This is a genomic window from Paenibacillus sp. FSL R5-0636 (genome assembly GCF_037974255.1).
Classification (GTDB): domain Bacteria; phylum Bacillota; class Bacilli; order Paenibacillales; family Paenibacillaceae; genus Paenibacillus_AQ; species Paenibacillus_AQ odorifer.
In genome coordinates this window covers 922,742-980,412 of sequence record NZ_CP150232.1, presented here as the reverse complement: position 1 = coordinate 980,412, position 57,671 = coordinate 922,742, and the positions used below count along the sequence as shown (strand labels likewise).

The 57,671-nt window shown below is 48.4% G+C and carries 33 protein-coding genes, 15 tRNA genes and 3 rRNA genes (1 of these 51 cut by a window edge); 13 read left to right on the top strand and 38 right to left on the bottom strand.

The genetic code is table 11. The features are described from left to right. Window positions 1-92, bottom strand: partial view of an ABC transporter permease subunit gene (locus MKX34_RS04245; RefSeq protein WP_305953532.1) — the beginning only. 853 nt of this gene lie to the left of the window's left edge; only the first 92 of its 945 coding nucleotides appear in the window; it begins with the start codon at window positions 90-92; its stop codon lies beyond the left edge, outside the window. A 644-nt stretch (window positions 93-736) separates the two neighbouring features. On the opposite strand from MKX34_RS04245, the gene bglX reads away from it, so the two are divergent. From bglX to MKX34_RS04225, 4 genes are all read left to right on the top strand, one after another. After that, a complete protein-coding gene (gene bglX / locus MKX34_RS04240; protein WP_076296120.1) occupies window positions 737-2,896 on the top strand; it encodes a beta-glucosidase BglX in 2,160 nt (719 codons plus the stop codon). Window positions 2,897-3,012: 116 nt separating this feature from the next. Further along, window positions 3,013-3,981, top strand: a complete 969-nt coding sequence (locus tag MKX34_RS04235) for a metallophosphoesterase family protein (protein WP_076296119.1) — start codon at window positions 3,013-3,015, stop codon at window positions 3,979-3,981. Between the two features lie 186 nt (window positions 3,982-4,167). Beyond that, entirely contained in the window at window positions 4,168-4,920 is a 753-nt protein-coding gene (locus tag MKX34_RS04230; protein WP_076296118.1) for a 3'-5' exonuclease, read from the top strand. Between the two features lie 176 nt (window positions 4,921-5,096). After that, a complete protein-coding gene (locus MKX34_RS04225; RefSeq protein WP_256717588.1) occupies window positions 5,097-5,849 on the top strand; it encodes a MerR family transcriptional regulator in 753 nt (250 codons plus the stop codon). An 83-nt stretch (window positions 5,850-5,932) separates the two neighbouring features. On the opposite strand, the gene aroD is transcribed toward MKX34_RS04225, so the two are convergent. After that, window positions 5,933-6,697 carry a type I 3-dehydroquinate dehydratase gene (gene aroD, locus MKX34_RS04220; protein WP_076296116.1) on the bottom strand — a complete coding sequence of 255 codons (765 nt, stop codon included), beginning with the start codon at window positions 6,695-6,697 and terminating at the stop codon, window positions 5,933-5,935. Between the two features lie 61 nt (window positions 6,698-6,758). Beyond that, the gene (gene rbsK / locus MKX34_RS04215) at window positions 6,759-7,688 is read right to left on the bottom strand and encodes a ribokinase (RefSeq protein WP_218642108.1); all 930 of its coding nucleotides are present in this window, start codon (window positions 7,686-7,688) and stop codon (window positions 6,759-6,761) included. Between the two features lie 255 nt (window positions 7,689-7,943). Between rbsK and glgP the strand changes: the two genes are divergently transcribed. Both glgP and katA read left to right on the top strand, forming a co-directional pair. After that, window positions 7,944-9,560 carry an alpha-glucan family phosphorylase gene (gene glgP, locus MKX34_RS04210; protein WP_036686887.1) on the top strand — a complete coding sequence of 539 codons (1,617 nt, stop codon included), beginning with the start codon at window positions 7,944-7,946 and terminating at the stop codon, window positions 9,558-9,560. 262 nt (window positions 9,561-9,822) lie between these two features. Beyond that, complete coding sequence (katA, locus tag MKX34_RS04205) at window positions 9,823-11,280, top strand: catalase KatA (RefSeq protein ID WP_036686886.1); 1,458 nt, start codon at window positions 9,823-9,825, stop codon at window positions 11,278-11,280. Window positions 11,281-11,431: 151 nt separating this feature from the next. Here the strand turns inward: katA and MKX34_RS04200 are convergent, their stop codons facing one another. Continuing rightward, entirely contained in the window at window positions 11,432-11,626 is a 195-nt protein-coding gene (locus tag MKX34_RS04200) for a sporulation protein Cse60 (RefSeq protein WP_036686883.1), read from the bottom strand. Between the two features lie 396 nt (window positions 11,627-12,022). Between MKX34_RS04200 and MKX34_RS04195 the strand changes: the two genes are divergently transcribed. Further along, entirely contained in the window at window positions 12,023-12,478 is a 456-nt protein-coding gene (locus MKX34_RS04195; protein ID WP_036686880.1) for a GreA/GreB family elongation factor, read from the top strand. A 139-nt stretch (window positions 12,479-12,617) separates the two neighbouring features. Here the strand turns inward: MKX34_RS04195 and MKX34_RS04190 are convergent. The 18 genes from MKX34_RS04190 to MKX34_RS04105 form a co-directional block, all read right to left on the bottom strand. Further along, window positions 12,618-12,688 (bottom strand) — tRNA-Gly (locus tag MKX34_RS04190). Between the two features lie 12 nt (window positions 12,689-12,700). Beyond that, a tRNA-Pro gene (locus tag MKX34_RS04185) sits at window positions 12,701-12,774 on the bottom strand. 31 nt (window positions 12,775-12,805) lie between these two features. Next, a tRNA-Arg gene (locus tag MKX34_RS04180) sits at window positions 12,806-12,882 on the bottom strand. 10 nt (window positions 12,883-12,892) lie between these two features. Beyond that, window positions 12,893-12,967: transfer RNA gene (locus MKX34_RS04175), tRNA-Gly, on the bottom strand. 7 nt (window positions 12,968-12,974) lie between these two features. Further along, window positions 12,975-13,059 (bottom strand) — tRNA-Leu (locus MKX34_RS04170). Window positions 13,060-13,074: 15 nt separating this feature from the next. Beyond that, window positions 13,075-13,150: transfer RNA gene (locus MKX34_RS04165), tRNA-Lys, on the bottom strand. A gap of 7 nt (window positions 13,151-13,157) precedes the next feature. After that, a tRNA-Gln gene (locus tag MKX34_RS04160) sits at window positions 13,158-13,232 on the bottom strand. Window positions 13,233-13,248: 16 nt separating this feature from the next. Further along, a tRNA-Asp gene (locus MKX34_RS04155) sits at window positions 13,249-13,326 on the bottom strand. 25 nt (window positions 13,327-13,351) lie between these two features. Beyond that, window positions 13,352-13,428 (bottom strand) — tRNA-Met (locus tag MKX34_RS04150). 71 nt (window positions 13,429-13,499) lie between these two features. Further along, window positions 13,500-13,576: transfer RNA gene (locus tag MKX34_RS04145), tRNA-Met, on the bottom strand. Between the two features lie 15 nt (window positions 13,577-13,591). Further along, a tRNA-Val gene (locus MKX34_RS04140) sits at window positions 13,592-13,667 on the bottom strand. Window positions 13,668-13,673: 6 nt separating this feature from the next. Then, window positions 13,674-13,745: transfer RNA gene (locus MKX34_RS04135), tRNA-Glu, on the bottom strand. A gap of 16 nt (window positions 13,746-13,761) precedes the next feature. Next, a tRNA-Ser gene (locus MKX34_RS04130) sits at window positions 13,762-13,854 on the bottom strand. 5 nt (window positions 13,855-13,859) lie between these two features. Then, a tRNA-Asn gene (locus MKX34_RS04125) sits at window positions 13,860-13,935 on the bottom strand. A gap of 3 nt (window positions 13,936-13,938) precedes the next feature. Continuing rightward, a tRNA-Ile gene (locus MKX34_RS04120) sits at window positions 13,939-14,015 on the bottom strand. A 57-nt stretch (window positions 14,016-14,072) separates the two neighbouring features. After that, window positions 14,073-14,189 (bottom strand): 5S ribosomal RNA (gene rrf / locus MKX34_RS04115). A 74-nt stretch (window positions 14,190-14,263) separates the two neighbouring features. Then, window positions 14,264-17,190 (bottom strand): 23S ribosomal RNA (locus MKX34_RS04110). Window positions 17,191-17,421: 231 nt separating this feature from the next. Next, window positions 17,422-18,979 (bottom strand): 16S ribosomal RNA (locus MKX34_RS04105). Together the 16S, 23S and 5S rRNA genes with 15 tRNA genes alongside form the textbook arrangement of a ribosomal RNA operon. A 475-nt stretch (window positions 18,980-19,454) precedes the next feature. Here MKX34_RS04105 and MKX34_RS04100 point away from each other — a divergent pair. Further along, window positions 19,455-19,742, top strand: coding sequence for a hypothetical protein (locus tag MKX34_RS04100; protein ID WP_036684938.1), 288 nt, complete (start codon window positions 19,455-19,457; stop codon window positions 19,740-19,742). Window positions 19,743-19,786: 44 nt separating this feature from the next. Here MKX34_RS04100 and MKX34_RS04095 read toward each other — a convergent pair whose 3' ends face one another. The 12 genes from MKX34_RS04095 to MKX34_RS04040 form a co-directional block, all read right to left on the bottom strand. Further along, window positions 19,787-22,534 (bottom strand): alpha-mannosidase, encoded by a 2,748-nt coding sequence (locus MKX34_RS04095; protein WP_076296221.1) that lies wholly within the window; start codon window positions 22,532-22,534, stop codon window positions 19,787-19,789. 21 nt (window positions 22,535-22,555) lie between these two features. After that, window positions 22,556-25,717, bottom strand: coding sequence for an alpha-amylase family protein (locus MKX34_RS04090; protein WP_256717596.1), 3,162 nt, complete (start codon window positions 25,715-25,717; stop codon window positions 22,556-22,558). Beyond that, window positions 25,714-27,033 (bottom strand): glycoside hydrolase family 125 protein, encoded by a 1,320-nt coding sequence (locus tag MKX34_RS04085; protein WP_076098666.1) that lies wholly within the window; start codon window positions 27,031-27,033, stop codon window positions 25,714-25,716. The genes MKX34_RS04090 and MKX34_RS04085 overlap by 4 nt, the downstream gene beginning before the upstream one ends. A 36-nt stretch (window positions 27,034-27,069) precedes the next feature. Next, window positions 27,070-30,228 (bottom strand): alpha-mannosidase, encoded by a 3,159-nt coding sequence (locus MKX34_RS04080; protein WP_076296219.1) that lies wholly within the window; start codon window positions 30,226-30,228, stop codon window positions 27,070-27,072. A gap of 4 nt (window positions 30,229-30,232) precedes the next feature. Then, complete coding sequence (locus MKX34_RS04075) at window positions 30,233-32,527, bottom strand: glycoside hydrolase family 3 N-terminal domain-containing protein (protein WP_076296218.1); 2,295 nt, start codon at window positions 32,525-32,527, stop codon at window positions 30,233-30,235. After that, window positions 32,524-33,447 carry a carbohydrate ABC transporter permease gene (locus MKX34_RS04070; RefSeq protein ID WP_036684927.1) on the bottom strand — a complete coding sequence of 308 codons (924 nt, stop codon included), beginning with the start codon at window positions 33,445-33,447 and terminating at the stop codon, window positions 32,524-32,526. The genes MKX34_RS04075 and MKX34_RS04070 overlap by 4 nt, the downstream gene beginning before the upstream one ends. Before the next feature lie 24 nt (window positions 33,448-33,471). Beyond that, complete coding sequence (locus MKX34_RS04065) at window positions 33,472-34,401, bottom strand: ABC transporter permease subunit (protein ID WP_036684959.1); 930 nt, start codon at window positions 34,399-34,401, stop codon at window positions 33,472-33,474. A 99-nt stretch (window positions 34,402-34,500) separates the two neighbouring features. Then, window positions 34,501-36,003 (bottom strand): ABC transporter substrate-binding protein, encoded by a 1,503-nt coding sequence (locus tag MKX34_RS04060; protein ID WP_036684926.1) that lies wholly within the window; start codon window positions 36,001-36,003, stop codon window positions 34,501-34,503. Window positions 36,004-36,178: 175 nt separating this feature from the next. After that, window positions 36,179-37,699: a response regulator transcription factor gene (locus MKX34_RS04055; protein WP_076098669.1), complete on the bottom strand. Its 1,521-nt coding sequence runs from the start codon at window positions 37,697-37,699 to the stop codon at window positions 36,179-36,181. Next, window positions 37,692-39,515: a sensor histidine kinase gene (locus MKX34_RS04050; protein ID WP_076274937.1), complete on the bottom strand. Its 1,824-nt coding sequence runs from the start codon at window positions 39,513-39,515 to the stop codon at window positions 37,692-37,694. The genes MKX34_RS04055 and MKX34_RS04050 overlap by 8 nt, the downstream gene beginning before the upstream one ends. 179 nt (window positions 39,516-39,694) lie before the next feature. Beyond that, window positions 39,695-44,749 carry an S-layer homology domain-containing protein gene (locus MKX34_RS04045; RefSeq protein ID WP_081383839.1) on the bottom strand — a complete coding sequence of 1,685 codons (5,055 nt, stop codon included), beginning with the start codon at window positions 44,747-44,749 and terminating at the stop codon, window positions 39,695-39,697. Between the two features lie 560 nt (window positions 44,750-45,309). Continuing rightward, a complete protein-coding gene (locus tag MKX34_RS04040) occupies window positions 45,310-49,656 on the bottom strand; it encodes an S-layer homology domain-containing protein (RefSeq protein WP_076296217.1) in 4,347 nt (1,448 codons plus the stop codon). A 168-nt stretch (window positions 49,657-49,824) separates the two neighbouring features. Here MKX34_RS04040 and MKX34_RS04035 point away from each other — a divergent pair, with 168 nt between their 5' ends. After that, window positions 49,825-49,950 (top strand): DUF4023 domain-containing protein, encoded by a 126-nt coding sequence (locus MKX34_RS04035; protein ID WP_051491363.1) that lies wholly within the window; start codon window positions 49,825-49,827, stop codon window positions 49,948-49,950. A gap of 98 nt (window positions 49,951-50,048) precedes the next feature. On the opposite strand, the gene MKX34_RS04030 is transcribed toward MKX34_RS04035, so the two are convergent. Next, window positions 50,049-50,753, bottom strand: a complete 705-nt coding sequence (locus tag MKX34_RS04030; RefSeq protein WP_076105355.1) for a hypothetical protein — start codon at window positions 50,751-50,753, stop codon at window positions 50,049-50,051. A 186-nt stretch (window positions 50,754-50,939) separates the two neighbouring features. Beyond that, a complete protein-coding gene (locus MKX34_RS04025; protein ID WP_036684918.1) occupies window positions 50,940-51,461 on the bottom strand; it encodes a GNAT family N-acetyltransferase in 522 nt (173 codons plus the stop codon). Window positions 51,462-51,630: 169 nt separating this feature from the next. On the opposite strand from MKX34_RS04025, the gene MKX34_RS04020 reads away from it, so the two are divergent. After that, window positions 51,631-53,226, top strand: a complete 1,596-nt coding sequence (locus tag MKX34_RS04020) for an AMP-binding protein (protein WP_036684916.1) — start codon at window positions 51,631-51,633, stop codon at window positions 53,224-53,226. A gap of 88 nt (window positions 53,227-53,314) precedes the next feature. Here the strand turns inward: MKX34_RS04020 and MKX34_RS04015 are convergent, their stop codons facing one another. Both MKX34_RS04015 and MKX34_RS04010 read right to left on the bottom strand, forming a co-directional pair. Next, complete coding sequence (locus MKX34_RS04015; RefSeq protein ID WP_076098672.1) at window positions 53,315-53,893, bottom strand: SMI1/KNR4 family protein; 579 nt, start codon at window positions 53,891-53,893, stop codon at window positions 53,315-53,317. Between the two features lie 11 nt (window positions 53,894-53,904). Next, window positions 53,905-54,342 (bottom strand): HEAT repeat domain-containing protein, encoded by a 438-nt coding sequence (locus MKX34_RS04010; RefSeq protein ID WP_036684913.1) that lies wholly within the window; start codon window positions 54,340-54,342, stop codon window positions 53,905-53,907. A 227-nt stretch (window positions 54,343-54,569) separates the two neighbouring features. On the opposite strand from MKX34_RS04010, the gene MKX34_RS04005 reads away from it, so the two are divergent. Genes MKX34_RS04005 through MKX34_RS03995 form a run of 3 tightly spaced genes read left to right on the top strand, consistent with a single transcriptional unit; the run spans window position 54,570 to window position 57,622 of the window. After that, window positions 54,570-55,070, top strand: coding sequence for a DUF4358 domain-containing protein (locus MKX34_RS04005; RefSeq protein ID WP_036684911.1), 501 nt, complete (start codon window positions 54,570-54,572; stop codon window positions 55,068-55,070). Between the two features lie 6 nt (window positions 55,071-55,076). Next, entirely contained in the window at window positions 55,077-56,462 is a 1,386-nt protein-coding gene (locus MKX34_RS04000; protein WP_036684909.1) for an MBOAT family O-acyltransferase, read from the top strand. Window positions 56,463-56,482: 20 nt separating this feature from the next. Beyond that, a complete protein-coding gene (locus tag MKX34_RS03995) occupies window positions 56,483-57,622 on the top strand; it encodes a DHHW family protein (protein ID WP_076142145.1) in 1,140 nt (379 codons plus the stop codon). Window positions 57,623-57,671 lie beyond the last annotated feature (49 nt).

The window sequence follows — 57,671 nt, the reverse complement described above, 5'->3', positions numbered from 1 at the left end:
ACAGGCAGCAACATTAGAAAAAGAACTTTGTTCTTAATGACTTCCCGAACAATGTTTCCACCCACAAGCTTCAGTCTCGCCAAAGTGCCCACCTCCAATTTGAAAGATGCATTCAGTCACATGCATAAATTACCTTCCTTTCTTGTCCAGCAGCCAGAATAAAAACAGTTTGCCCAACCTTCATAAAAAAGTGTATCGAGCGTTGTAGAAACGTTTCCAGTGTTTCTGTAAAACTCTCTGTGTGAGAAGCATACTCCCAAAATGTATGCGCTGTCAATTCATTTTATTTTTGAATTACAAGTACTAAAGTTACATTTTTCACGTAAAAAAATATAAATTAGCTGTTTTTCCAAAGGCGATTGACTTTTTTTGGTGTTCAGACTAATATCGAGGTGTATCGTTTGTGGAAACGTTTTTATACTTTTCTTTCATAGACATGTCAGTCTCCATATGTAACATCTTAATGATGCAATCCTCTTCTGATTTAATTCATGCCTCATCCCTGTATCCGAAGAGAAAAATGCTATGATTTTCACAACAATTGAACCTGATTATAGCTCAGGCCCATTCCGCATCTCGGAGCTGCGTGCCAGGAGAGTTAACGGTTCACTCCCATCCTTATCGCCTATATAACGTAAGCTTTGCAAATAAAAATCATGCTTACGCTGCCCGGCGGGGAACTACACATCTATTTAACAAACTAACTTTCGATGCGCTCACGAGGAAGGAGTTAACCATGACTAAAACGTTTATCCAAGATCTTGTGAACGATATGACCCTGGACGAAAAGCTGGCCCAATTAACCCAGCTAGGTCCTCACTATTGGGGTTTGGACGATACCGTGGATTTAACCGGACCATTTAAGGAACTGAACATTAAGCCGCAGGTAATGGAGAGTATCGGAAGTGTTCTTAACGGTATTGGAGCCCGGAATGTAATCGAGCAGCAGACCCGACATTTGCAAACCAGCAGACAAAAGATTCCTCTGCTCTTCATGGCGGATGTCATTCACGGCTACCGGACCATCCTCCCGATTCCGCTGGCCATGGGCAGCAGCTTTGACCTTGAAGCCTGTGAAAGGTTTGCCGAAATCGCCGCCAAGGAAAGTGCGGCTGCCGGTATTCACGTTACCTTCTCGCCCATGACGGATCTCGTACGCGACCCGCGCTGGGGACGCGTCATGGAGACATCTGGTGAGGATCCCTATCTGAATGCCCGTGTCACCGAAAGTATGGTGCGGGGTTATCAGGGCAAAGACCTAAAAGAAAAAGGACGCATCGCTGCCTGTGTGAAGCATTTCGCTGGTTACGGTGCTCCCGAAGGCGGACGGGAATACAACACAGTGGATATGTCTTCCGGCGTATTGCGTGAGTTCTACCTGCCAGCCTATAAGGCTGCCGTAGATGCTGGAGTGGCCATGGTTATGGCCGCATTTAATACCATTGACCGTATCCCGGCAAGTGGTAATTCCGAGCTTCTTCGCGGGATTTTACGGGAAGAATGGGGCTTCAACGGCGTTACCATCGCCGATTTCAATTCCGTTAATGAGCTGATTCCCCATGGCGCCGCGATAGATGGCCGTGAGGCAGCGGAGAAAAGTCTGGCTGCTGGGCTGGATATTGAGATGATGTCCACTCACTATCTAAACCACGGCGCTGCTCTGGTCGAGGAAGGCAAGCTTGACATCGCCTTGATCGATGAAGCCGTCATCCGGGTGCTGGAGCTCAAGGATGCGCTCGGCCTGTTCGATAATCCATTCAAGGATGCAGATCCGCTGGTGGATGATGCTCCGAAACCTAGCGCGGAGCATCTGCAGGCCGCACGGGAGCTTGGAGCTAGCTCAGTTGTGCTGCTCAAAAACGACAATGAAGCTCTGCCCCTTAAACGTGGCATGAAGATTGGTCTGGCTGGTCCTTTCGCCACCTCCATTCATGTGCTGGGCGGTTGGGCCGGGACAGAAAAAGATCCGGCTGTATCACTCTACACCGGCATTTTGCAAAAAACATCTGCCGAAGATATACTTACGGCCATGACTGGTGAGCTGGGAAGCATGCTTGAGGGTGTTTTTGATGTGGAGGATGAAATCGAGGACGCCTACCAGCAGCTGCAGGATTGTGATGTAATTCTCGCTGCTGTCGGTGAGAATCAGCAGGATACCGGGGAAGGCGGAAGTAAAGCCAATCTCCGCCTATCGGCCAATCAGGAGAAGCTGATCTGGCGTCTGAAGGATACCGGCAAAAAGATCGTCACCATTGTATTCAGCGGCAGACCACTGGAGCTGAAACCCGTTCTTGATGCCAGCGACGCTCTGCTGCAGGCTTGGTTTCTGGGTACAGAGTCAGGAAATTCGCTGGCCGATGTGCTGTTCGGAGATTATAATCCTTCCGGACGTTTATCGATGAGCTTCCCCTACTCGGTTGGGCAAATTCCTGTTTATTACAATGCTTATCAAACGGGACGCCCTTATGATCCTATGTATCCTAATGTGCGTTACGTGACCCGTTATCTGGACTGCCCGAATGACCCGTTGTTCTGTTTTGGTTATGGCCTGAGCTATTCCAAGTTTACTTACAACAGCTTCAATGTTGAAGCTGCGGATCGGGTGGTTGCCTCCATTGAAGTAGAGAATACTTCGGACATCGCCGGCAAGGAAACCGTTCAGCTCTATATCCACGACGTCAGCGCAAGTGTCGTGCGCCCGGTCAAGGAACTGAAAGGTTTCCAGCAGATTACACTCGCACCGCATGAGAAACAGGTGGTTTCCTTCGAAATCACCAGAGAAATGTTAATGTTCTACGGGAAAGATGATCAGTTGGTCTTCGAGCCTGGGGAATATGATATTATGATCGGTAGAAACTCTGGAGATCATTGCACTCAGCGGATCTGGATCGGCTGACCTGCGTATAGCTATGCTTCTAACGACGTCAGCCCTCAACGCCCTCTTGGCGCAATGAGTGGTTGGCGCCTCCACAGCTTGCTATTCAATATTCGATAGTGAGGGAGATACTTCTAATGAGACACAGTTTATCATTTCAGCAAAATGGCACTTTTAAAATCGTACAATTTACCGATCTGCACTGGATGGATGGAAGAGCTGAGGATCAGCTTACCGAAGCACTGATGGAACGCATTCTGGATGCGGAACAACCTGATCTTGTGGTTTTCACGGGAGATCTTATTTACACTGGTCCTGTATCACCGGGAAACAAGGCATGCGAGCACCCCGCACAAGCATTTCGTGAGGCTGTCGCTGCCGTGGAGAGATCCGGCATCCCTTGGACCTTTGTATTTGGCAACCATGACACAGAAACTCTGATTTCAAAGAGTGAACTGATGCAAATTGCCCTGGAACATCCCCACTGCCTGACCGAAGCCGGTCCAGAAGAGCTGGAAGGCTCGGGCAATTACACTCTTGAAATTAAAGATCAGGAAGACCACGCGGCCGCTATTTTGTATTTTCTAGACTCTGGCGGCTATTCCGAGTATGAGGATATCCCGGGCTACAATTGGGTTGGGCGGAATCAGATCAACTGGCTGACGGCTGAATCTGCGCGGCTGAATCCGAAGACTGCTGAGAACAGGCTGCCTGCCTTGGCTTTCTTCCATATTCCAATTCCCGAATATCGGGATGTCTGGTCTACACAAGTCTGTCATGGGCATAAGTTTGAGCGTGTATGCTCACCTGAGGTGAACTCGGGCTTATTCTCGGCTTTGTTGGAAATGGGTGATGTGCTTGGCACCTTCTGTGGACATGACCATATCAACGATTTTAGCGGCAACCTGTATGGCATACGTCTTTCTTATGGCCGTGCTACCGGCTACAATACTTATGGAAAAGAAGGCTTTATGCGGGGAGCACGCGTCATAGAACTGGTCAAAGGCAACCAAGACTTCAATACCTGGCTTCGTCTTGATGACGGATCTGTTATAAATGAACAGCCGATTCATATGCCTGAACCTGCTGCCGATTCAGGACATTAATCTTTTATAGGATTAAATTTAAATACTGATTAAATGAACCAGTGCGCAGATGTTGTGCTGGTTCATTTTTTTGTGCAAATATTAGCTTGTCTCCATAATCCCCATTACATCACTTTTTTTGTTAAAATAGAGAAGTCGACGTATTAAGCACTACAGCGTCAGTCATGGAAACGGAGGCAAGTACCTGTGGATTATATTATTCTGGACATCGAATTCAACGGCCGTAAGTTTGCCAGCGAGCACCCTATGGAGGTCATTGAGATTGGAGCCGTCCGGTTAGACTCTTCACTGCAGTATAAGGATGAATTTTCTTCCTTGATCAAACCTATATATTTCTCCACCCTGAATTCCTTTATTAAGAAAAAAACCGGTATCCCTCAAGAGGAAATCGACATTGCCGCCCGCTTCCCCAAAGTCATCACTGCTTTTAGAGAGTGGCTTGATCTAAGTACAGATGGAGTTCTGCTGCTTACCTGGGGTGGCGAAGATATGAAGCGAATCATTCAGGATGTGCGCATGCACAAGATGGACGAATCCTACTGGATGTCCGCTACGTATTTCGATTTGCTCAAAGGAGTTCTACGTGCGCGTGGTCTTAGCAATGATGTCAGCGTGGAAAGCGCGATGGCATTGTTTGAGCTTGAGCCTACTGGATCTGCACACCGGGCGCTGGATGATGCACGGATGACGTCAGAGATCTTCCACGCCGTGTTTAAGGATCTGGATTTTGAACGTTCACAGCATTACGTAGATACCTTCTCCAATGCCAAAGAACGCAAAACAGTTAAGGTAGCCATTAAGGCAATGACCTCACAAAAAATTGTACCTACCTGGGACCTTGTCGTTGAACACTACTTCTCAGACAAAGCAACCCTTGCGGACCCTCGCAAGCTGGAGGAATTGCACAATTATTTCACAGCACAAATGGGCCATAAATAAATTCAGGCAGCAGCAAAGCTCAACATTATAGACTTATTCATAGCAGCGGCAGACTTCCCCATGATCATTCAGAGGGTAGCTGCCGCTGTTTTGGGTATGTTAAGAAAACCATTTGACCTTCACGTTACGTAAAGGTGTACATTTGAATTGTAGGAGGTGATACTACGGAATACACAGTGCAGAAGCTCGCAGAGTTAGCTGGAATCAGCACACGGACCCTGCGCTACTACGATGAGTTTGGCATTCTTAAGCCGGCGAGAATCAACTCTTCAGGGTATCGTATCTATGGCCGTACCGAAGTAGATCTACTACAGCAAATTTTGTTTTATCGGGAGCTTGGCTTAAGTCTGGAACGTATCAAGGCTATTATGACAGAGCCCTCATTCGACGGAGCCAAAGCGCTGCGGGAGCATCATGACAAGCTACTGGAAAAAAGACAGCAATTAGATCTATTAATCGCTAACGTCGAAAAGACGCTGGCTCAAAAAGAAGGGAGAATTACCATGAGTGATACTGAAAAATTCGAAGGCTTTAAGCAAAAGCTGGTAGATGATAACGAAAAGAAATATGGCCAAGAAATACGGGAGAAATACGGAGATGACACCATTAATCAATCCAACCAAAAGCTTAAAGGGATGACAGAAGAACAATATGCAGCTATACAACAGCTTGAGGAAGAGATGTTCGAAACGCTCTTGCAAGCGATGGAGCATGGAGATCCTGCCAGTGTATTGGCGCAAAAAAGTGCTGACCTACACCGTGAGTGGCTCTCCTTCTACTGGAATTCCTATTCCAAAGAAGCTCATGCTGGTGTTGCACAATTGTATGTTGATGATGAACGTTTTACCGAATACTATGACAAGCGCCACCCTGGACTCGCTGCGTTTCTAAGAGATGCCGTACATGTATATACGGGAAAAAATGTGTAAGCGCACGAACAATACTTTAAAATAGAAAAAGGTATCCGGATTATCCGGACACCTTTTTTTGCGGCAATAGCAATCAGCAGAAATCACAGACTGCGGTGCAACAGCGACAATGTATTCCTTAGCTCAGCGACAGCTACCTGTCCAGGCGCAGAAGGTTTATGTGCAGCTCCGAAGGTAAGCGCTGAACCGAAAATTTCACCAGCTAAACGGCTGATCACCCCGGCTCCCGCCATAGACATCGTTATAATCGGACGGTCTGCATATTTTTCCTTCATGATGTGTGTAGCTTCCAGCAAAGTTAGCACATCGCCTGCATCTTGGGGCATAACTGCAATTTTGGGCAAATCCCCGCCAAGCTCCTGCGCCTTGCATAACCGCGAGATGATCTCCTCTTTAGGAGGTGTTCCATGAAAATCATGATTTGAAATAATGACAGACACATTATGAGCATGAGCAGCTTCGACCAATAGCTTTACATCCTGCTCATCATTAAATAATTCAACATCTATTATATCTACTAGACCGCTCTCAGCAGCAGCTTTATTCAGTGCTGTGTAATATTCCGTGCTGACTTGCTTCTCTCCGCCTTCTTTTGCACTCCGAAAAGTAAAAATCAGCGGCAGATCTGGAATCACAGAACAGATTTCGCTTAGAGCATTCTTTACAGCTGCAACGTCTTCCACTTCAGCAAAAAAATCCGTCCGCCACTCCACCAAATCAGGTTGCAGTACTTTCAGCGCTTCCGCTTCCTGCTTCAGCTCAGACAAGGTCGCTCCAATTAGCGGAACACATATCTTAGGGATTCCTTCGCCGATGATCACATTTTTAACGGTTACTGTTCTGCTCATTATTTAAGCTCCTTATCCTATCTTATCTAGTATAGATCTTGAGTATCCTGTACTGTCTATTCTACAGCGAATTACGTTTTAGAAACTGCTCTACCTCGGACAACTGCGGCAATGAAGGGATCGCCCCTTCTTTCCCTACAGCCAATGCACCTACAGCATTAGCGAAGCTCACAGCTTCCTCCAAAGTCTTTCCTAAGACCAGCTGCTGGGCTAATGCGCCATTAAATGAGTCACCGGCAGCAACTGTATCTACCGCCTTTACCGGGAAGCCTGGAACAGCCTTGGCACCTTCAGCATTCACAATCAGGGCACCTTTTGAACCCAAGGTTACAATTACGTTCTGTACTCCTTTTTGCAGCAAAATACGGGCTGCCTGCTCAGCAGTCTCTGCGCTATCTACAGTCATTCCGGACAAAATCCCGGCTTCCGTCTCATTAGGTGTCAGGTAAGATACCTGAGCCAGCATCTCATCCTTTAGCACTCTAGCTGGTGCAGGATTAAGGATGACCGGAATCCCCTTACGATGGGCAATCGCAATCGCCTGCTCACTCATCGCCAGATCCATTTCAAGCTGCAGCACAATGATCTTAGTCTGGCTAATCACAGCCTCCAATGCCTGAATATCCTCTACCGTAAGCTCAATATTCGCTCCAGGTACCACGATAATCCGATTTTCTCCATCTTCTTCAATAATGATCGAGGCGACTCCTGTTGCCTGATGTTCACTTACGGAAATATGCTCTATATGAATGCCTTCATTCCTGATAATCTCCAGCATTTCGCTACCAAAGGTATCTTTTCCAACTCTTCCGATCATACTAACCTCTGCACCCAGACGTGCTGCGGCAACGGCCTGATTTGCCCCTTTTCCGCCAGGAGATAGAGCAAAGGCTTGTCCAATTAGGGTTTCTCCAGCATCCGGTGACCGGTTTGTACGTACTACCATGTCCATATTCAAGCTTCCAATCACAACTATATCCAACTTAGACACCACCATTAATTATTTCTTCAATCTCTTTATCTTAGGGGCTTCTGTCCACTTTATCAATCAATTCCGCTCAATTGGATTCAAAATGGTTGTTTTCACCAAATTGACGTTATGCTTTTATTCATCGAGTGTGCTAGAATAGTGGTGCAATCGCTTCCACAATGATTGCTGCACTATTTTGAGCAAACGTTTGCACCTGAGATAATGCCCGCAGCTTCACTGCAATTTAATCTAATCCGTGATTAGGAGGCTTATCAAGTGAACGAACAAAAATTACCGTCAGTCGCTTATTTTAGTATGGAGTACGGGCTGCATTCCGATTTCAAAATGTATGCCGGAGGTCTGGGCATTCTTGCCGGAGACTACATTAAGGGTGCAAAAGATATCAACGCCCCTATCATCCCTATTGGGCTGAAGTGGAAACAAGGTTACACGGACCAAAAGATTGATGCAAACGGCAATCCGTACGACTCCTATCACAATTATGTTTATGAGTTTCTTGAAGATACAGGGGTTAAGGTAACTGTTAAAGTCCGAAAAACCGATGTGGTATGCAAAGTATGGAAAACTGATTATTTTGGCAACAGCACATTGTATTTACTGGATACAGATATACCCGAGAATAATGATGCCTGGATCACAGGCCAATTGTATGGTTGGTTCGGCGAAGAACGGATCGCACAAGAGATCGTGCTTGGGATTGGTGGAGTCAAAGCTATGCGTGCGCTGCAAATCCCTATTGATGTCTATCACTTCAATGAGGGTCATGCGGCTCTAGCGGCTATCGAGCTAATCCGTGAAAAAATGTCCGGAGGCCATACCTTCGAAGAAGCTTGGAAAGCGACTCGCGAAGAAGTAGTATTCACTACCCACACACCAATCAAAGAAGGCAACGAAACCCATCCTCTCGACCGACTTGAGTATATGAGTGCGTTCAACGGCTTAACCCGTGACCAGATGGAGCGGATCGGCGGCGAGCCATTTAATATGACGGTTGCAGGTCTAAGGCTGTCACGTATCTCCAACGCAGTTGCCCAGCTACACGCCGATACGGCTAATAAAATGTGGAAGGAAGTAGCCGGAAGATCAGAAATTATAGGCATTACTAATGCCATCCATACTCCTACCTGGGTAGATGAAAGAATGACGCAAGCCTACGAACAAGATGGCGACTTATGGGCAGTGCATAAAGAGATCAAGGGAGAACTGATCCAGTTCATCAAAGAACGTTCCGGCATTAGCTTAAATGCTGACAATCTACTCATTGGCTTCTCACGCAGAGCAGCTCCATATAAACGAAGCGACCTGATCTTCTCGCAGCCAGAAATTATCGAACCTTATCTGGAGTCTGGAAAGATACAAATTGTATTCTCCGGCAAAGCGCACCCACTCGATGATAACGGTAAAAAAATCGTCAGCAACCTAGTAGCGATGATGAAAAAGTATCCAAAGAGTGTGGTGTTCCTCGAGAATTACGATATGACGATTGGCGCCCAGCTGACGCGCGGTGCCGATATTTGGCTCAACAATCCACGTAGACCATTGGAAGCCAGCGGCACCTCCGGGATGAAAGCAGCTATGAACGGTGTATTGAACTGTTCTATTCTGGATGGCTGGTGGCCGGAAGCCTGCATCGATGGTGAGAATGGCTGGCAGATTGGAGACGGCTTCGAAACTACAGACTTTGAGGTGCTGGATAAGCATGATAGTGATGCACTGTACGACACCTTATTGAAACGTGTGCTCCCAACCTTTTACGAGAATCGTAAACAATGGGTGCAAATGATGAAAAAGAGTATCGAAACCACCCGTACGGAGTTTGCCACCAAAAGAATGCTAGATGAATATTACAACAGAATGTACATTAAAGCCTAAGTACAAGAACCGAATATCTTCTATATCAAAAAATGCAGCGCACCCCTCCAGTCATGGTAGGGATGCGCTGTTTCTTTTTTAATTCTGCTAAGCAATTAATCACTTTGTCTATCATATATATCTGAATGTGCCAACGATGTAATGACGATTCCCACATATTGTAATGTGCCAATTATTTAAAAAGTGTTGCAATTTCTTTAAAAAACATTAATATAGAACTTATACTAAATCTAAAATCAAATCTCATGAGGTGATTCTATTAATGAGCTCCAATAATAATAATCTTACAACCAGCTGGGGTGCTCCAGTAGGCGACAATCAGAATTCAATGACAGCCGGTGACCGCGGTCCCACTTTGCTGCAAGATGTCCATCTGCTTGAGAAATTAGCCCACTTTAACAGAGAACGTGTTCCTGAACGTGTCGTTCATGCTAAAGGTGCTGGCGCTCACGGGTATTTTGAAGTTACAAAAGATCTGACCCAATACACAAAAGCTAACTTTTTGTCTGAAGTAGGCAAACGTACACCGTTGTTCATTCGTTTTTCTACTGTAGCTGGTGAATTAGGTTCTGCTGATACCGTACGCGACCCTCGTGGTTTTGCCGTGAAGTTCTATACTGAAGAAGGAAACTATGATCTCGTAGGTAACAATACGCCTGTATTCTTCGTTCGTGATGCGATTAAATTCCCGGACTTTATTCATACACAGAAACGTGATCCACAGACACATCTGAAGAACCCGAATGCTGTATGGGACTTCTGGTCTTTATCGCCTGAATCTCTGCATCAGGTAACGATTTTGATGTCGGATCGCGGAATTCCAGCTACGCTGAGACATATGCATGGGTTTGGTAGCCATACCTTCAAGTGGGTAAATGCCGAGGGTAATACAGTCTGGGTGAAATACCATTTCAAAACAGAACAAGGCATTAAGAATCTAGATGCAGACCTTGCTTCCAAAATCGCTGGGGAAAACCCGGATTATCATACAGAAGACTTGTTCAATGCTATTGATAAAGGAGATTTCCCTGCTTGGAAGCTCTACGTGCAAATTATGCCGATCGAGGATGCGAAGACTTACCGTTTTGATCCATTTGATGTAACAAAGGTCTGGTCACAAAAAGATTATCCGTTAATCGAGGTTGGCCGTATGGTATTGGATCGCAATCCGGAGAACTACTTCGCTGAAGTAGAACAAGTCACATTCTCTCCCGGCTCTTTCGTTCCTGGTATTGAAGCTTCGCCGGATAAATTGCTACAAGGCCGTCTGTTCGCGTATGGTGATGCACACCGCCACCGGGTTGGCCCTAACCACAACAGCCTGCCTATCAACCGTCCAAAAGTAGAAGTGAAGAACTATCAACGTGATGGTGGCATGGCCTTGGGCAACAATGGCGGTTCCGGAGCCTATTACGAGCCTAACAGCTTAGGGGGACCAAAAGAATCACCGCAGCATAAAACATCGCCGTTCGAAGTCTCCGGATATGCGGATAGTGTCGCCTACAATAGTGACGATCACTATACACAACCAGGTGACTTGTACCGTCTAATGTCTGAAGAAGAACGTACCCGTCTAGTTCAAAACATCGTTGGCGCTATGACTCCTGTTGAAAGTAACGATATCAAACGTCGCCAGATTGAACATTTCTTTAAGGCTGATCCAGACTTGGGACAGCGTATCGCATCCGGTTTGGGTCTATCCGTACCAGACGGAATGTAAGACTGTAAATGCACTTATAAACTAAAGAGGACCTTTGCCCGTAGATGGGAAAGGTCCTCTTTTTACTAATTAGCTGAAAACATAATAAATGATGACAATCACAACGCACAGCGTAGAGACAATGGATAGACATGAAAAAAACGTGTTCCAGTTATTGCCTTTCATTTGTCTTATACACGACCAGTATAGTGGTTCTTTGGTGCTCTGCCCCATCACGTGATGATTTAACTACCGAACCGTAACAGATATTCACAATCTGTTCCTCCCGTAGTCCTGCCAGGAACTCATTAGCTTTATTCTCTGCATAAGAATTATCAGCATCTACAAACTCTTTAACTTGAATCATCCTGATCTCCTCCTTTAATAAATTAAGTAGTTATTTTATAGTTCTGGAATCTATATGTGAACTCAACGAAATGTACATGGCGTATCACTCCCCAGGTAACAATTAATGTAAAAATATCTTCAAAATATAGTATAGGCATTTCGCAGTTTTCTACGAAATGCCTATGCATCAGCCTATCATAGCACCCAAGTATGTAATAGTCAAAGGTTTTCATTACAATATTTAGAAGGTTTTAATTCCCCTTTTAAAATGGATTGGATTTACAAATAGAAGCTGGTATACTGATCAGAAGGTCTCCATTGGGGGACCTCTATTTGTATAGGAGGGATTTTAAGATGGCAACACACCATAACAAGTTTACAAGGAATGTGCTACTTAGAGGGGGTGAAATCTACTATGAACCATAGTCTTATCTATGAAGGCTCACGGACACAGCTGCTTCAGCAGCTTATTTATTTTGATGAGGAAAAAATCGCATTTCTAAATCAATACTTTCCGGTACGAAGCAAGGATAGAAGCAATGCTGAAACGCTGTTGTCCCGTTATTGCTCCGAGCTGGAACAATTACTAACTGAGTTTAATGGTGAAGATTTAAATTCTCAGGTCTTTATCGGAAGCCAGTTGCAGCTTCGTTACTTGGACGATAATACTACAGATATCTATACCATCGTATTTCCTAACCAAGCAGAACCTAACGATAACAAGATTTCTATGTTGTCACCTATAGGCATGCAGTTGCTGCTGGCTGAGCTCGGCAGTACTTGTCAGCTAGCGATTCCTTCAGGTCAACTAGAGGTGAAGATCGAAAGTATTAAGTTCGTGAATAATGGTGAGGTAGGCGTTCTTATATAAGGACGATCCCTTATAAACCCACTACAGCAGCGTCCCTTTCCTATATTAAGGAGGGGGGCGTTTCTATTATTTAAGTCTCCGTAAGATATGTCCAATCAAAAAAACACCCGCCTAATACCGGCAGGTGTTTCTCATTATAAGCGGGTGATGGGAATCGAACCCACGCTATCAGCTTGGAAGGCTGAAGTTCTACCATTGAACTACACCCGCAAAGGTATAAAATCGGGATGACACGATTTGAACATGCGACCCCCTGGTCCCAAACCAGGTGCTCTACCAAGCTGAGCTACATCCCGTTAACAATACTATAACTGCTTAGTAATAAAATGGCGCGCCCTGAGAGATTCGAACTCCCGGCCTTTTGATTCGTAGTCAAACGCTCTATCCAGCTGAGCTAAGGGCGCAAAATCTATATGGAGCGGACGACGGGAATCGAACCCGCGACCCTCGCCTTGGCAAGGCGATGCTCTACCGCTGAGCCACGTCCGCAAAAACATGGTGCGCGTGAAGGGACTCGAACCCCCACGTCGTGAAACGCCAGATCCTAAGTCTGGTGCGTCTGCCAATTCCGCCACACGCGCACACTTTAAAGAAAATGGTGAGCCATGAAGGACTCGAACCTTCGACACCCTGATTAAAAGTCAGGTGCTCTACCAACTGAGCTAATGGCTCTCATAAATGGCTGGGGATATAGGATTTGAACCTATGCATGACGGAGTCAAAGTCCGTTGCCTTACCGCTTGGCTAATCCCCAATAATAATTAACTAAATGGCGGAACCGACGGGATTCGAACCCGCGATCTCCTGCGTGACAGGCAGGCATGTTAGGCCAACTACACCACGGTTCCATAGACATAATGCATAAGTGTAAATTGGTTGCGGGGGCAGGATTTGAACCTGCGGCCTTCGGGTTATGAGCCCGACGAGCTACCGGGCTGCTCCACCCCGCGTCATTAATAAGTATATACTATTCATTTTCACCATACCAGCTTATCCCTAAACATAATGTATAAGAGTAAATTGGTTGCGGGGGCAGGACTTGAACCTGCGACCTTCGGGTTATGAGCCCGACGAGCTACCGGGCTGCTCCACCCCGCGTCAGTGAAAATAATATGGTGGAGGCTGAGGGGATCGAACCCCCGACCCTCTGCTTGTAAGGCAGATGCTCTCCCAGCTGAGCTAAGCCTCCATGATATGACCCGTATGGGATTCGAACCCATGTTACCTCCGTGAAAGGGAGGTGTCTTAACCCCTTGACCAACGGGCCATGCTAATAATTTTTATGGCGGAGAGAGAGGGATTCGAACCCTCGAGACGCTTGTGGCGCCTACACGATTTCCAATCGTGCTCCTTCGGCCAAACTCGGACACCTCTCCATAAATGGCTCCCCGAACAGGACTCGAACCTGTGACAACTCGATTAACAGTCGAGTGCTCTACCAACTGAGCTATCAGGGAATATGGTGGGCCTTAGTGGACTCGAACCACCGACCTCACCCTTATCAGGGGTGCGCTCTAACCAGCTGAGCTAAAGGCCCTTCTAAGACATATTAATATTAAGGGCAAAAAAAATACCACGGGTAATGTGGTTGTCCGCTTGGCGGCGTCCTACTCTCCCAGGACCCTTCGGTCCAAGTACCATCGGCGCTGGAGGGCTTAACGGTCGTGTTCGGGATGGGTACGTGTGGAACCCCTCCGCTATCGCCACCAAACGGGCATTTACAGCGTAAATGCTCAGGCTTAATCGTCTGAAAACTGAATCCGAAACGAATCTGCATTCTAAATATTGGATAAGCCCTCGACCGATTAGTATTGGTCAGCTCCATGCATTGCTGCACTTCCACCTCCAACCTATCTACCTCGTCGTCTTCAAGGGGTCTTACTAATTGGGAAATCTCATCTTGAGGGGGGCTTCACGCTTAGATGCTTTCAGCGCTTATCCCGTCCGTACGTAGCTACCCAGCCATGCTCCTGGCGGAACAACTGGTGCACCAGCGGTACGTCCATCCCGGTCCTCTCGTACTAAGGACAGCTCCTCTCAAATTTCCTGCGCCCACGACAGATAGGGACCGAACTGTCTCACGACGTTCTGAACCCAGCTCGCGTACCGCTTTAATGGGCGAACAGCCCAACCCTTGGGACCTACTTCAGCCCCAGGATGCGATGAGCCGACATCGAGGTGCCAAACCTCCCCGTCGATGTGGACTCTTGGGGGAGATAAGCCTGTTATCCCCAGGGTAGCTTTTATCCGTTGAGCGATGGCCCTTCCATGCGGTACCACCGGATCACTAAGTCCGACTTTCGTCCCTGCTCGACTTGTAGGTCTCGCAGTCAAGCTCCCTTATGCCTTTGCACTCTGCGAATGATTTCCAACCATTCTGAGGGAACCTTGGAACGCCTCCGTTACTCTTTAGGAGGCGACCGCCCCAGTCAAACTGCCCGCCTGACACGGTCCCCGTACCCGGTAAGGGTACTAGGTTAGAACCTAGATACGATCAGGGTGGTATCCCAACGGCGCCTCCACCGAAGCTTGCGCTCCGATTTCTACGGCTCCCACCTATCCTGTACAGATCGTACCCAAATTCAATATCAAGCTGCAGTAAAGCTCCATGGGGTCTTTCCGTCTTGTCGCGGGTAACCTGCATCTTCACAGGTATTAAAATTTCACCGGATCTCTCGTTGAGACAGCGCCCAAGTCGTTACGCCATTCGTGCGGGTCAGAATTTACCTGACAAGGAATTTCGCTACCTTAGGACCGTTATAGTTACGGCCGCCGTTTACTGGGGCTTCGGTTCATAGCTTCGGGTTACCCCTAACCACTCCCCTTAACCTTCCAGCACCGGGCAGGCGTCAGCCCGTATACTTCGCCTTGCGGCTTCGCACAGACCTGTGTTTTTGCTAAACAGTCGCTTGGGCCTTTTCACTGCGGCCCCCTCGTGCTATTCACACTACCGGGGCACCCCTTCTCCCGAAGTTACGGGGTCATTTTGCCGAGTTCCTTAACGAGAGTTCTTCCGCGCGCCTTAGAATTCTCTTCTCGCCTACCTGTGTCGGTTTGCGGTACGGGCACCTTCTCCTGGCTAGAGGCTTTTCTTGGCAGTGTGAGATCATGACCTTCGCTACTATAATTTTCGCTCCCCATCACAGCCTAGCCTTAACGATGTGCGGATTTGCCTACACATCAGCCTCACTGCTTAGACGGACATCCATCAGTCCGCGTCACTACCCTCCTGCGTCACCCCATCGCTCATAGCGGATTACGGTGGTACAGTAATTTCAAACTGTTGTCCTTCGACTACGCCTTTCGGCCTCGCCTTAGGTCCCGACTTACCCTGAGCGGACGAGCCTTCCTCAGGAAACCTTGGGCTTTCGGCGGATCAGATTCTCACTGATCTTTTCGTTACTCATACCGGCATTCTCACTTGTGTAGTGTCCAGCGCTCTTTTCAGTACACCTTCAACCCCTACACAACGCTCCCCTACCCCAGATACATACGTATCTAGCCATAGCTTCGGTGGTGTGTTTAGCCCCGTTACATTTTCGGCGCAGAGTCACTCGACCAGTGAGCTATTACGCACTCTTTCAATGGTGGCTGCTTCTAAGCCAACATCCTGGTTGTCTGTGCAACTCCACATCCTTTCCCACTTAACACACACTTGGGGACCTTAGCTGATGGTCTGGGCTGTTTCCCTTTTGACAATGGATCTTAGCACTCACTGTCTGACTCCCGGCAATAAGTATATGGCATTCGGAGTTTGACTGAGCTTGGTAATCCTTGCGGACCCCGCACCCAATCAGTGCTCTACCTCCACTACTCTTATACCGAGGCTAGCCCTAAAGCTATTTCGGGGAGAACCAGCTATCTCCGAGTTCGATTGGAATTTCTCCGCTACCCCCACCTCATCCCCGCACTTTTCAACGTACGTGGGTTCGGGCCTCCAGTGCGTGTTACCGCACCTTCACCCTGGACAGGGGTAGATCACACGGTTTCGGGTCTACGTCCACATACTAAGTCGCCCTATTCAGACTCGCTTTCGCTGCGGCTCCACCTTCTCGGCTTAACCTTGCATGTTAAACGTAACTCGCCGGTTCATTCTACAAAAGGCACGCCATCACCCATAGATCGGGCTCTGACTTTTTGTAAGCACACGGTTTCAGGTTCTATTTCACTCCCCTTCCGGGGTGCTTTTCACCTTTCCCTCACGGTACTGTTTCACTATCGGTCGCCAGGTAGTATTTAGCCTTAGCAGATGGTCCTGCTGGATTCATACGGGGTTTCACGTGCCCCGCACTACTCGGGATCCGTCTCGGAGAGAACACAGTTTAGGTTACAGGGCTTTTACCTCTATCGCGGGCCTTTCCAGACCTCTTCACCTACCATATTCCTTTGTAACTCCATGTGAGACGTCCCACAACCCCAAGAGGCAAGCCCCTTGGTTTAGGCTGTTCCGCGTTCGCTCGCCGCTACTGACGGAATCACTATTGTTTTCTCTTCCTCAGGGTACTTAGATGTTTCAGTTCCCCTGGTCTGCCTCTACATTTCCTATGTATTCAGAAATGAGTAACTGCGAATTACCACAGCTGGGTTTCCCCATTCGGACACCCCCGGATCAAAGCTTGCTTACAGCTCCCCGAGGCAGTTTCGTTGTTCGCCACGTCCTTCGTCGGCTCCTGGCGCCTAGGCATCCTCCGTGTGCTCTTATTAGCTTAACCTTGATTCTTCCGAAGAAAAATCTCACTAATAACATTTACTTGTTTACACAAGTTGCTAAAAGATGTTCTAAAACGCAAATTCGTTTCGGTATCCAGTTTTCAAGGATCAAGTCTTACTTGAGAGCTTAAACTCTCAAAACTGAGCAACGAGTGAGTAACAGGCCTAAACCTGAGTTTGGAAGCTTAGCTTCCGATTTGAATGTCTTCATTGCAGAAGACGATTCTCCATAGAAAGGAGGTGATCCAGCCGCACCTTCCGATACGGCTACCTTGTTACGACTTCACCCCAATCATCTACCCCACCTTCGGCGGCTGGCTCCCTTGCGGGTTACCCCACCGACTTCGGGTGTTGTAAACTCTCGTGGTGTGACGGGCGGTGTGTACAAGACCCGGGAACGTATTCACCGCGGCATGCTGATCCGCGATTACTAGCAATTCCGACTTCATGCAGGCGAGTTGCAGCCTGCAATCCGAACTGAGACCGGCTTTGATGGGATTGGCTCCACCTCGCGGCTTCGCTTCCCGTTGTACCGGCCATTGTAGTACGTGTGTAGCCCAGGTCATAAGGGGCATGATGATTTGACGTCATCCCCACCTTCCTCCGGTTTGTCACCGGCAGTCACTCTAGAGTGCCCAGCATTACCTGCTGGCAACTAAAGTTAAGGGTTGCGCTCGTTGCGGGACTTAACCCAACATCTCACGACACGAGCTGACGACAACCATGCACCACCTGTCTCCTCTGTCCCGAAGGCCGCTGCTATCTCTAGCAGATTCAGAGGGATGTCAAGACCTGGTAAGGTTCTTCGCGTTGCTTCGAATTAAACCACATACTCCACTGCTTGTGCGGGTCCCCGTCAATTCCTTTGAGTTTCAGTCTTGCGACCGTACTCCCCAGGCGGAGTGCTTACTGTGTTAACTTCGGCACCAAGGGTATCGAAACCCCTAACACCTAGCACTCATCGTTTACGGCGTGGACTACCAGGGTATCTAATCCTGTTTGCTCCCCACGCTTTCGCGCCTCAGCGTCAGTTACAGCCCAGAAAGTCGCCTTCGCCACTGGTGTTCCTCCACATATCTACGCATTTCACCGCTACACGTGGAATTCCACTTTCCTCTTCTGTACTCAAGCCACCCAGTTTCCAGTGCGACCTCAGGTTGAGCCCAAGGTTTAAACACCAGACTTAAATAGCCGCCTGCGCGCGCTTTACGCCCAATAATTCCGGACAACGCTTGCCCCCTACGTATTACCGCGGCTGCTGGCACGTAGTTAGCCGGGGCTTTCTTCTCAGGTACCGTCACTCCGGTAGCAGTTACTCTACCGGACGTTCTTCCCTGGCAACAGAGCTTTACGATCCGAAAACCTTCATCACTCACGCGGCGTTGCTCCGTCAGGCTTTCGCCCATTGCGGAAGATTCCCTACTGCTGCCTCCCGTAGGAGTCTGGGCCGTGTCTCAGTCCCAGTGTGGCCGTTCACCCTCTCAGGTCGGCTACGCATCGTCGCCTTGGTGGGCCGTTACCCCACCAACTAGCTAATGCGCCGCAGGCCCATCCCTCAGTGACAGATTGCTCCGTCTTTCATTCTTCTCTCAGGAGAAAAAAGAAATTATCCGGTATTAGCTACCGTTTCCGGTAGTTATCCCAGTCTGAAGGGCAGGTTGCCTACGTGTTACTCACCCGTCCGCCGCTAAGTCATTTTGAAAGCAAGCTTTCAAAATGACTCCGCTCGACTTGCATGTATTAGGCACGCCGCCAGCGTTCGTCCTGAGCCAGGATCAAACTCTCCAATTAGTATTGAAAAGAGCGATATGCTCATTTTGAAACATCTGACGAGAAAATTAATTCTCTAATTTTGGATTTCACTTACGTGATTTCCTACTCACTCGTTGTTCAGTTTTCAAAGATCAAGTTCTCGTTGGCGCCGTTTAATGTCTCAGCAGCAACTCTTATACTATATCATGTTCGGCTATTTAATGTCAAGCTCTTTTTTCAATTTCTTTTTCGAGCTCGGCATGTGTATTTCTTGGCCGGACTTAGAATATATCATGTATAGAGATTCATTGCAAGCTTTATTTTAAAAAAACTAAACACATACTTTTCCGAAATTGTATCGCAACCGCATTCCCCTTTTCCGCGTCTATCTATTCAACATCAAAGTCCCCTTCATACATAGGTATCAACTCCATTATTTTTTTGGCAAAGAGGTGATTCATATAAAGACCTTGCATGATCTCTAGCTTCCCTCTAAAAGGAGGTTGGAGAATCAATGAGCAGAAGTGTGAAAAAGCAACCCGTGTGCAGCGACCAACAGAAACACGGTTCCTCATGGGCTAAAAAGCAAGCCAATAAAGCCGTCCGCCGCTCCCCTGGCGACATCCCTAAAGGGAAATGGTATCAGAAACTGTATAACAGCTGGAACATTTGCGACTACAGCTTTTACCAAACTAAACAGCAGGCGATTCATGAATGGGAAACAAACAACTGGATCCAGATGAGATTTCCCTCCCGCCAAGAGGCCATTCAAGATTGGCACAAGTCTTATAGAAGAAAGTAAATCAAAAGATGCCCCGGCAGGGAAGCGCCGGGGCATCTTTTTACCTATAAGCTTAATTTAACACCTACAGTTACAATCTCAGATGGTCCGACCTCTAAGTGGTCAACCGAAGACGTTGCTCCTTGTAAAGCAGGGTTAGGCTGCTCTAAGATATTGCTTTTAAATAAATACTCTTGAGGACTGTTCACTTTCAGTTGCAATTGTGTCTGCTGAGCGGACATATTGTACCAACGCAAAAACAAGTCGCCGGAAGTTCCGTTCATTTTCATGGATGAGAAGGCCATGTTGTCTCCCTCCCAAACCAATGGGGTATATCCAGAGTTCAACTTCCCGCTATGCAGGCCGGTCTGACATACCGTCCAAGGGGTCTGAAATTGATAGGCCTCTGTAAATGCCCGTTGTTCACTTCCCTCACCAGAATGAGGAATCAGCTCCAGTTGTGCTGTGTATTCGCCCAGGCACTGAGCTTCCGGAGTTGGGAACCAGCCCCAATCCCCCAATTCCCCTACGCTGCGTAGCAAGGTGACGGCAATAGTATTGCGTCCATCCCGCAGAACCTCATATTCGTTCAATCCCTGGTTGGCTACCGTAAGTCCTACATTGCCATTGCTGACATCGACAAAGGATTGCTGATGTTGAGTGTTGCTCGGATTTGCCCATTCTGGTGCCGGATTATTGTCCCGTGTAGCCACTTCAAACATAGAATCCACACTATGCACATCGGTAGACAGATCGGTCGGGAACAGCATTCGCACCCGGTGATCCTTGGCTTGGTTATTAATTGTGGATTCAATATGCACACCTTTGCCTTCCCGCTCCAGCGATACGACGGTACGAAGCTTCAAAACCACCGTATTTACGCTCCGCTGCGCTTTACGCTCAGGATAATACACAAGTGCACGCTGTTCCGCCTCCAAGGTGTCATCCGCCGAAGCCGGAATCTCCCAATCTATTTGGATCTCAATGGCCGCACGGAAGGGAGAGTCTTCAATCACCTTAATGACTGCAGGCTGGCCTTTGGTCGTCAGCGCTTGTTCACCTTCTGGCTGCTTGTACATGTATTCATTGCCTACGTCTCCGGTATTCTCGTAAATCCCCAACTCACGATAAGTGGTACCGCTGTGCTTATCCAATAACGTAAATGAACCATCTTCAGCAACAACAACCTTGAGAAACTCATTCTCCAAGCTGCGCTCTCCTTCTATTAAAGAGCTTCCCCAAGCGGATTCCGCAGCTGATTGTACCCAAGCGTAAGTACAAAGCCCAAGTGCAGGCACATTGCGGGCTTCAAAAGTAAGTCTCACCTTGCGGCACATATACGGCTGGCGGAATTGGTCATCAGGCAGATCATAACCAAAGCTTAAACCTAGATCTTCCACTGTAGACGCTAATTCCTCCCCTGTGTGATCGACGAGAATCCGGCCGGACAAATCAACAGCCAGCATTCTGCGGGCGGTCTCATCCAACGGATAACCCTCACGCAGATATAACCGTTCAGCATCCAGCTCTATAGTCACCGTTCCCGTACGCTTCCACCCCGTGGTATTCATCACTATAAAAGGAACTGCATCTTCCCCGTAGGCGGAAAAGCCCGAAGTCTCCACTTGATCTGCGATAAACTTAACGCTGTCATCTATGATGTTCTCGGCAACATGCCGACTTTTATCAAAACGCGTTACCATCTCACGATGCACTTCATCCACACTACAACCACAGATACTGTCATGCGGATGGTTCTGCATCAGCGTCTTCCAGGCATAGGTGAATAGATGATGTGGGTAGTCCTGTCCGGACAGGCGGGCGATGGAGGCCAGCGGCTCGGCTACTTTTTCCAAAAGAGTCTGGCCCAGCTGGTTCATCTGCTTCAAATAAACCCGGGCTGAGGCTGTGTTCACCAAGGTGCCCCATCCGTCTGTACGCTGGCTGCGCAGTTCCCCGGTAACGGTGGAGAGCTCCCGCTGACCCGAAGATAATTGCTGATCCAAGTCTTGCAGATAGTCCGGGAAATTCGAATGCACGAACTTCACTTCAGGGTATAGCTTTTCGGCGGTGCGGATAGCTTCCGGCAAATCCAATTGCAGAGGCTGGTGGTCGCACCCGTTCATGAACAATAACTCCCCCGTTGAAGCATACTTCTCTGCATCCGCAAGCTTACGGTCCCAGAATTCCCGGGCCGCACCTTCCTCTACAGGAACTTCATTGCCGTTAGAATACCAGTTGGCAAATAGGATACCGAGAATTTTGGATCCATCCGGCCCTTCCCAGATCAGCTCGGAGAAAGAGGACTCATAACCCGCATCCGATACAGTGTTGTTAAATCCCGTAGGCTTCACCCCGCGTCCAAAAAAAGCATTCGTAATCCCTGACTGCAACATCAGCTGCGGAGTCTGTCCGACCAAGCCAAAGGTATCGGGAAAATAACCGATTTTGGAAGGCTCGCCGTATTTCTCGGCATCCTGATGGCCGATCTGCATATTCCGCACATTTGCCTCACCGCTCGTCAGGAACGCATCCTGCAAAATGTACCAAGGTCCAATCAAGATTCGTCCATCCCGGATATACTGCTCCAGCTTCTCTTTGTTCTCTGGCCGAACCTGAAGATAATCCTCCAGAATAATGGTTTGCCCATCGAGGTAAAAACTGCGGAAGGCGGAATCTCCGTCCAGCTTGGCAAGCAGTGCATCCACCAGCTGAACCAGACGGACGTGGTGTTTCTCATAGGGCAAATACCATTCACGGTCCCAGTGAGTATGGGACACGATATGGGCTGTTTTGGTTGTTGTGTGGGTCATCTGTGTGTACACCTCAGTTCCTCAGCATTTATTAAGCGTAATGTAAACCTCTTCAGGTCTGTAGACAGCTACCAGCTTGCCCGCTGAATCAGCTGCAAACAACACCGAACGTTCTTTCTCCAGTAAAAATGAGTAATGAGCTCCAGTTGCAGGATCTTTTATTTCAAGTTCGGCATCCCAGGCGTATTCAGATACGAAGATATACAATGAACCTTCTGCAAAAGCAAGCTTTCGCCCGTACACACCTGGCAGGTCTCCACCGCTGATCCATTCCAGCTCGGTTTCGATACCTGCGGCTTGTGCAGCATATTGGTAGAGCGCGGCAATCGGCTCGTCGCGGTCATTCAGTTCTAAAGGTAGCGGGCACCAGATCAGGCGACCTGTGCCAATCTGGCGTTCGATGAGGTGATCACCTACACCGCCTGAGCTAGACGAATCAACATCTGCATTTGCTGGCGTTTCTTTTACTAGCTCCGCGATTCGCTTCTGTCCATAGGACACCACAAACTTGCGTCCGTTTAATAGAAGCTGCTCCTCACGGCGCATGTTGCCAAGTTTACGGGCTCCTACTATTGCGTCCATACGATCCGAAGGTTGCCAATACGCATCAACCCCCAATGCTCCAGTAATGAGTAGAACGGCACCTGTACGCTCCACTATGTCCAGCAATTGCTGAAGGGCGTCATTATCCAGATTGTGCACACTCGGCAGGAGAATCAACTTAGCCGGCTCTGCCTCCAGCGGAGCCAGATCGTATTCCGATACGGCGCGGAAAGGCAAATGAAGCTGATAAGATAAGATCCGTGTCAGGCGGGTAGTCGCATCATAGGCGAGCTTCCGGTTAGAGAAGTCATTAGAGTAAGGGAAAACCACGGCAATCTCTTCCAGCTTCCGCCCGTCAAATAATCCCCCGGCTTCGCCGATGAACCGCCCAAAATCATAAGACACATCCGCTTCCGGCTTCTCAGTCCCATCGGCCCGCAGCGCACCGATCTGTGATTCATTGGCATTATCCATATAAAAGTTCGTGTTCCAGATCCATTGCACAGCCCCGGCACCTCCAGAAGCAAACGCATAGGCATATTTGCGCTCCAGCATGGCCCGCAATTCTTCCTCACTGCGTTTAGCCCGTCCGTCTGGCGTCTCTACGTACATGATGCCGGTCTCCTGAATGAGGTTCGGTTTGTGATGGGTTTTGGCAAAAATCCCATCCCAGAGCAGATTGTCATTCAACCACCAGCTGTGAACAGTGGTGTAATCGACATCACGCTCATAAAAGAACGGCGATGGCCGTTGGGCACCCAAAGCCTCATCCTGCCCTACGGTCACTAAATGATCTGGGCTGAGTTCCTTAATAGTGCCGCTAAGCTCCCTTGCCCATACGTTGTGCATGTCCATGGAGAACAGGCAGTAGTCGAGCCAACGTGTGCCGCGCTTCCCGGAATGAATATCCTGCACACTGAAGTTAATCTCTTCTTGCTCAGGAGGTTGTGCAGCCGCAAAATCCGGCAATTCCAGCGGCGTCATATTCCAGCGCTCTTGCAGCGAAGTTATATCACCATGGCGTTCTTCCAGCCAAGCAGAGAAAGCAGCGCGTTCATATTTATCTCGCGCCGAGCTCGGTCCGTCCGAGAAAATCCGCGGCGGATCAAACATTGACGGTTCATTGATCAAATCCCAATCGACATGGGTTGTCGTGCGATGCCGGGCGACGATGGAGCGGATGAACCGTTTTTGCGCTTCTACACTGCGCGGATCGAGATAAGGATTCGTCCCTTCCCAAGTCTCCGGCGTAAAGGAGAAGAACGTAAAGGTAACCTGCAGCTCATGCCGCTTCGCAGTCAGTAGAAAAGCATCAATCGCCCGCAGCACTTCTTCCGAGGCATGACCGTCTACCTGCATAATATTGCGGTAGGCTGTCCAGATGCCGGTACGAATCCAGTTGATGCCTGCCTTCCGCATCTGTGCCATATCCCGATCCCAGACATCAGCATTTGGCAGGAATAGAAACTTCCGCGCTACGTCAGAGGTCATATAAGTCATGCCGACAACAGGTAAAGGCTGACCGTCTTTGATAAAATAATCTCTTCCAGCCTTAATCGGTTCCCCCTGCGATAACAGGCCGACGTCATATCCCCAAAAGCCTTGACGCAACATCCGCACTTCGCCTTCTTCAGATACAGCATGGCAAGAAAGATGATACAGGCCAGGTTGAATTTCTACAGCAAGCGGTACACGCAGGAAGTTCAGCTCGCGACTGACCTCAAGCTTGCACTCGTGAGTGAAACATGGGATAGACTCCCCGTCTTTGCTCAGAGTGATGTTCAGGGTCCACTGCGCTGATGTCGGTGACGATTGGCTGCGGCTTAGCCGCTGGCCCTGCATAAACAGCAGCGGCCGCTCGCCTTCTTCATAAGAAGCATAGTTAGGCTTCAGCCACAGCTCTGTTACACCCCGAGCGGCAAAAGTTGCCCAGCGGGTTAATGCTTCCGTGCCGCCTTGATTCCAGAAATCAGGCGTAAGCGGTTGGCCGATGAAGATCCAGCGGCCACCGGCAAAAGGCCCGCCGATATGCTCCCACAGCACAGCTGGAGCTGAAACTTCCCGCCCGGCGGCGGTAATGCCCTTAAGCAGCGGATAAATCCGCGTGTCCATAGGTCCACTGGAACCCATCTGCTCCGGCAGGTCACTGCTTTTAGTGACATGCGGCACCAGGTTCCAGGTATCCGCCAGAGCCAGCAGCTGCTCATCACCTACGAAGAGCGGAATGTCTCTAAGCGCAACATGCTGCTGTATGCGATCTGCGCTGCTCACACGCAGCGCTTCATGGATATGCAGCTGGCGGTGATAGGCAGTCTGCTCAGCTTCGATCCGCCACTCTTCAGCGACTAGGCGGACTGGATGCTTAAACGGGGCACCCCCAATGCTGATCAAGCTGCCGCCTCTGCTCAAATAAGCGACGATGGAAGGCCAAGCCTCCTTCGGGAAGTATGGAGCATGGAAGCTAACGAAGCAGTCCCCGGCCTTGGCGCTGTCCAGCGTTTCGGCCAGCTGTTCTGCATGAACAGGAGAGTCAGTATGATGTAATCCTATGGACTGTGCCTGTTCTGTGGTCAGTCCGCCCGCTGCGGTATACCCGGGAAAAGACGGGTCCGCGAACAGGATGATACGGCCCCCGCTCACAGAATACCTTCCTTCATCGCCCGATAGACAAGCTGCGAAAATAAGCTGTTAGACCATGCAAACCAGCTGCGGGTAAATACACTAGGATCATCTACATGGAAACCTTCATGCATATATCCGGTTCCGGCATCCGTACTTTCCAGCATCGCAATCAGTTCCAGCTTCTCTTCGGCAGTCTGAGCCGTAATGCCCTGCATGGACAACGCCATGTGCCAGATATAGTTCTCCGGAGTGTGCGGGCTGCCGATCCCTTTGGCAGCTGTGCCTTCGTAATAGAACGGATTTTCTTTGCTCAATGCGAAACGTCTGGTGTTCTGGTAGATGGGATCATCCGCCGAAGCGTAACCCAGATACGGAATGGAGATCAGTCCGGGCGTTCCCGCATCGTCCATCAGGCAGTAATTGCCGAAGCCATCGGTCTCATAAGCATAAATCGGACCAAACTCCGGATGGCGATAAATGCCGTAGAGCTTGATGCCATGATCCACTTCAAATTCCAGCTCTTTAAGTTCAGCCAGGAAGTCTAGATCGCGGAAGACCCACTCCGCGAATTCCTGCATCTGGCGCAGCGCGACAACAGCGAACATATTGCCAGGAATGTTGTAGTGGAAATCACAGGCATCATCGCTGGACCGGAAGCCCGACCAGATCATTCCGGTATAGTTCACCGGCATGCCGAGACCGCTATTGCGCAGAGAATCTTCCGGAATGCCGTTATTGCGGCTGAACCGGTACGGAGACTGCTCGAAATGCCGCTGCTCTCTTTTGAACAAATCGAAGATCTGGCGCATGGCCGACTTGAACCCCGCGTCGAAGAAATCAGTCAGACCCGTCTCTTTCCAGTAGGTATAAGCGAGGCGTACGACAAAACATAACGAATCAATCTCAAATTTACGCTCCCACACCCATGGCGACATCTCGGTCACATCCGTAGTGTTCCAGTGCCAGTCATTGGCCGACTCATTAAATGCATTGGCGTAAGGATCGATATGAATATACTGAATATGGCGTTTGATAAGACCGCCGATAATGCGCTGGAGATCGGGATCGTTTTTGGCCAGAGGCACGTATTGAATTACCTGCTCCACTGAATCACGCAGCCAGGAGGCCGGAATATCGCCGGTAATCACAAAGGTGGTTCCGTCATCCAGCAGTTTTGTCGTCGTCTCCAGCGTATTCGGAAAACAGTTCTTGAACAGCTGCAACAGCTTCGGGCGATGTGCCAGCTTCTCCTCTGCTTCGGCAAGCACTTCTTGTACAGCCTGCGGCAGCGGTAGCTGGGGCATTGCTATTTTGGGTAATCGGAATTGTTCCAAGTGAGTTATGCTCCTTTGCATCTGTGATGTGATTATTTAACTTCTGATGTAGATTGTTTTGATCTCGTAAGGGGCAAAGTGAAGTTCCAGTTCACCGCCAGCCGTGTGTCCGATCAGTTCCAGCTGCTCTTCCAGAGCATTGGACAGGTAGACGCTCTGAACCGGATGCTGCCATTTGAGCTGAACCCGCTCGCGGCCTCCCGAGGATTCGTAGAAACGCAGAACAGTCCCCTGCCCATCCTCGGATGGCTTGATCGTATCCAGCACCACATGCTCACCGGAGAATCCGATAAATGAGCCCGTTGGCGGCAGCTGCCCCTGTGTTGATGAAGCGGCAAAAGTATACAGCTCATGATTTAGCTCTGCTGCACGGCGAACAGTATGAGCCTCCTGCCAATCCCCACGGTGCGGATATAGCGAATAGGTGAAGTCATGCTCGCCGAGATCCGCAGTAGCATCCGGCCATTTCGGCGCGCGCAGGAGCGACAAACGAATGGTGCTGCCTTGGATGTCATAGCCGTATTTGCAATCATTCAGCAGACTGACACCATATCCGCGTTCGGATACATCGGCAAAACGGTGCCCGCAAACCTCATATTGCGCCTGCTCCCAGCTGGTGTTGCGGTGGGTCGGACGTTCCAGCGCACCAAAAGGTATCTCGTAAGTCGCTTTATCCGCCACAACATCAATTGGAAACCCTACCTTAAGCAGCTTATGGGCTTCGTTCCAGCTTACATGCGTCTGGAAATCAATCCGGGGATTATGGTGATGTAGAATCATATCCTGAGTAATCTCGGATTGGCCCAGCTTCCAGCGGAAGCGCAAAATATCCTGCACCGCCCCAGTGCGGATCACTGCCTTTTCTATAAGTTCAGCCTCCCCGGCGGGTTGGGCTTCATAACGGTTGTCAATGTCCCAGGCATCCCAAAGCGTGGGACGGTCGTGGAAAAAGTGGAAGCGGTTCGCCGGCTCACCGGATTTTACGATCTCCCGGTTTACTTTTTTATCAAAAAGGCTGGTGATTTCTCCCCGCTCGTTAAAGGTAATACGATAATAGTCCGTCTCCCAACGGTCGCCGAAGGGAACAGCTCCTACAACTGTTTGATTATGTTCATCAGCGGCAGATTCTGCATGACTTTCATCGGATGTGTTCTGAGACAGTTCACGAATCCAGATCGTTTTGTAACCAAAGGCTGGAATCTCCGGAACGAGAACCGAGACACCAGAAACTGCTGCCTCTTCCGTCAGGACATCTGCTTCCAGCAGTACGTTATCCTCGCCATACACCGCAAAGTTTCCGCTGGCGACTCCTTCTTCATTGAGGGCAAGTTCGACCACGGCATCCCGAGTCCAACCCAAACTATTAAAAACAATGTAAGGTGTGCCCTCGCCTGATGTGTTAATGTTCCCCGCCAATGCCGCAAGCCCCGGCTGAAGGGCAACACGGCCAAGCTCAAACACCTCTGCGTATTCCTTCTCCGAGGTCTCGTAAGCTTCGGTAATCGCCGAGCCCGGAATAATATCATGGAACTGGTTCAACAAAATCAGCTTCCAGCCCTGATGCAGCTGCCCGGCAACTACGGCACGTTGCTCTGTGTCCAGCTGCGGCGAAGCTAGTGTCTGCCACAGCTCCGCTTCACGGTACAACACTTCCGCCTTGCGGTTGTTCCGCTTGTTGCGGCCGTGCGTAGTGTAGGTGCCGCGGTGCAGCTCCAGATACAGATCGCCCCGCCACTGCGGCAGCTGCGGCTGACTGTGCGTAATGCCCGCGAAAAAATCCGCGGCATTACTGTATTTGCTTTCCGGCTGGCCGACCATTAGCTCGGCACGCTGGATATATTCCAGCATCTCGCGCGTGACCCCGCCGCCGCCGTCACCATGCCCATAGAGCAGCATCTGCTCGTTATGTTTATCTTTTTCGCGGAAGGACTGATAGTGTTCATGCACATCTTTGGGCAGCGTATTCTCATTAACCCCGTGATTCAGATAAGACAACATTGGTGTGCCGTCAATGCCGACCCAATGGAACAGATCGTAAGGGAAGACATTAGTGTCATTCCAGCCCAGCTTGGTGGTCATAAAATATTTGATTCCACCATGCTGCAGAATCTGCGGCAGAGAGGCGCAGTAGCCGAAGGTATCCGGCAGCCACTCAATCTGCGAGGTGCGCCCGAACTCTTTCAGATAAAAGCGTTGGCCATACAGCATTTGCCGCATCAGCGATTCTCCGCTCGGAATGTTCAGATCCGGTTCGATCCACATTCCACCGACCAGTTCCCAGCGTCCTTCACGGATGCGCGTCTTGACCTTCTCATAGAGTACCGGGTCATTGTCTTTCAAATATTCGAACAGCAGCGGCTGGCTCTGCGCATATTGATAGTCAGGATATTCGTCCATCAGGGCATTCACCGTCGAGAACGTCCGGCTAGTCTTGCGCACGGTCTCGCGCGCAGGCCACAGCCAAGCAATATCGATATGGGACTGGCCCACCATGTGGATTGTTCCTTCGGCATGACCGCCGATCTCCCCGACTCTGCCCCGCAGCTTCTGCTCGATTCGCGTAATCTCACCACCATCGCGGATCTCCTGCGTGGTAAGGCCAACGAATTCATCCATCGCCACATACAAAGCTTCCAGCATCCGGTTACGGCGCTGGTCCTGCTCAGGCAGCAGAATTGCCGAATCGCGAATCACTACTGCCGTGTACATTAGACTCTGCACAGGTCTGTTCACCAGCACCAGCTGGCTGTGGATCAGCCGAATCGGCGGCTGGATCACCGCCTGTTGATTTAATGGGTCCACCGGCTCGGGGACCGGATCGAAGAGTTCGATTTCCAGTTCCAACGGACGGCCAGAAGGATCGCCTGTCAGGGTCACAAAGGTATGATTGCGGTCGAGTCCTTGCCGCGATTCACCGTTCACCCGCAGCAGCCCTTCCCCACCTGAAGCAAAAATCAGTCCGATGTGGCCCGGCAGCCAGTTAGCCGGAATCTCCAAAGTACGGCGGAAGAAATAGGTCGTTCCTTGCACACTCGGGAACAGATCATAATTGCTGCCGTCCTTGTAAGGCTGCAGCTTGTCATACTGTCCCGGCAATTGATACACCGAGGACATAATCTCCCAATCGCGCAATTCCTCCACCTCTAACCATTGCTGCTCGGAGAGCTCGCGGATGAAGCGTTTAATGCGTTCCATGTCTTTACCCCCTCACCGTCAAATCGGTGCTCAGTGTATCATTCACATGCTTACCCACTAGCACTTTAAAGGCTCCTGGCTCTACAACAGGTCTTAAATCCGGTCCGATATATTGCAATTGCTCCGGTCCTACCGTGAACAACACGGTTTGCTTCTCACCCGGAGCCAACTTGATTTTGTCAAAAGCCTTCAATTCCCTGGTGGGACGCGTGACCTTACTGGCGACATCGGAAATGTACAGTTGCACCACCTCTGCGCCCTCACGGTCTCCTGTATTCTGAACGTCCACGGAAACTGTAGCCGTCTCCCCAGCCGTAATTACTTCTGGTTCTACCTTCAAGCCGGAGTACGTAAATTCGGTGTAGCTAAGCCCGAAGCCGAACGGATACTGAGGCTGGGAATCGGCCTCCAGATATCTTTTGCCACGGGAACGTTTGCCGTTGTAATAGACCGGGAGCTGGCCCACATGCTTCGGCACAGATACAGTCAACTTCCCGGAAGGGTTCACATCGCCGAACAGGATATCCGCAACAGCGTGTCCGCCTTCTTGGCCTGGATACCAGGCTTCCAGAATGGCATGTGCATGCTCGTCAATCCAAGGCTCGCTCACCGGACGGCCGTTAATATAAACGACGATCACAGGTTTGCCGAGCTGATGAACCTGCTGGATCAGTTCCAGCTGCACTCCCGACAGGGTCAACGACACCCGGTCAATGCCTTCGCCGCAGTCCATATCATTCCAGGCATTCTCCGTCACCTTGGACGCGCCTGTCTTGAGATCGATACTGCCTTCCCCGAAATCGCGTGCACTGGAGCCGCCGACGACCATAACAACGGTATCGGCCTGCTCTGCACAAGCGAGCGCGGCTTCAAAACCTTCGCGCGAATCGCCTTTGATCCGGCATCCCGGTGCATAGAGCACCCGCTCCGGCTCTGCAGCCAGCTTGCTGCGGATGCCGCTGAGCACGGTCGCTACCTTAGCCGGAGGCTGTGGCGAGGTGTAATCGCCGAGCTGGTTGTACCCGGCATCGGCGTTAGGGCCAATGACGGCGATCGTGCCGGCCGTCTTGGATAATGGCAGCACACCTGCTTCATTTTTCAGCAGGATGATGCTCTCGCCCGCCACTTGCCGGGCCAGCTCTTGATGCGCCTTACTGCCGATGACGCGTTCAGCCGCATCAGGATCAGCATATGGCTGCTCGAACAGGCCCAGCCTGAATTTGAGCGTCAGCACACGGCGGACCGCACGATCCAGCAGTGCCGGGTCCAGCTTGCCATCACGGACGGCAGCCACCAGGTATTTGCCGTACATTTCCCCGGACATCTCCATGTCGATGCCGGCTTCCATTGACTGCACTGCTGCATCCATGCCATCTTCAGCTACATCATGGCCAGAGGCCAGCATCTCTATAGCTCCGCAATCGGTAATGATTAGACCCTCAAACCCCCATGCTTCGCGGAGTATATCCTCTAGTAGTTCTGTATTTGTCGTGCAAGGCACGCCGTCTATTTCGTTATAAGCAGGCATAATGGAGACTGCACCCGCTTCGACCGCTTTTTTGAAGGGCAGCAGATCCACTTCCAGCAGTTCACGCCAGCCCATGTGCACAGGCCCGGCATTCCGGCCGCCTTCTGAGCTGCCGTATCCCACAAAATGCTTCAGCGTAGCCCCCACGCTGCCGCCGCTCTGCAAGGATTCCCCCTGCAGACCTTCAACGGCCGCAACCGCCATCTCGCTGATCAGGTAAGCGTCCTCGCCGAAGCACTCCTCGGTGCGGCCCCAGCGGGGATCACGCACCACATCCAGCACGGGCGAGTACGTAACCGCGCCGCCCTGACTGCGTGTCTCCAGCGCTACGGCGCGGCAGACCTCACGATACAGCTCCACATTCCAGGAGCTGCCAAGCGACAGGGGCACCGGGAATACGGTGGCCCCGATCGCCATGTGACCATGCGAGCATTCCTCGCCGATCAATACCGGAATGCCCAGCCGCGAATGCTCCAGCACATACCGCTGGAGCGTATTCACCGCTTCCGCACCTTCACGCGGAGACAGGCCAGTGGCCAGCGTCACACCGGTCCACGGGTCAGCGCGCAACATCCCGTAAAGCGAGCCCACGCCGCCCCCCGCAACCTTCTCCTTGAAGCTTTCTGTCAAGGTCATCTTACCGTCTCTATGTTCATAGGCCTGCCAGCCAAAAGGCTGAATCAGCTGGCCGGCCTTCTCTTCCAAAGTCATCAGTCCGAGCAGATGCTCCGCCCGTTCTTCAGCAGGTAAATTCGGGTTTGTATAACTCATTCTTTAACAGCCCCTACAGTAAGACCTTGAATGAAATAACGCTGGAAGAACGGATAAGCAAAAATAATCGGCCCTGTCGCCAGCACCACCATCGCCATCCGCGATGTATCCTGCGGCATGGAGCGAAGAGCTTCCAGACTGAGCGAACTGTTCTGGGAGTTCTGCAAAATAAACTGCATACTGGTCTCGATCCGCATCAGCATCGATTGCAGCGGGACTAAATTCGGGTTGTCGATGTACAGCAGCGCATTGAACCAGTCATTCCAATAGCCGAGGGTGCTGAACAAGGCAATCGTAGCCAGACCGGGCAGTGATAAAGGCAACACCAATTTCAGGAAGATACGGAACTCGCCCGCCCCGTCGATTTTGCCGGATTCGATTATGGCATCAGGCACACTCGTGCTGTAGAAGGTGCGCAGAATCATAATGTAAAAAGCATTCACCGCCAGCGGCAAAATCAGCGCCCAGATCGTATCCTTCAGGCTTAGAAACTGCGTAACGATAATATAAGTCGGCACAAGTCCACCGTTGAACAGCATGGTAAAAAACGCGAAGAAAGAGAAGAAATTGCGGTAACGGAAGCTTTTCCGGGAAATGGCATACGCATAAAATGCGATAAACAAAAGGCTGATGATCGTCCCGATCACCGTAACAAAAATCGTCACACCATAGGAACGCAGCAGCATATCTCCGGATTCAAACACATAGCGGTATGCGCCGAGACTCCATTTTGCCGGAATCAGCTTATAGCCATCCCGCGCCAGTGCCACCTCATCGGTGAAGGAGATGATCACGACGAACAGAAACGGAAACACGCACAGAAACGCAAAGATGCCGGCTATCAGATTAAAAGTGATATTCCAGGGCGTTGAGAGATGGTGGAAATCACGTTCTTTTTTAGTCTTAGTAATGGAAGACATATGGCCCACTCCTTTCATTAGGTTCTAGAACAAAGCGCTATCCTTGTTGTATTTGCGGACAATATAGTTGGAGGTCATCACTAGCGTAAAGCCGACAACCGATTGATACAGACCTGCGGCAGTGCTCATACCAATCTCACCTGTTGTTTTGAGCCCTTGATAGACATAGGTATCAATAACATTCGTGACACTGTAGAGCGTACCGGAATTACGAGGCACCTGGTAAAAGAGACCGAAGTCGGCGTAGAAGATTTTACCGATGGCCAGCAGGGTCATGATCGTAATAATTGGACTCAGCAACGGCAGTGTAATATTGCGAATCTGTTGGAACTTACTAGCTCCGTCGATCATCGCCGCTTCATACAGCGACTTGTCGATCCCCATAATAGCTGCGAGATAAACTACGCTGTTGTAACCAACCGCTTTCCACAGATAGACTAAGATCAGGATGAACGGCCAATAGGCTTTTTCCGAATACCACTGAATTGACTCTGCGCCAAAAAAGCCCATGATCTGGTTCAGCATCCCACGTTCGGAGCTCAGGAAACTAAATGCAAAATAGCCGACCACGACCCATGACAGGAAGTAGGGCAGGAACATGCCGGTCTGATACACTTTGGCCAGCTTCTTGTTCACAATCTCGGACAGCACAATCGCCATCAGAACCGACAAGATCAAGCCAAGCAGGATAAACGCTCCATTGTAGAGCAAGGTGTTGCGGGTAATGATGTACGCGTCATTGGTGGTAAACAAAAACTTGAAGTTGTCTAGCCCCACCCATTTGCTGTTGATAATACTCGCCCAGAAGCCGTCGCGGCTAAAGCGGTATTCCTTGAAAGCAATAATCGTTCCTATCATCGGCAGGTAAGAGAAAAAGAGAAACCAAAGCGCACCTGGTAAAACCATGAGCAGCATAATCTTGTTATTCATAATATTTTTTATAAATCCGCTGATTGTCTTCACACTTAGATCCCTCCTGTATGTCCTTATATTTCAAAAAAAGACCGGGTCAGAGGCCACGCCCCAGCCCCGATCTTCTCTTACGTTGATGTTTTACTTGTTGTTGGACGCTTTCCAGGCATCAATTTGCGATTGCGCTTCAGCGATAATTTTGTCCAAACCAGCTGCCTTGAATTTCTCAATAGCTTTCGGTAGATACTCGTCAGGATCAACGGTTCCAGTCATCAGTGGTGACCAGTATTCTTCTTTTACGTTCTGAACCGCAGCGATTTCAGTGGTCACCTTAGAAGTGTCGAAGTTAAAACCAAGCAGCGGTGCATTTACACCGGATTCATTAAACTTTTTGAACTCTTCCCATTTGTTCTCAGGGTCACCCTCGTTCAAATAGTTGATCATGATATTGCCCAGCGAGAAGGTTGGCATGTCATAGTTCTTGGATTCATCCAGGTTCTTCATGGAATTCTCACCGGTCTTCTCGTAGTGCACGCCTTCGATTCCGGAGTCAATCATGTTGCGAAGCACCGGATCGGTGTTAAGCAGGTTCAGGAACTCCATCGCTTTCTCCGGATATGCGGAGTTAGCCGAGATGGCTTGCATCGAACCCATAACGGACCAGTTGTAGATGTAAGGTTTGCCAGCTGGCGTGGAAACTACAGGATAGCCGTAGCTTGCCGACCACAGATTGTCCGCCATCGGCTGGGTAGCCGCGCGATCCATGAACCAGTTCGAAGATTTATATAGATCATCCACCGAAGTTGTAGTTGCTACTTCCGGCGAGATATAACCTGCCTTGTAATATTTGCGAACGGTTTCAAGAGTGCTTTTGAGTTCTGGGGATTCCAGAATGTTCACGATCTTGTAATCCTTCGTGTCCATATAAACAGCCATTGGCATCTTTTCAATGATGTAGTCGAACGGCAGCACTGGCATGAAATCCTTCACCATAGCGTAAGGCGTGATGCCCGGTTCATTCTCTTTAATCGTCTTCAGCAGTGGTTCAATGCTTTCCATTGTGTTCACCCCGGAAATGTCGAGGTTATATTTGTCGAGCAGCTCTTTATTGAAGCGCCAAACTTCTTGCGCCGGAAGCTCTTTGTTGGCAGGAACGGCATAATTATGTCCATCTACCTTGGAACCTTCCAGGAACGCCGGATCAATCGTGTCTACGATGCCTTTTCCATATTCATTAAGCAGGCTGTCCAATTCCATAAAAGCGCCTTTGCGGGCATTTTGCACATAATCGAACGCCCAAGAGCACGTAAAGAGAATGTCCATGGGTTCACCAGCGGCTACTTTGACCTGCATTTTTTGTGTATAATCACCAAAATCAATCATATTCATCTTCAGGGTGACATTTATCTTCTCTTTAGTGTACTTATTGACTTCTTCCACGACACGGTCCAGATCCTTCTGCGGTCCGCCGATCGTGTACCAGATCAGTTCGACTGGTTTCTCGGATGATGCACCGTCGCCGCCCGCTCCTGAACTGTTAGTTGCCGCGTTGTTTGAATCGCCGCCACATGCGCTGAGCGCAAGCGAGAATGCCATAAGTGATGTCAGTAACAGGGAAAACCTTTTTCTTTTGTTGTTGCCCATTCCTGTATAACCTCCCCTTTGTTTACCTCAAGATCGCTGGCCTAATCCGGAATTAAACCAGCAGCTTTCTCCTTCAAGGACTATCTTTACTGTAATTTATGAAAGCATTTTCAAACAGAAGATAAACTAAATAAATCATGTAGAAAATAAAGAAAAAGCTTGCAGCGGGGGTCCGCTAGACAAGCCCTTTGTACTCCGTAGGAGATATCCCGACATGCTTCTTAAATTGTTTGTAAAAATATCCGGTCTCCCAATAGCCTACTTTGAGAGCGATTTCATGAACTTTAAGTGAGGTAATCCGCAGCAGCTCCTTTGCCTTCTCAATCCGGTATTTATTGATATATTCGGTGAATGACTCATTCACCTCTTTATGGAACAGCTGTCCCAAATACACCGGGTGAATATGGTATTGGGCACCGAGGGTCTTCAGTGACACATCTTCATTGTAGGACTCATGGATATAATTCAGCACCTGCTGCACGACTGGACTCTTTACGTCCCGAACTAAGGCGTCTACCGTAATGGTAGCGGCTTCCTGAATAATCTGAGTCAGTTCATTTATGGAAACTGTGGAGCGAATGAGGCCAAAACCGTCTGCAAAAAGCTCCGGTTCTTCCACATGGCGGATCTCCTGCAGCTGCATCTTGAAGCGGATCAACCATTCCATAGCAATGCCTTGCAGCAGCACAGGTGTAATCCCCTCCATCCGCCGCAGCTGCTCAAAATGATCCTGAATCCGCACCAGCAGCGCTTCCTTATCCTTCGCCATAATCAGCTTGAGATCATCTTCCCAATTCAGCGGCATACCTTGGACGGCAACCTCATGCCTGTCCTGAACTTCCTCATAATGCAGCAGATTCCGTTCTGGGAACAGCATGAAATATTCCTGAGTCATCTTTGCATGGGCATAACTCTGAGCCGCCGCCTCCTCCGTCTCCTCCACCGTTCCTACGGACAGCCGCATGGGTGGTCCGCCAGTTAGGGACAACAGCAGTTGTTCATGAAGTCTCTCAACCTCTTCTTTACCCTGCTGATACTCACTAAGCAGATGCAGCAGCACGGTATCTCCATCCATATCCCGGAATGCAATCAAAGACGGGTTACCGCCTACAACCTCTTCCACCGCCTGAAATAGCTCGGCAGCGTCCTGTTCAGGGCGAAGCAGGGCCACCTGCACCAGCGGCTTATCTAGTCTAAGTCCCAGAAAATCAGTCCGTTCGCTGAATTCCTTCGGCCCAATCTGGCACCGCAGCCAACGGTACATCACATTATCGCGCAGAATGGAAATACTATGCGCATTGAATTGACTCTCTTGGCGGGAGACACCCAGCTTCTCGGCGGCAGTTACTAATGTTGCCCGGAACTCTTGCAAATTAATAGGCTTGAGCAGATAATTTTCAATGCCGAGCGCCATTCCCTCCTTAAGATATCCAAATTCATCATAACCACTGAGGATAACAACTTTGATCTCCGGTTGAATCTCCCGCACAGCCCGGATCAGATCCAGTCCGTTCATCAGCGGCATGGAAATATCCGTAATCAGAATATCCGCTGGGACAAACCGCAACGACTCCAGCGCTTCCTGGCCGTTCTCGGCGTGGCCGACAATCTCCATCCCCAGTGCTGCCCAATCCACAATGTCATATAATCCTTCGATAATAAAAGGCTCGTCGTCCACAATGAATATTTTATACATGGTTTGGATCATCCTCTCCCAGATCGGGAAAATACACAGTCACGGTTGTGCCGGTACCCGCTTCGCTTTGTAATTCAATGCCATACTCACTGCCATAAAGCAGCTTCAAACGTTCATGAATACTGCGCAGGCCGAATGATTCCGATTGTTCATCTGGCTGCAAAAGACCTTCTTTGAGCTGGACCAATCTGTCCGGGGCAATCCCCCGCCCATTGTCTGTAACTACCGCACGCAAATATTTGCCATCCTTGGCCACAGCCACACTGATGTGATTATCATTCTTGTCCACGCGCATCCCATGCAGAATGTAGTTTTCAATGATGGGCTGCAGCGACATTTTGAGTACAACTCTTCCGGTAAGCTCTTTACCGCATTCCATTGTATAAGAGAATTTATCCTTATAACGGATGCGGAACAGCTCCAGATATAAACGGCAGGCCTCTAGTTCATCCTTCATCGTATGCTTGGGTTTCTGGTGAACATAGCTTTTGAACAACACCGACAAGCTGTAGATCATCTCCCCGACATCTGAAGCTCCTTGAGAGATGGCCCTCATCCGGATCACCTCTAAGGTATTGTAGAGAAAATGTGGGTTTACCCTGGCTTCAAGCGCGGCAATTTCGGTATGTTTTTGCTTGATTTCAGCCTTGAACACACGGTCTATATGAAGATTCAGCTCATCCAGCATGTCGTTGAAGCTCTTGGAGATCTGCCCCAGCTCGTCTTCTCTGACATCGGTAATCCGGGCATCCAGGTCACCGTTTTTCACTTTGCGGGTGAACTTGATAATTTTATGAGTCCGTCTGGCAAAATTATTGATAAATAAAGTGGGCGTAATAATCGCAAACAACAGGCAGATCAAGCAGATAATGAAGATCATGTTCCGCAATCCCCTATAGGTGGCGGCTAATTCCTGCTTAGGCACAGCACTCAACACAGTAAATCCGCCTTGGGTATGAGTCTGCTTAGTAATGATCATCCCGCCAACTTCTTCACCATCTGTATAGGCGGAATTCATCTGCTCGGGATAAGGATAGCGCTTTCCATAATAAGTGCCCGAGGTATCAAATAACACATCCCCATCCGCTGCCAGCACCAGAATCTTTCCCTTGAAGTCATCCTTATAATTGCCCATACTCCCCCAGACCTCGCTGGCATCAAAATAGACTAGAAGCTGACCAATGTTGCGCAGTGATATCTTGTTATTGACCGGGGTACGAACCGTAAACATCGGCCCCTCCGGAGATGAGATCGCCTGACTGACCCAAGTGTTTGGAGCGGTGACACTGCCTTCCTCCTCCAGATACAGCGCATCCGGTACAAAAGAATGGGCTGCATTAGTGGAAATAATCTGAAATTTGCCTTGGTTGTTATAGACATACAACTGCTGCTCAGCTGCACTGTAGAGCATTAAACTGCGGATATCAGGATCATCTTCAACTTGATTGCGAAAAAACTGCACGGTATCCGTCGTAGCATTACTTTCGTTGAAATACCGGTCCAGCCGGTACCTCACGTAATCTTCATACGGGTGCTCCAGCAAATACGACGTATTAGCAGTCAGCTCCGTGTCCCGGTACACGTCCCGCATCATAGACTGTACAGAGTCATATTTCTGCTCAATATAGCTGTTGATGCTCTCCACGGTACGTTTCTGAATCTCCATCTGCCGCTGCACTACGGCCTGAGACATGAGCAAGAACATCAGGTAAGAGAAGGTGATAATGGTGACCACGGCAATGACTGAGAAGAGCAGGATGATTTTCATAAACAGATTATTCTTCAGATACTTTCTGTACAATTTCCCCGGAAACATCAGCAACCTCCTACAGCAGGGGGGAAGCCTAAGCTTCGCTGCTTGTCATTATGAATAAAGTATAGCATGAGGTGCTTCCTGCCTGTGGCTGGTAAAAGCTTGCATTCCTCCGCTAAGCAAAGACAGTCTGCCCATGGAGCAAAGGGCTCCTTGGGCAGACCGGGGTGGGACTATATAATCTACCGGATGTAATTCAAGATGAACTGCGCAGCCTCGGCACGGGTCGCCAAGCCACCGGGCACAAAATTCCCGTCCGTGCGGCCATTCACCAGACCCAGTGATGACGCAGCATTCACGCTGTCTGCCGCCCAGGCTGCTACCTCACCGGAATCGGTGAATGTTGCCGGGGCTGATGACTGAAGCGCTCCATGCTCCAGTACATAGGCACGCATTAGCATAGTCACAATCTCCTGGCGGCTGATGTTCGCACTCGGATCGAAGTGTTCAGCAGTGCGTCCGCCTACAATACCTGCCCGGACCAGACGCGCCAGGTCCTGCTCATACCATACACCAGATGGCACATCACTAAATTTCAATTCCGCCTGAGCTTGCAGTCCCAGCACGCCAGCCAGCAGCTTCACAAATTCCGCTCTTGTAATACTGCGGGCGGGCTCAAATCCATTTTCGGAAGTGCCTTGTATCAGATGTTTAGCCGCCAGCTGGCGGATAGTGTCCGCAGCCCAATGGGTAGACGGAACGTCAGCGAAGGATTTATTGTACTCCAGCACAGCCAGCCTGCCTGTTCCGCTAAACTCTCCTAGCAGGAAGCCATTCGCGTATACTCCGCCGAGATAGGTAAGCGAACCCCCTTCAGCAATAGCATATAAACCAAGCAAATTAGTATTATAATCCGTATTTGCTGCACTCCATTGTATGGTTACTGGTTTGCTGAAGCTTGGAAGACGGTTAGATGTACCATTCCCCGCGATGATGCTCAGATCAAACGTCATCCCCGTACCCCGCAAGACCACCCCACGCTCTGCTTTCAGTGTGCTCATGTTCAAAGTTTCCGGGCTGAGCTTCACCTGAATCTTGCTGCCTGAAGCTTGAGCTTCATTAAGCAGAGCCTTCAATTGCACCAGCAATTCCGGCGCAATACCAAGTGTGGTTCCCGAGGCGGCCAATTCAAGTTGACGGATCCCTAGCAATTCACCTGCATTCACAGGCAGCTCGATAGCTGTAACGCCTGCCGGCACATTTACCGTCACTTTTCCGTTCTCAGTAGATGTACTGAGTGCACTTGCTGGAACAGTCAATGTTGCACTAGTCGGACTTGGAAGCGGCGTTGCTGTCGCTGCCGGAGTCGTTCCGCCAGTTCCCGTACCTGTCCCTGGAGCCGATGTCGGCTGCGGTGTAGATACAGGAGTATTGTGGACCTCCAAATCAATAATCCCGCTCTTTTGAACAGCCGTATAAGGGCGGCCATTCAGTATTTTGGTGTTGGTGACTACGGCCGTGTATTCGCCGCTGTCTGTTTCTTTTGCAGAAGCAATCGTATAATCACGCTCCACAGCGCCTTCAACGGCCTGCCCGTTTTTCAACCATTGGTAGCTTAACTCGCCATAAACTGCAGAAGCCACTACGGCAAAAGACACCTTATCACCTACAGCTGCCGGATTCTTATCTACGCTATAAGCGGTGATAATTGGCGCATCCGGTGCCGGATGTACTGTCACCGTAAGTTCATTACCGGTTCTTGTTGAAGGCTCCGTTCCCTCTTTTCCAGTCAGAGCCACACGGAACTGCGTACCGCTGTCTGCTTCAGAAGCAGTAAATGCGTATACCGCCGAAGTCACGCTCTCCGCTACAGTCCATTCCTCTGCGGTTGCTGCCTTCGTCTCCCAGCGAACCGATTCCACATCCCCGCGGATCTGTACGAACAGCTTCACTTCTTCATCAGCAATGACATCAAGTGCAGAAGGAAGATCGGTTATGAAATCAGGCGCTTCCCATGGTGCTTCAGCCGGAGTTACGTTAAGTGTGTACTCTGCTTCACTGCTGTCACCAGATTCATTGATGACGATGACCTTGTACTTATTGCCATCCATCCCGGTAGTCAAAGCAGGGATAGTATAGGTGGCGGACATTCCCAACGCATCTCCATAACCGCTGCCTGTGTCCGCATACCAGGCATAAGTCAGCTGCCCTGCGCCAGTGGCAACTGCCGTTAGTGTCGCGGACGTATTTTCACGGAAGGAGCCTTCCCCTACGATCTGCACCTTTGGAGCTTGCAAGGCCCACTTCGCCTGTAAGTTCAGTTCTCCGGTTATTAGATCTTCGGCAAAATTCCATCTTCGCGCACCTTCTCCTTCTCCAACGTACCAGCCTTCCAGGTCATAGCCCTCTCTGGCAATGCCCGTAGGCTCCAAGAGCAAAGTGCCATACACAGCCTCGGCCACAGTATTTGCTGGTTCACCCCCATTAGCATCAAAGAGAACGGGATAGCTGCCTTTCAGATAGACCGGTTTGGAGCGGTTGCCTGCATAATCCTCCATCACCACATGCACAACTTTTGCCGTCGAGGTAAAGCTTAAGCTCGCCTTAGTTGTCCGTCCACGGATAATCATCGGCTTATTGCCAGAGCTATACGTTGTGGCAAAAGATTTCGGATTCCCATCTTCATACACATACATATACCGCCAGTCCCTGGTATTCGGCATCGGCAGATTCAGCTTACCGTCCGTCCAGGACCATTCTTCCGCGTAAGGTTCCGCGACCGTGTCGATGAACCGGCCGCTGACCGAGACTGGATCGGTGTTGCCTGCGGTAACGGTGACAATGTAATCATCGCCGTTTACCGGCATCCCCGTGAACAGCGCAGTGCTTGCACCTGCCGGGACAACCACTTGCTGTGACACCGGTTCGGATGTCGTAATCCAATTCAAGGACTGCACTCGAACGGTAATATCACCGGAAGCTTGGGCGGAGTTCGTCCAGTTCACAGTCAACTCCCCGTCCGCGCTTGAATCCACCTTCACTCCGGAAACCGCCGCATCCAGATCAAAAGCCAACGATGCCGCTTCGCCCTCCACTCCATCCGCACCCACTGCAACCACTTTAAGGGTTCCGGATTTCACCGGGAGATGCTTCAGATAGAACACCTCATCGTATTTGCCGCCCATAAATACATCATTCACGTACACATTATATTGCTTGATCTTAGTGTAATCGGGATCTAGCTTCCACTTCACAACCATTTCACCTGTATCTGTAAAAGCTTCCGCAACTGCTAATTCCGCAGGAGCTGCGGGCTTTACGGCAGACCCGTCATAAACGCGCAGCTGTCCGACGTTCATCTGGTAGGTGGACGCTGTTCCTTGCCCGGGATCGAAGACCAGTCCAAGGGCTGCAATATTATGACCCGCGTATGCACTCAGGTCCAACTCCTTTGTCACCCAACCTTCCGAGTGCTGACCACTGTTTGGAATAGCGACCTCTACTACGGTATTCGGATCATCAGCCAGGATGAGTCCTACCGCCATCGCCGAAGCATCCGTGGCAGATGGCTTATTGAAGCTGATCGACAGCTTGGAGTTGCCATTGACCTCCAGCTCTGTTTTGTACAGACGCAAGAAGTTCTTCGCATTCAGATTGCCGTTCACCACCAGTGAACTGCCACCGTTATACGCACCGATCTGCTCATAGTTGTACCGGTTTGTGCCCGCAAGGTTGTACTCCGGTCCATAATCAAAATCTACAGTAAGCTTATTGCCAGCAGTATCCTGCCACCACTGCCAAGTCACCGGGATATCCTGCAGGCTCATATTAGACCACTCATCCGGGTTCGATACTTCACCGTTCACGGAATAGGACAAGCCCTGTCCAGTGTTAAAATTGGTGTAAAAGTTCTTGTCCTTAATTACCGAACGCTCCGCAATGACGGAGGAGATTCCCGGCCAGTAACGGTTGTCGGCATAAACATCGGAAACAGTATTGGTTGCCGATTTGACCGTATTCTTAGGGTCCACGTTCGGGCCTGACCACCATAGCTGCTCACGCAGTTTTGTCATCCATTGGTAGTCATTTTCGGATCTGTGCGAGACCGGGTAAGACAGGTTCATGTCCTCATCCAGACCGGCATGAACGAAGTCCGCACCGAGTGTAGCCAAGCTGAGCCGTGGCAAGCCATTGCTGTCCAGCTTGTTCATCAACGCTGTTCCGTTAACGGACTTGAACCGGTCGCGGCCTGCTTCCAGCCCTGCAAAACCAACGTCAAACAAGTTGTAGCTTGTTCCCAGACTGGCATTCAGATTGCTTAAGTAATTAGCCGCGTTGGTAATCTGTGTATTGCCAGCCCCGTAGTCGAAGAAAAACGAATTGGAGACGGGTTCCTTGGTGCTTTTATCCACTAAAAAGGAGATATTGGTATCATTAATCGTCCGGGCGAACGCATTAGCACCGGTATTGGTGTTCAGAGAGTCATACCACTGTACATATAGGCCGCCCTCTTGCAGCACCTTCATAAAAGCGATGTAATCGGGGATATCCTGGGTCGCGACATTCGGATTCATCTCTTCCTGATTTACAAAATAACCGTCAAACCCGAAATATCCGGCCATCTCGATCAGTTTATCCGCCACCGGAAAATTACCATTCTCGTCTTTAACTATCATTTGTTTGTACGTCTGCTGTCCACGGTCATTATTGGAAAAAAAGATTCCCGCCAATGACAGCACGCCGTTCTTATGCGCTGCATCGGTGTAGGTAGGGTTCGGGATATTCAGCATGCCGAATTCGAACCATTTTTGCTGCCAGTCCTTCTGGGCCAATTCATCATAATATTCCGGCGGGGTGTACGCAGTTGCTGTACCGTGCCAATAGGAGTAGTAATCAATATATTGCCAAAAGTTAAAATGATACTGCGCAAACTTGTTCGTATACGGCGCGTTCTCAATAAAAGCATTCCCGTAGTCGCCAGCAACGTTGATCATCTGTGTGTCTGCGCTAAGCGCTGGGTTAGCTTGGGTTGCAGCAAATGGGGCATTCCGCTTCTGCAGCGGCACCCGCGATCTCAACAGCTCTGCATCCGGATCAGTTGCCGGACTCCAGTTCGCAATATGGCTGCTCGTATATCCATGTACATTAGGCTGATTGGCACCCGGCGCACTGTCTCCTGTAAAAGGCCACGTATCGCCGGCGTAAGCCGTTAGGGGAAGTCCTGAAACTAGCAAAGCTGCCGCCAGAACAGCTGATGTCAGCTTACGACGCGCCTTTTTACCGGTGTGAAGGTTCATTTTCCACTCTCCTCGTCCTGTAGTTGTTTCGGTTACTCTCATCCATGAAGCGTAATGTGTGCTCAGTATATCGCCGAACAGCAAGTAGATTACTTCTGTTATCCCGTCCCTCTGCCGCTCCTACCCTCTTCTGCCTGCACATTCTGTATCCAACCACATATGTGCAAGCGCATTCATATTTGTCGGCACCCCCCCTGTCTTACTTTGATTAGTCCACCCTAATCTAACCCAGATCTTTCCTTACAAATAGCCGCAAAATTAAAGATATGCTGGATAAATTAAAGATTATCGCGCCAGCAGGGATCGATATCCTGGCAATGAGTGGGTTGTTAAACATATGTTGGTTGAAAATATAAAGAGGATAAAGAAGCGTGGCCTCTTTTGCCTCTTATCTCCGCCACTCCGCCGTATTCGCTCAAATCAGAGGCACTTTTGCTTCTCTTTCACGCCGCACCACCGTATCGCCGCCTCCCTCAGACTACCCAGCAACGAAAAAAAGATTGCCTCTCCGTCATCAACGATGACCTTGAGGCAATCTTTTTTCAAACCATCCGATTTAGTTACTTTCCTTGCTTCTCCAGCAAGTTCAGAATAATTGTTACTGCTTCGGCCCGGGAGGCTACTTGGTTAGGTGCGAAACGATTTTGTCCTATGCCATTCACAATGCCCGCGTCTGCTGCTGCCGCAATATATGGTACTGCCCATGCGGGTACATCCTTAGCATCATTGAAGGTTAAGGTCGCTTTTGGATCTACTGTAATGCCCAGAGCTCTAACAACCATAACTGCTAATTCAGTGCGAGTAAGCTCCTGCGTAGGACGGAAGGTACCATCGTCATAGCCGCTGATAATTTGCAAAGCTACTGCCTGAGCTACAAAGGACTTAGCCCATGCCGGAATCTTCGCTGAATCCTTAAAGCTTGAAGTGTTACCACTGTCCGGCAATTGCAGGGCACGAGCCAGCATAGTGATAAATTCAACCCGATTTACTTTCTGATTAGGGCGGAAAGTATTATCCGGATAACCGCTAACGAAGCCTCCTGCTACTGCCTTCTCAATAGCCGCTGCTGCCCAATGGCTGCCAGTATCCGTCAATGATGGTTTGACTACTGGCGTTGCAGATGGTGTAGGCACCGTTGTTGGTGCTGGTGTAGCTGTTGGTGCTACTGTTGGCGTTGGTGTTGCTGTCGGTTTTGTTGTTGCCACTGGACCTGTTGATGATCCTGTTGTTGGTGCTGCTGTTGGTGCTGTCGTTGGCGCCGTTGTCGGTTCCGTTGTTGGTGCTGTTGTCGGTTCCGTTGTCGGCGTTGTTGTAGGTTCTGGTGTTGGGTTTACTTCAGGATCTGCTTCCTTAATAATACCGAACTCTTCCAGAACGTATGGTTTAGCATCATTAATATTCTGATCGATCTCATAAGATACAGCTGTTAATTTTCCAGCATCTACAGTAATACCTACAAAGGTCTGAACTTGACCGCGTTTTGGACGCGTAGCATCACTTGGGTCCGGTCCGTATTTAGCTGCTGTATTCTCATTTGCTACTTCGAAGAGATTATAATACGCATCTCCCAATTCTGGTTTCATGTTCTTGTAGTAAACCTTCGCTCCCGCTGTAGCTGGGATCAGATAAATCGTTCCATCTGGATTTACTGTGTACTCTACAGTTTGACCATTGAAGCTTTCCTTGATCTTCACTGTGTCTGCCGCAGTTCCATCAGCTTTAATTGGCTTGGTCCGGGCATAAATATGGTCGTGTCCTTGAAGAACCAAGTCAATGCCCAGTTCAGCCATCATTGGAGCAACCTTCGCTCTTTCTCCATTTGTACCCATAATGTCTTTGTCAGTAGCATGGTTAGAGGTTGTGTATGGACCTTTATGCATAGCTACGATAATCCACTTCGCACCAGCAGCCTTCGCTGCTTTTACGTCAGCCTTCATCCAATCCAACTGTGCTTGGCTGAAGTTAGCAAATTCATCGGAATTCTCATTTGTATTCAGGACTACAAAGTGAGCATTGCTGTAGTCATAGGAATAATATGCTCCAGTTTCTGTTGCAGAGCCCGGTGCTTCCTTAATATTGTAGTGCTCATAGAAGGCATTTGCCTTATCCTCATGATTCCCCGCAACAGGCACGATGGTCGTGTTAAGCAGGGTATCCTGCGAATGACCAAGCAACCAATTCCATTGTGATTCATTAGTTCCGGTATCTACGATATCTCCGTTAATCGCCACAAACTCAGCATTCGGGAACGTCGTAAGGGCTTTTGCCATCGTTTCACCGGAAAGAATCGCTTCATCTTCGGTCTTAGCCTGTGTATCAGCCAAATCGATGAAAGTAAATGCTCCTGTCTTAGCGGCAGTTTCAAAAGTTCCCACTGCACTCCACAGGCCTAGTGCTTTATCACCTACACGGAAGTAGTATTTTGTATCAGCTTTCAGGCCAGAAGCTTCCGCTTTATGAACTAATTCATCTTTTGAATTTCTGGAAACCGCCGAACGTCCTGTAAACTCAGCAGCCTTAGCAAAGTCTGGAGTAACGCCCGTATTTTCTACAACCTGCAGATCGTTTCCAGTAGACTTCAACGCTGTGTACCAAGTGAAGCCTTTTGCACTCACTGGGTCGCCATTAAAGGTAACTGTAACCTTTTTAATCGAATCCGTTGAAGCGATAGCAGCTTCTGAATTTGTTCTTTCACTTACAGCTTTGATAACAAATTGATAGGTTTGGTTTGAATTAGTATTTTCTACAGTGTAAGTATAAGAAGTTTTACCTTCTTCATTAGGAACACTGGCCGTCCAATTTGCGGATACCAGTTCATTTTGCTCATAAATACGATATCCAGACACTGGTGCACCGGAAGCAGGCGCATCCCAAGTCAACGTTATTTTACCACCATCTGCTGCAGTAGCCTTTGCATTTTGCACAGGTTTAACTGCTACTTCCGATTTATGAATGCTGTAGTTATCATACAAGTCTGTAGAACCACCAGTTGTTGTGGTGTAGGCTTCGTAAGATAGCTCATCATTCGTTACCGTCATCCCCGTGAACATTTCCTTGCCAGGCTGTCCGTATTTAGCTGCAAACGGGAATGTTCCTGAAGCTACGTTGTATTTTTTATTGCCCGCTGCATTTGTAATCAGGTATAAAGTACCCTTAGGATCAGTTACTACTCCGTTTGAGTCCGGAACAATATCCGTCAATGGTTTGTTGTTGTACATCTGATAGCTTCTAGCAAAGGTGTGGTCATGCCCGCCAATTACCATGTCGATACCAAGCTCATCAAACACCTTCGTTAATTGCGCTCTGTAAAAGAGTACATCTGTATCATTGGTGTGATTGGCAACGGAATAAGGAGATTTATGCAGAAGCACAACCTTCCATTTCTGATTGCTTTTTGCTGCTTCGCTACGAAGCCATTCCACTTGTTTATTGTAAATTTCGTTATTCTCAAGATTCGAGCTTGCACCATAATATTCTGTATTAATTACCATAAAGTGCGCTGAACCGTAGTCAAAAGAATATACAGAACCATCAGGTTTCGCACCTGTATTCGAAACATTCGGCAAATTAAAATGAGAGCTATAATTGCTATAATTTTTGCTTTCATGGTTGCCTACCAAAGGCACCAACGGAATATTCGCTAAAATATCCTTAGGCTTATTGAAAAACCATCCCCATTGCTCCTCAATATCACCGTTATCCACCAAATCACCAGAATTCAGAATAAACTCACTTTCCGGGAATTTAGTCAATCCTTCTTGAAGGGTATGATTCCAGATATCAAAATCTTCTTCAGTTGTCCCTTGGGAATCCGTTGTATATAGGAATTTAAAAGCTTGGTTGCTGGAACGTTCTGTCTTAAAAGTTCCTACGTCGCTCCAATTATCAGCTTGTCCATCTCCAGCACGGTAAGCATATTCCGTGCCCGGCTGCAGATGATCCGCTATTACCTTATGGCTGGTTAGCACAAGTGGTTTTTTAGCTGATTTATCCGCTTTTGTCATATACACACTAGTTGTAACGGATGTTCCTTCATACAATTGAGCTCCTGCCGCTGGAAACTGGCCATTCTCCAATTTAGAAGCTTCTACCACTTCCAGTTTGGTGCCAGTCACACTTTCAGGTGCATACCAGTTAAATCCCATACTAGTCTGCGGGTTGCCATTAAAAGTAATTGCGATAGAATCTGGCTTCCCAACTCCAGGTTCTACTGTCTCCACTACAGGATAAGCAATCAGGCTCATATCCCAATAAAGGTCAGAGCTAGTGTCGCCTGTCTGGTGAACTTCAGCTGAAAGCTCATTACTTCCATCCTTCAGATTGGCTTTTACGATTTCCGTTAGGTCAACCTTTGTATACTCATTTGGATCACTGCCATTAGTTGTACTAAGTGTCTGATAGTCGATTTCACCAGCTGGCATAGCCTCGCGGTAGATTTCTGCACCGTTCAGATACAGCACAACTCCGTCATCAAATGCAAAATTACCCAATACTTTATCCGATTTTGTAATTTCTTCCTTATTCACAGTTACATTTGTCCGGAAATAGGAAGTACGATATTTCTTCTTTTTATCCGAGCCGTAGCTTATATTTGTATTCAGAGCACCAAATTGCTTGCTGCTGACTCCGGCCCCAGAATCTTTATAACCAAGCGGCGCTTGGCCTGATGCCCATGTAGAATCATCGTAAACAGACCGCCATACCGAACCTTGATCCGTTCCGTTATCTAGATATTTCCATGTAGAATTGCCCGCCAGTAGTGTAATTGGCTCTAGCGTTTGTAATTGCAGTAATCCAGCATCCTCATTGCTGTCTTCTGCAAAAGCTGGCATTCCTGTAAATGTAAGTCCCAGTACCATAACGAAGGCTAGTGTCATGGATACTGCTTGTTTAAATAACCTGTTCATAATCAGTCTCCCTTACTGTTATTATGAAATGCTTGCATCCATTCATAGTAACTACTAAATATTTTCACAATGTACGGATTGATCCACTAGTTTGTAAAAACGGCTTGTGTATTTAATCAGGCAAAAGTGGTTACAGTAACGGCAAGGTTATGATCAAGGAGGACAAACATGGACGATACTCAAGCTTTTGTAGACAAAGTACACGACACCCAGAAGAAAGCAGAAAAGAACAAACAGAATCACGGTAAAGGAACACCAAGCCAAAAGCTGCCTAATAAACAGCACAGTAAATAGAACACGCCTCCACGAAAACAAAAAAAGCAGCAAGCCCTCCCGGATCGGAGTGACTTGCTGCTTTACTTTTTGTAAATTGAGCTTTGCTTTTAAAGGAGTTATTTACTCCATTTCACCACATTCACGGCTACCTTCTCTAATTGCGCCTTGCTCAAAGCCTTGTCTGGAGAACTAATCGTCACAAAACGATCATCCAGTTTATAGGTCAAAAACAATGAATCGCTGGTAGGGCTGTACCACTTAGCTTCTGTACCATTGGAGAGCTTTACGGTATCGCCTTTGTAATCATAGGAGTAGTCACGTGGAGAAACGTTCACTCTCATATGGTTGAACAAAAAATACACTCCATCTTCAGAGCTAGCTGCTTTTTGAAAAGCATCTCCACTCACCATTTGTGCTGGTGCATAAACCGTTTTAAACCCATCGAAATTTGCAAAAGCTTTAGAAATTTGTTCTTTTTGAGCGTTGCTGTACTGTACTGGTGTTAATGTATCTTTATCCGGCACCACAGTTCCAGTACCCAGAATGACCTGATTCGCTGCCGCATCAAAAATCACTGGCACCTTCAACACATCAGCCAAGGCACGTACAGGAAGATAGGTTGTATTGTTATAAGTAATCGGAGCTAATGTGTTACCTTTATTATCAACAGGCGTATAAGCTGCACCATTCACTTTAAATCCAATGCTGTGATTAAGATATGCGGTGATTTTTTGCAGCTTAGTTCCCGCGTACACACCAGCTGAACCTGTGATTGCCATCCCAAATACCATCGTTGCTATAATGAACTTTTTACTTTTCATATGTTATGCCTCCTTAGAAGATCAATCTCGGTTTTTACTTTAGCTCAAGTTTTAAAAGAATATGTCTCTAAGTTGTATTTAACTTGTACCCAATTTGTAAAGAAACTATTCATCTGGAGCTCTGGTTTGTATAAAAAAAACAGCAACCCGCTTATCCCATAAGGATTTAACGGATTGCTGAGAGCTTTAACCTTGATACGGAGTTGTAACCTTATACACTTCTGAATATAAAATTTCTCTATAAAGTTGGAATTCTTCTTCATCAACAGGGTTAGGGTAAGTCATAATTAAGAGTGGTAAGTCTTCATTTCCTTCACGCAAAGGAGGCTGCACATAATCGTAAGGATTCAAATGAAAGCCCAGCCGCTCATAAAAGCCAATTCTCCGCTGCTCCATTTCACCCAGTGGCCGCTCAACTTCCAAAAGGACAGGCTTGTTAGATAGACTGATGTATTCAGTCATCAGCTTTTTGCCAATTCCTCCGCCTCTAATGCTTGGGTCGACTGCTATATGTTCTACAAAACGAAAGCCGGGAAACTCCCAGCAGGCCATAAAAGCAACAATTTTACCCTCAGAGTTCATCTCGGTAATGAGACGATAATCTGGAACGTCCAATAACTCCTGTTGTCCCTCAAAGGTTCTGATCTCAGAAGTAGGAAATGAGGCTTCCATAATAGCGAATATTTCATCAAAAGTTGTGTGATTCATAACATAAGTTCTCACTTTCTGGATTTGTGGTCTATTATAAGTATACCTTACACATATTATCTTAACCCGAAATTCATTAAGAACTCAAGGTACTAGTACCTGGTACTAGGATAACGTGATATACTAAATAGAACAGTTATACACATCTTGTTTGATATAGGAGAGGTTCATATTGGATAATCAGCAATGGATCGCACCTGAGTTCTACAATCTCACTTCGGAAATGGAAAGCCATGCTCCTGAGAAGATTGCGCTTAAGTGGTTAAATGAGCAAGGAGATTATGAGGAAATTACTTACGGTGAATTACGCAAACAAGCTAACCGGCTGGCCGGAGGACTTGCGAAGCTTGGGCTGCAACAAGGGGATCGTGTTCTTGTTATGGTTCCACGCCGCATCATCGCTTATGTCATCTATTTAGCTTGTCTGAAACAAGGACTTGCCATCATTCCATCCTCAGAAATGCTGCGTGCCAAAGATTTATCCTACCGCCTGCGCCATTCTGAAGCCAGAGCGGTTATTGCTTGGTCCGAAGTAACCGGGGAAGTTAATAAAATCTCAGAGGATCTTCCTGCTCTCGATTACCGTCTTTCCGTATCTGGCAGCTCAGACGAACTCGGTGAAGGCTGGCTGGATCTAGAAAGTCTGATGGTTGGACAACCAGATACCTTCACAGCAGTCGCAAGCCGCCGGGATGATATGGCTATTCTCGCCTACACCTCAGGTACTACCGGCAACCCTAAAGCGGTCGTTCATAGTCATGGCTGGGGTTATGCTCACTTGCGGATCACCTCACCTCAATGGCTGGATATTCAAGGATCTGACACCGTCTGGGCAACAGCAGCTCCCGGCTGGCAAAAGTGGATCTGGAGTCCCTTCTTAACCGTTCTTGGCAACGGAGCTACAGGTTTTGTATATAGTGGATCCTTTCATCCCAAAAAATATTTGCAGCTATTGCAGGATCACAAAATTCAAGTATTATGCTGCACCCCAACGGAATATCGTCTAATGGCTAAAACAGAAGACTTAGGTCGTTACGACTTGTCTACCCTGCGTTGTGCAGTATCTGCCGGAGAGCCATTAAATCAAGAGGTCATTAACACCTTTCAGCGTGAATTCGATATCACAATCCGTGATGGGTACGGCCAGACGGAAAGCACCCTAATTATCGGAACACTCAAAGATACTCCAATACGCATTGGTTCTATGGGTAAATCAATCGCACCCGGCTTAGTCGAGGTTGTGGACGAAGACGGCAAGCCACTACCTGCTGGAGTGGTTGGTGATATTGCCGTACATTTGAGTATGCCAGCCCTGTTCCACACTTATTACAAAGATCCCGGTAGAAAAGAAAGCTCCACACACGGCGAATTCTTCATAACCGGCGACCGGGCAAAAAAAGATGAAGATGGTTATTTCTGGTTCGAGGGCCGTGGGGATGACATTATCATTAGCTCAGGTTACACTATCGGTCCTTTCGAGGTAGAAGAAGCATTGATGAAGCATGCCTCCGTTAAGGAATGTGCGGTCGTAGCCAGTCCAGACGAGATCCGTGGGCACATTGTTAAAGCATTTATCGTGCTCAAGGATGAGATTGTTGGTTCACCAGAGCTTGTAAAAGAGCTGCAATCCCATGTTAAAGAGTGGACAGCCCCTTATAAATATCCGCGCAAAATCGAGTTTATTCAGGATCTTCCGAAAACGACCTCCGGTAAAATACGGCGAGTAGAGCTTCGTGAGCAAGAGAACCAAGCTGCGCAGGAATAAACATAGCCATGGAATTCACCTTATTAAAAAATAAAGAGCAGCTAGTCCATAAATGGACTGCTGCTCTTGTTTATTTGGCATCAGGTCGTTACTCGGACCAATATTTCGCATCCGGGTTCAGCGCCGCGCCAACTTCGCCTTCTAATACTAAATCGCAATCGAGGTAGCCCTCTTCATCCAGGAAATAAACCTCCTGCTTGTAGAACTCGCATAAGGTCTCCAAGAATTTATCGGGCGAATCATACATCACGATTAAATCGCCGAAATCATGGAGCAGGTCACATACCTGTTCCACACCATCGGCAGACTTATAATAACAAATGAAATCACTGCCATAGTTCGTTAAGATAGGCAAGATAACTCCATCAGGATGTTGACCTTTTTCCTCCAATATCCCAGCTAATACCTTCATCTCCTCTTCATATTCATCCATATGAATCAGGCGGTACCCTGGAATAAATTCGATAAGGCTTGGTTCCTCTTCCTCACTGCTTGTCCCTGAGACAGTGCTATAAATAGCTTTCAGCAGTTCAGGAGTCTCCGGCAAAACTGCCGTAATCTTTGCTTCGTTACCGCCCTTGCCCAAGCTGGCAATATAATCAGGGCGTAATTCTGCGGACAGCTTAAGGTATTCTTGAAATTGTTCTGTCAATTTATTGGTGTGCATATTGTCATCCTTTACTTATTCGCAGAAGTCCACATCTTCATCAGCCACGTATCGAAGTCAGCGCCTTTTTCACCTTCATAAGCGTCGTACACGTCAACTCTCATCTTCTTCAGCTTCTCTTTGAAGTCCTCGTAAGAATGATCTCTTGGCAGGCTCTTTTTAATTCTCAGCAGGATCTTGGATACGCCTTTAACTAGTTCAGGCTTGTTCTTCGATGGCACCTTAACGTCTTCACCAAAAGCCTTCAGCTTAAGGTAAGCAGCTTCTTGAACTGTATATACAGGATCGCTCTCCATTAAACGCGTCAGGATATCGATAATTTGTTTGTGGTTGGTCTGTCCCAGCTCTTCAACTGCTTCTAGACGTGCTCTCCAATCCGCAGAGCGGTTGGCAGCTTTCTTTAATTCCTCATAATTCTCCGGTAGTTCATTGTTCAGTTCTTCGATCATTCCGTTCAATCCCCTTCTATTAAAAACTATCTATCTTACAGTAACAGTATAACCAACCATTGCGCAAGCTAAGAGAGGAAGATCTTTGCATGAATTCATGTGAATATCATATTTCCGCAAAAATATGGGTAAAGTATCCGAAGTAAGTATCCAGCGCAACATTCTATCGACTATATACGTTAGTAACTAGAGAAATTCAGACAATACATCAAGGAGAGTGACCTAAGTTGAAAAAGCATACCTTCATGCTAGCGTTAACCATTGTACTAAGTGTGGTGCTTGGCGCCTGTTCCAGCAACAACAGTAACAATGGAGCTGCCATTGAAACGAATCTAACTGCAAAAGAAATGGTCGATCAAATGCTGAGCAAAGTTGAGCAGCCATCATTAATGGAGCTTGATGCGGCTACTGTCGAACAGCTATATCATCTCAACCCAGAATTGCTTGAAGATTATAGCATTAGAATGCCTATGATGAATGTGAAAACTAACGAAATCGCCGTTCTGAAAGTTAAAGATGTAAAAGATATGACCACTGTTGAGGATGCCATTAAAGCGCGTGCAACAGATGTTCAAAAACAATTCGAAACCTATCTGCCTGATCAATACGAAAATGCCAAGAACTATAAACTTATTAAAAAGGGTAACTATTTCCTGTTCGTTATTGCTGATCCTGCGGATCAAGATAAACTCGTAGCAGACTTCGATACTTACTTCACAGAAAAATAAATAACCATGGTATTCAGCAGCCTACTTTTCCTATTCCTATTCCTGCCGGCTGTCCTAGCGCTCTATTATGTTTCGCCCTGGCGAATCAAAAACCTCATATTGTTTTTAAGCAGCCTGGTTTTTTATGCTTGGGGCGAACCTGTCTACATTGTAATCATGTTGCTGTCCACCATTACAGATTACAGCTTTGGTCTACTGCTCAGCAGACCAAAGCTGACTGCGGTGCAGCGCAAGTGGATTGTGGTTAGTTCCGTCATTATTAATCTAGGCTTATTGTCGTATTTTAAATACGCAGATTTTCTCATCCAAAATATAAATGGACTCCTCGGTACACATATTCCTTTAACGGATTTACCTTTACCTATTGGGATTTCATTTTATACTTTTCAATCCATGTCCTATATTATTGACGTCTATAGAGGAACTTCGAAAGCACAACGCAATTGGATTGATTTCGGTACATTCGTAGCGCTGTTTCCACAGTTAGTAGCAGGTCCGATTGTTCAATATAACACCATTGCCGGGCAACTACGTGAACGTTCGGTCGATATCCCCATGTTCGCAGAAGGTGTACGGAGATTCATAATCGGATTAGCCAAAAAAGTACTGCTCGCCAACAACATCGGTCTGCTCTGGCACACCATATCCAGCTCCAACCTAGATTCCCTGCCTGCTTTAACCGCTTGGCTTGGGATTATTGCGTTTGCTTTTCAGATCTATTTTGACTTCAGCGGGTATTCGGATATGGCTATTGGTCTCGGTCTCATGTTCGGCTTCCGCTTTAACGAGAACTTCAACAAACCTTATATCTCTCAGAGTATTACTGACTTCTGGCGGAGATGGCATATTTCCCTTAGCAGTTGGTTTCGTGACTATGTCTACATCCCGCTTGGAGGCAACCGCCGGGGGTTAGGCGTTCAAGTGCGCAACATCCTCATCGTATGGCTGCTCACGGGTATCTGGCACGGGGCAAGCTGGAATTTTCTGCTCTGGGGATTATACTTCGGGGTCATTCTTATCTTTGAAAAATGGTGGGGATTAAAGCTATTAAGCCACCTCCCCCGTTGGACAAGACATTTATATGCTGTAGTACTTATACTCATCGGATGGGTCTTATTCGCTTTTGAAGAACTTCCTCTGGTCATTGGCTACTTACAAGCGATGCTTGGCTTTAATGGACAGCCGTTATGGAATAATACCACTTTATACTTCACTTACACGAACGCGATTCTACTCGTGGTGTTAACCTTTGCCTCTACACCTGTGAAGCTCTCCAAGCGGATGGATTCTAGATCGGTTCCTGCTCTTGTTTGGTATGGCGTGTTATTTTTCCTATCTGTAGCCTACTTAGTAGATGCAACCTTTAATCCATTTTTATATTTCCGATTCTAACCATTAGGGGGTGATTGTTTATGAAGCTGAAGACGGATCGAATCCTGGTTGGGGGATTTGCTGCAACGTTATTTCTGGTCGCTATCCTTTTTTTCTTACTGCCTGTTCAGCGTTTCTCTGAGCTTGAGAACCGGTATTTGCAAAAGGCACCCCATCTGACATGGGACAATTTATTATCCCACACCTATGCGGAAGAGGCCGAAAGCTTTGTAACCGATCATTTTCCATTTCGGGCCAAATGGGTATGGGTGAAATCGGCGGTGGAACAGATGAGGCTGCAGCAAGAGAATAACGGAATCTATAAGGGAAAAGACGGCTATCTTTTCGAAAAATTTGCAGCACCTGATTACACTAAAGTTCAGCAATATGCAGCAGCTGTGAAACGCTTTGCCGATAACAATCCTGATGCAAACACCACTTTCTTACTCGCACCTACATCGGTTGGCTTGTACAAGGAACGTCTACCCTGGTTAGCTCCTGTCTACTCGCAAGCTGAGGTGAATCAAACAATAGCTAAGGATGTAGGGGATAGCCTTACTTTTATAAATGGATTTGATGTTCTTAGCCCACATGCCGCAGAACCCATTTACTATCGGACCGACCATCACTGGACAACCTACGGTGCCTACTTAGCTTATGTAGCCTATGCTCAAAGCATGGGCTGGCAGCCTCTGTCCCGGAGCGAATACCAGATTCAGACTGTGAGTAATTCATTTCTCGGAAGCTATCATACCCGGGGGCAATTTATCGGGGTCACACCTGACTCCATTCAAATGTACAAACCTAATCATGAGGTATCCACCCAAATGTACATTCAAGATACCGGTGAGACTTTAACAAGTATGTATGACCCAAGTTATCTGGCGAAAAAAGATAAGTACTCTTATTTCCTAGGGGGCGTACATGCGCTCATGAAAATTACCAGCCAGCTTGATCCAACAACGGTCAAACAGGAAAAGCTGCTCGTCATCAAGGACTCTTATGCACATAGCGTTATTCCTTTCCTGACTCAGCATGTGCCTGAAATCCATGTGATCGATATCCGTTATTATAATGGAAACATCAGTGACTATATGGCTCAAAATGATATCAAGGATGTCTTGCTGCTTTTTAATACGGCTACTTTTATTGATAATGCGGCGCTATTGAAGTTAAATTAAAGGCACTCAGGGAAAAGGTGTTGTGCGTAACTGCGGGAATGTTGGACTT

Coding starts and splice junctions, on each gene's coding strand:
- MKX34_RS04015 (WP_076098672.1), bottom strand. CDS start 53,893: ATGCACACCAATAAATTGACAGAACAATTTCAAGAATACCTTAAGCTG.
- MKX34_RS04100 (WP_036684938.1), top strand. CDS start 19,455: ATGAGCAGAAGTGTGAAAAAGCAACCCGTGTGCAGCGACCAACAGAAA.
- MKX34_RS04095 (WP_076296221.1), bottom strand. CDS start 22,534: ATGACCCACACAACAACCAAAACAGCCCATATCGTGTCCCATACTCAC.
- MKX34_RS04035 (WP_051491363.1), top strand. CDS start 49,825: ATGGACGATACTCAAGCTTTTGTAGACAAAGTACACGACACCCAGAAG.
- MKX34_RS04200 (WP_036686883.1), bottom strand. CDS start 11,626: ATGATTCAAGTTAAAGAGTTTGTAGATGCTGATAATTCTTATGCAGAG.
- MKX34_RS04055 (WP_076098669.1), bottom strand. CDS start 37,699: ATGTATAAAATATTCATTGTGGACGACGAGCCTTTTATTATCGAAGGA.
- aroD (WP_076296116.1), bottom strand. CDS start 6,697: ATGAGCAGAACAGTAACCGTTAAAAATGTGATCATCGGCGAAGGAATC.
- MKX34_RS04070 (WP_036684927.1), bottom strand. CDS start 33,447: ATGTCTTCCATTACTAAGACTAAAAAAGAACGTGATTTCCACCATCTC.
- MKX34_RS04045 (WP_081383839.1), bottom strand. CDS start 44,749: ATGAACCTTCACACCGGTAAAAAGGCGCGTCGTAAGCTGACATCAGCT.
- katA (WP_036686886.1), top strand. CDS start 9,823: ATGAGCTCCAATAATAATAATCTTACAACCAGCTGGGGTGCTCCAGTA.
- MKX34_RS04075 (WP_076296218.1), bottom strand. CDS start 32,527: ATGAGTTATACAAACCCGAATTTACCTGCTGAAGAACGGGCGGAGCAT.
- MKX34_RS04000 (WP_036684909.1), top strand. CDS start 55,077: ATGGTATTCAGCAGCCTACTTTTCCTATTCCTATTCCTGCCGGCTGTC.
- MKX34_RS04010 (WP_036684913.1), bottom strand. CDS start 54,342: ATGATCGAAGAACTGAACAATGAACTACCGGAGAATTATGAGGAATTA.
- MKX34_RS03995 (WP_076142145.1), top strand. CDS start 56,483: ATGAAGCTGAAGACGGATCGAATCCTGGTTGGGGGATTTGCTGCAACG.
- bglX (WP_076296120.1), top strand. CDS start 737: ATGACTAAAACGTTTATCCAAGATCTTGTGAACGATATGACCCTGGAC.
- MKX34_RS04195 (WP_036686880.1), top strand. CDS start 12,023: ATGAACCATAGTCTTATCTATGAAGGCTCACGGACACAGCTGCTTCAG.
- MKX34_RS04050 (WP_076274937.1), bottom strand. CDS start 39,515: ATGTTTCCGGGGAAATTGTACAGAAAGTATCTGAAGAATAATCTGTTT.
- MKX34_RS04080 (WP_076296219.1), bottom strand. CDS start 30,228: ATGGAACGCATTAAACGCTTCATCCGCGAGCTCTCCGAGCAGCAATGG.
- MKX34_RS04025 (WP_036684918.1), bottom strand. CDS start 51,461: ATGAATCACACAACTTTTGATGAAATATTCGCTATTATGGAAGCCTCA.
- MKX34_RS04235 (WP_076296119.1), top strand. CDS start 3,013: ATGAGACACAGTTTATCATTTCAGCAAAATGGCACTTTTAAAATCGTA.
- MKX34_RS04040 (WP_076296217.1), bottom strand. CDS start 49,656: ATGAACAGGTTATTTAAACAAGCAGTATCCATGACACTAGCCTTCGTT.
- MKX34_RS04030 (WP_076105355.1), bottom strand. CDS start 50,753: ATGAAAAGTAAAAAGTTCATTATAGCAACGATGGTATTTGGGATGGCA.
- MKX34_RS04060 (WP_036684926.1), bottom strand. CDS start 36,003: ATGGGCAACAACAAAAGAAAAAGGTTTTCCCTGTTACTGACATCACTT.